42 protein-coding genes, 1 pseudogene and 1 CRISPR repeat array (2 of these 44 running past the window's edge) are annotated in these 57,671 nt (G+C 41.6%); of the genes and pseudogenes, 12 read left to right on the top strand and 31 right to left on the bottom strand.

Going from position 1 to position 57,671, the window contains the following annotated elements; all coding sequences use genetic code 11:
• Positions 1-858, bottom strand: the 5' portion of a protein-coding gene (locus tag AB0756_RS10095; RefSeq protein ID WP_050046108.1) for an NCS2 family permease. 531 nt of this gene lie to the left of the window's left edge; the window shows 858 of its 1,389 coding nt (coding positions 1-858); its start codon is at positions 856-858; the stop codon falls past the left edge of the window.
• Positions 859-1,982: 1,124 nt separating this feature from the next.
• On the opposite strand from AB0756_RS10095, the gene AB0756_RS10090 reads away from it, so the two are divergent.
• Entirely contained in the window at positions 1,983-3,557 is a 1,575-nt protein-coding gene (locus AB0756_RS10090; protein WP_038090892.1) for a metallophosphoesterase, read from the top strand.
• A 244-nt stretch (positions 3,558-3,801) separates the two neighbouring features.
• Positions 3,802-4,113 carry a hypothetical protein gene (locus AB0756_RS10085; protein ID WP_038090889.1) on the top strand — a complete coding sequence of 104 codons (312 nt, stop codon included), beginning with the start codon at positions 3,802-3,804 and terminating at the stop codon, positions 4,111-4,113.
• A 104-nt stretch (positions 4,114-4,217) separates the two neighbouring features.
• Here the strand turns inward: AB0756_RS10085 and AB0756_RS10080 are convergent, their stop codons facing one another.
• The gene (locus AB0756_RS10080) at positions 4,218-4,649 is read right to left on the bottom strand and encodes an Hsp20/alpha crystallin family protein (RefSeq protein ID WP_038090887.1); all 432 of its coding nucleotides are present in this window, start codon (positions 4,647-4,649) and stop codon (positions 4,218-4,220) included.
• A gap of 321 nt (positions 4,650-4,970) precedes the next feature.
• Positions 4,971-6,830: direct repeats of the CRISPR family, unit length 37 nt; unit sequence GTTTCAATCCCTAAAAGGGAGTCGTATAAGTTGCAAC.
• Between the two features lie 329 nt (positions 6,831-7,159).
• Here AB0756_RS10080 and AB0756_RS10075 point away from each other — a divergent pair.
• Positions 7,160-7,357, top strand: a complete 198-nt coding sequence (locus tag AB0756_RS10075; protein WP_038081758.1) for a TetR/AcrR family transcriptional regulator — start codon at positions 7,160-7,162, stop codon at positions 7,355-7,357.
• Between the two features lie 152 nt (positions 7,358-7,509).
• Here the strand turns inward: AB0756_RS10075 and AB0756_RS10070 are convergent.
• From AB0756_RS10070 to AB0756_RS10035, 8 genes and pseudogenes are all read right to left on the bottom strand, one after another.
• Positions 7,510-8,661 (bottom strand): annotated as a pseudogene (locus tag AB0756_RS10070) (RNA-guided endonuclease InsQ/TnpB family protein); the annotation flags it as partial.
• Between the two features lie 67 nt (positions 8,662-8,728).
• Positions 8,729-9,340 (bottom strand): IS607 family transposase, encoded by a 612-nt coding sequence (locus AB0756_RS10065; protein ID WP_038081756.1) that lies wholly within the window; start codon positions 9,338-9,340, stop codon positions 8,729-8,731.
• Between the two features lie 53 nt (positions 9,341-9,393).
• A complete protein-coding gene (locus tag AB0756_RS10060; RefSeq protein ID WP_038081755.1) occupies positions 9,394-9,873 on the bottom strand; it encodes a hypothetical protein in 480 nt (159 codons plus the stop codon).
• Between the two features lie 204 nt (positions 9,874-10,077).
• A complete protein-coding gene (locus AB0756_RS10055; RefSeq protein ID WP_038081754.1) occupies positions 10,078-11,421 on the bottom strand; it encodes a TldD/PmbA family protein in 1,344 nt (447 codons plus the stop codon).
• Positions 11,422-11,681: 260 nt separating this feature from the next.
• On the bottom strand, positions 11,682-13,154 hold the full coding sequence (locus tag AB0756_RS10050; protein WP_050046109.1) for a TldD/PmbA family protein: 1,473 nt from the start codon (positions 13,152-13,154) through the stop codon (positions 11,682-11,684).
• 193 nt (positions 13,155-13,347) lie between these two features.
• Entirely contained in the window at positions 13,348-14,367 is a 1,020-nt protein-coding gene (locus AB0756_RS10045) for an aldo/keto reductase (protein WP_038073551.1), read from the bottom strand.
• A gap of 39 nt (positions 14,368-14,406) precedes the next feature.
• Positions 14,407-14,754, bottom strand: coding sequence for a cytochrome c6 PetJ (gene petJ / locus AB0756_RS10040; protein WP_038073549.1), 348 nt, complete (start codon positions 14,752-14,754; stop codon positions 14,407-14,409).
• 163 nt (positions 14,755-14,917) lie between these two features.
• Complete coding sequence (locus AB0756_RS10035; RefSeq protein ID WP_038073547.1) at positions 14,918-15,790, bottom strand: helix-turn-helix domain-containing protein; 873 nt, start codon at positions 15,788-15,790, stop codon at positions 14,918-14,920.
• A gap of 219 nt (positions 15,791-16,009) precedes the next feature.
• Between AB0756_RS10035 and AB0756_RS10030 the strand changes: the two genes are divergently transcribed.
• A complete protein-coding gene (locus tag AB0756_RS10030) occupies positions 16,010-16,642 on the top strand; it encodes an FMN-dependent NADH-azoreductase (protein ID WP_038073545.1) in 633 nt (210 codons plus the stop codon).
• 142 nt (positions 16,643-16,784) lie between these two features.
• Here the strand turns inward: AB0756_RS10030 and iscB are convergent, their stop codons facing one another.
• Both iscB and ltrA read right to left on the bottom strand, forming a co-directional pair.
• Entirely contained in the window at positions 16,785-18,074 is a 1,290-nt protein-coding gene (iscB, locus tag AB0756_RS10025; RefSeq protein WP_038073543.1) for an RNA-guided endonuclease IscB, read from the bottom strand.
• Between the two features lie 244 nt (positions 18,075-18,318).
• Positions 18,319-20,082, bottom strand: coding sequence for a group II intron reverse transcriptase/maturase (gene ltrA / locus AB0756_RS10020; protein ID WP_237265821.1), 1,764 nt, complete (start codon positions 20,080-20,082; stop codon positions 18,319-18,321).
• A 779-nt stretch (positions 20,083-20,861) separates the two neighbouring features.
• On the opposite strand from ltrA, the gene AB0756_RS10015 reads away from it, so the two are divergent.
• Both AB0756_RS10015 and AB0756_RS10010 read left to right on the top strand, forming a co-directional pair.
• Positions 20,862-22,346: a serine aminopeptidase domain-containing protein gene (locus AB0756_RS10015; RefSeq protein ID WP_038081116.1), complete on the top strand. Its 1,485-nt coding sequence runs from the start codon at positions 20,862-20,864 to the stop codon at positions 22,344-22,346.
• Between the two features lie 202 nt (positions 22,347-22,548).
• Positions 22,549-23,346 (top strand): coiled-coil domain-containing protein, encoded by a 798-nt coding sequence (locus AB0756_RS10010; RefSeq protein WP_038081118.1) that lies wholly within the window; start codon positions 22,549-22,551, stop codon positions 23,344-23,346.
• A 420-nt stretch (positions 23,347-23,766) separates the two neighbouring features.
• Here AB0756_RS10010 and AB0756_RS10005 read toward each other — a convergent pair whose 3' ends face one another.
• Both AB0756_RS10005 and AB0756_RS10000 read right to left on the bottom strand, forming a co-directional pair.
• Positions 23,767-23,958 carry a YqaE/Pmp3 family membrane protein gene (locus AB0756_RS10005; RefSeq protein WP_038081119.1) on the bottom strand — a complete coding sequence of 64 codons (192 nt, stop codon included), beginning with the start codon at positions 23,956-23,958 and terminating at the stop codon, positions 23,767-23,769.
• 141 nt (positions 23,959-24,099) lie between these two features.
• Entirely contained in the window at positions 24,100-24,495 is a 396-nt protein-coding gene (locus AB0756_RS10000; RefSeq protein WP_137986407.1) for a phage holin family protein, read from the bottom strand.
• 483 nt (positions 24,496-24,978) lie between these two features.
• Here AB0756_RS10000 and AB0756_RS09995 point away from each other — a divergent pair, with 483 nt between their 5' ends.
• Positions 24,979-26,565 carry an ATP-binding protein gene (locus AB0756_RS09995; protein ID WP_050046111.1) on the top strand — a complete coding sequence of 529 codons (1,587 nt, stop codon included), beginning with the start codon at positions 24,979-24,981 and terminating at the stop codon, positions 26,563-26,565.
• 162 nt (positions 26,566-26,727) lie between these two features.
• On the opposite strand, the gene AB0756_RS09990 is transcribed toward AB0756_RS09995, so the two are convergent.
• The 5 genes from AB0756_RS09990 to hemC form a co-directional block, all read right to left on the bottom strand.
• The gene (locus AB0756_RS09990) at positions 26,728-27,222 is read right to left on the bottom strand and encodes a hypothetical protein (protein ID WP_050046112.1); all 495 of its coding nucleotides are present in this window, start codon (positions 27,220-27,222) and stop codon (positions 26,728-26,730) included.
• Between the two features lie 204 nt (positions 27,223-27,426).
• Positions 27,427-28,110 carry an SH3 domain-containing protein gene (locus AB0756_RS09985; RefSeq protein WP_050046113.1) on the bottom strand — a complete coding sequence of 228 codons (684 nt, stop codon included), beginning with the start codon at positions 28,108-28,110 and terminating at the stop codon, positions 27,427-27,429.
• Positions 28,111-28,506: 396 nt separating this feature from the next.
• Complete coding sequence (locus tag AB0756_RS09980; protein WP_038081123.1) at positions 28,507-29,583, bottom strand: M23 family metallopeptidase; 1,077 nt, start codon at positions 29,581-29,583, stop codon at positions 28,507-28,509.
• 463 nt (positions 29,584-30,046) lie between these two features.
• Entirely contained in the window at positions 30,047-31,507 is a 1,461-nt protein-coding gene (gene glgA, locus AB0756_RS09975) for a glycogen synthase GlgA (RefSeq protein WP_038081126.1), read from the bottom strand.
• A 148-nt stretch (positions 31,508-31,655) separates the two neighbouring features.
• Complete coding sequence (hemC, locus tag AB0756_RS09970; RefSeq protein ID WP_038081128.1) at positions 31,656-32,627, bottom strand: hydroxymethylbilane synthase; 972 nt, start codon at positions 32,625-32,627, stop codon at positions 31,656-31,658.
• 523 nt (positions 32,628-33,150) lie between these two features.
• Between hemC and AB0756_RS09965 the strand changes: the two genes are divergently transcribed.
• Together AB0756_RS09965 and AB0756_RS09960 are read left to right on the top strand one after the other, a co-directional pair.
• A complete protein-coding gene (locus AB0756_RS09965; protein ID WP_038081130.1) occupies positions 33,151-33,423 on the top strand; it encodes a hypothetical protein in 273 nt (90 codons plus the stop codon).
• Positions 33,423-33,653 (top strand): type II toxin-antitoxin system HicA family toxin, encoded by a 231-nt coding sequence (locus AB0756_RS09960; protein ID WP_038081132.1) that lies wholly within the window; start codon positions 33,423-33,425, stop codon positions 33,651-33,653. Before AB0756_RS09965 ends, AB0756_RS09960 begins: the two co-directional genes overlap by 1 nt.
• An 85-nt stretch (positions 33,654-33,738) precedes the next feature.
• Here the strand turns inward: AB0756_RS09960 and dusB are convergent, their stop codons facing one another.
• The gene (dusB, locus tag AB0756_RS09955; RefSeq protein WP_038081134.1) at positions 33,739-34,794 is read right to left on the bottom strand and encodes a tRNA dihydrouridine synthase DusB; all 1,056 of its coding nucleotides are present in this window, start codon (positions 34,792-34,794) and stop codon (positions 33,739-33,741) included.
• Positions 34,795-35,209: 415 nt separating this feature from the next.
• Here dusB and dnaK point away from each other — a divergent pair, with 415 nt between their 5' ends.
• The 3 genes from dnaK to AB0756_RS09940 all read left to right on the top strand — a co-directional run bounded on the left by dnaK (position 35,210) and on the right by AB0756_RS09940 (position 39,372).
• On the top strand, positions 35,210-37,123 hold the full coding sequence (gene dnaK / locus AB0756_RS09950) for a molecular chaperone DnaK (RefSeq protein ID WP_038081137.1): 1,914 nt from the start codon (positions 35,210-35,212) through the stop codon (positions 37,121-37,123).
• 374 nt (positions 37,124-37,497) lie between these two features.
• On the top strand, positions 37,498-38,562 hold the full coding sequence (locus AB0756_RS09945) for a hypothetical protein (protein WP_038081141.1): 1,065 nt from the start codon (positions 37,498-37,500) through the stop codon (positions 38,560-38,562).
• A gap of 150 nt (positions 38,563-38,712) precedes the next feature.
• Complete coding sequence (locus tag AB0756_RS09940; RefSeq protein ID WP_038081143.1) at positions 38,713-39,372, top strand: acetoacetate decarboxylase family protein; 660 nt, start codon at positions 38,713-38,715, stop codon at positions 39,370-39,372.
• Positions 39,373-39,384: 12 nt separating this feature from the next.
• On the opposite strand, the gene AB0756_RS09935 is transcribed toward AB0756_RS09940, so the two are convergent.
• From AB0756_RS09935 to AB0756_RS09885, 11 genes are all read right to left on the bottom strand, one after another.
• Entirely contained in the window at positions 39,385-40,431 is a 1,047-nt protein-coding gene (locus AB0756_RS09935) for a glycosyltransferase family 4 protein (RefSeq protein WP_038081198.1), read from the bottom strand.
• A gap of 172 nt (positions 40,432-40,603) precedes the next feature.
• Positions 40,604-43,852 (bottom strand): N,N-dimethylformamidase beta subunit family domain-containing protein, encoded by a 3,249-nt coding sequence (locus tag AB0756_RS09930; RefSeq protein WP_038081145.1) that lies wholly within the window; start codon positions 43,850-43,852, stop codon positions 40,604-40,606.
• Between the two features lie 282 nt (positions 43,853-44,134).
• On the bottom strand, positions 44,135-48,679 hold the full coding sequence (locus AB0756_RS09925) for a DUF4082 domain-containing protein (RefSeq protein ID WP_038081147.1): 4,545 nt from the start codon (positions 48,677-48,679) through the stop codon (positions 44,135-44,137).
• Positions 48,680-49,136: 457 nt separating this feature from the next.
• Positions 49,137-49,709, bottom strand: coding sequence for a WcaF family extracellular polysaccharide biosynthesis acetyltransferase (locus tag AB0756_RS09920; RefSeq protein WP_038081148.1), 573 nt, complete (start codon positions 49,707-49,709; stop codon positions 49,137-49,139).
• Positions 49,710-49,794: 85 nt separating this feature from the next.
• Positions 49,795-51,030: a glycosyltransferase gene (locus tag AB0756_RS09915; protein WP_038081149.1), complete on the bottom strand. Its 1,236-nt coding sequence runs from the start codon at positions 51,028-51,030 to the stop codon at positions 49,795-49,797.
• 219 nt (positions 51,031-51,249) lie between these two features.
• A complete protein-coding gene (locus tag AB0756_RS09910) occupies positions 51,250-52,437 on the bottom strand; it encodes a glycosyltransferase family 4 protein (RefSeq protein ID WP_038081150.1) in 1,188 nt (395 codons plus the stop codon).
• 46 nt (positions 52,438-52,483) lie between these two features.
• Positions 52,484-53,590: a glycosyltransferase family 4 protein gene (locus AB0756_RS09905; protein ID WP_038081151.1), complete on the bottom strand. Its 1,107-nt coding sequence runs from the start codon at positions 53,588-53,590 to the stop codon at positions 52,484-52,486.
• 166 nt (positions 53,591-53,756) lie between these two features.
• Positions 53,757-55,046, bottom strand: a complete 1,290-nt coding sequence (locus AB0756_RS09900; protein ID WP_038081152.1) for a hypothetical protein — start codon at positions 55,044-55,046, stop codon at positions 53,757-53,759.
• A 34-nt stretch (positions 55,047-55,080) separates the two neighbouring features.
• The gene (locus tag AB0756_RS09895) at positions 55,081-56,358 is read right to left on the bottom strand and encodes a glycosyltransferase family 4 protein (protein WP_167844612.1); all 1,278 of its coding nucleotides are present in this window, start codon (positions 56,356-56,358) and stop codon (positions 55,081-55,083) included.
• A 57-nt stretch (positions 56,359-56,415) separates the two neighbouring features.
• Positions 56,416-57,534, bottom strand: a complete 1,119-nt coding sequence (locus AB0756_RS09890) for a glycosyltransferase family 4 protein (protein WP_038081153.1) — start codon at positions 57,532-57,534, stop codon at positions 56,416-56,418.
• Positions 57,535-57,563: 29 nt separating this feature from the next.
• A protein-coding gene (locus tag AB0756_RS09885) for an FkbM family methyltransferase (protein ID WP_038081154.1) crosses the window boundary here: on the bottom strand, positions 57,564-57,671 show its 3' portion. 597 nt of this gene lie beyond the right edge of the window; 108 of the gene's 705 nt are visible here — the last part of the coding sequence; its start codon lies beyond the right edge, outside the window; its stop codon occupies positions 57,564-57,566.

Genomic DNA, 57,671 nt, shown 5'->3' with positions numbered 1-57,671 from the left:
GTCAAAAGAAGTCACAAACAAAAACGTTAGTGTGACACTGATGAGATTCCACACCTGGTCGGGCTGAATATTGTTCAACCCTATAAATGCTTGACCTACCAGAGCGTCTGGAAATTTGGGTAAAGCGATAATTTTCTCGGGACAAGGAGCAATTCCCAATGTCCAGCCTAACAGTGCTGTGGCAAAAATCCCCCACAGTATCGCTCCTTTGATATGACGTACCATTAAGGTTGCGGTCAGCATTAAACCGAAAACTGACATTAAGGTAGCAGGATGTTTAAAGGAACCTATAGTGGTTAGGGTTGCTTGACTGGCAACAATAATACCTGCTCCTAGGGATGGTGCGTCAGGAACACCAGACAATCCAATGTAGGCAATAAACAAACCAATACCCGCTACAGTAGCGTATTTGAGGGAAGCTGGAATGGCTTGGATGATTTGGATATGAATGTTACTGAGAATCAAACCGATAAAGATTAGACTTTCAAGTAGAACAGATGTTAATGCTAATTGCCAACTTACCTTCAACTCCAAAACCACCGAGAAAGCAAAAAAAGCGTTGAGACCCATCGCTGGGGCTAAAGCAAAGGGATAATTTGCGAGCAGTCCCATTAAAGCGGTTGCAAATGCAGAGGTTATGGCAGTGGCAATGAGAATCTGATTGAACAAATCTCCTGGCTGCTCTTGAAATATAGCATTTGATAAAATTCTAGGATTCACAACTAAAATGTAAGCCATAGTCATAAATGTCGTGACCCCAGCTAAAACTTCTGTCTTGTAAGTAGTACCCAATTGCTCAAACTGGAAAAACTGACTTACTGAGATATTGAGTATATATTTATGTGTAAATATTTTCATTATTTTTTTAAAGATTTCATTTCAGCTTACTAAAAAAATCTCACTTATTAAATGTTATAAATACGGAAATACTTTTATTTTAAACTCGGTATTTTTCCAGTACAATATGTCTTTAAATCTCGCAATAATAATTATTAAATTGATAAAAATTTGCCTATCAATTGCATTTACGATGGAGTAGCAGATGCGGCTTTATAAATAGTAAAATCATAATTATTATATATAAATATGTCTTTATATCTCTAAGAAAATGTTTGAAAAGTCCTTTCATCAGTAGCAAAACATTCAAGTTCCCCCTAAATCTACCGATAAATTGGGGAACTTTAAAAGTATTTTCCCCCCTTTTTAAGGGGGGCTAGGGGGGATCTCCGAGTGTGTAAAATCACAGCTAACCACCTTTCAAACAACCTCTAAGTGGCGGATGTTCTAGCTTGAAATGGACGCAATCTAAAGCGAAACTGGTAGCAGTTTTATATTCATCAACAACACACGCTTTTGCTAGAAATCTAATTGATGAAATGTAAGTAGGTAGACAAGAAAAAACACAACTATGAAAAAAATATAAAATATTATTCTGTTCGTAGTAGCGCTTTAATGCATGGATCTCTACTACAAATTAGTAATGATTATTCACATCCAAAACATACTACAAATCTATACTACATCTGTTTAGAAAACAACAGTGTAACAAGAACACGACTTACGCAACGTCAACGCTATTTTGGGGTTTTCACGTGTTGCAGATCCCTCCTTAAAAAGCTACGGTGGTGTACACAAGTCTTATATAGTGCATTCATTGCGGTTTCGATCCCCCCTAACCCCCCTTAAAAAAGGGGGAACTTAACTCCAATTCTCCCTTTTCACGATGTTTCATCTCTTTTCTAGAGATCTGTACACCACCGTAGCCGCTCGATTGGGGAGCTTTGCGTAAGTCCTAAAGAAGCTAATCCAACGAGCTCATCTCAAAAGAAAAATCGCGATCGCGCTGGAAGCGGCTCATTTCAAAACTGAATTCTATACAGCATTTCTGGTGAACTGTTTTTTAAAAAGAATGCGTACAAACACGGATGACAGTGCTATATATACGTAGCCTATGACTGTAATGACTTTTGGTAGAAAATTTTATGAAGAATCAAATAGTTGTCCTAAGTGACATTCACATTGGTACAAATGCTCCTACTGTCTGGTATCAAAAAGAGCTTCACGAACCTTACTTAGCAACTGTTTTAGATTGGGTCATTGCAAATGCTCCATCCATTAGAGAACTGATTCTTTTAGGTGACGTAGTTGATTTTTGGACTTACCCATCAGATCGAGAACCACCTTGCTTTGAGGACATAATTGCAGCCAACAGTAATATTTTTGGTTCCCATGGAAAGTTGAGCCAGGTTTTGACTGCTCTTGAGGGAAATGTTACCTATGTGCGTGGCAATCACGACATGACCATTACCCAGGATGATTTAGATAAGATACAAAACCCCAAAGGCTACAAAATTAAATTATCACCTGGTGATATTTACTACCCTATTGCTGAAAACAAAAAAATTGTTTGCACTCACGGGCATATCTATACAATGTTCAATGCCCCTTATAACAATGCAAACAATCCAATAGCTCCACTACCCCTGGGTCAATTTATTACCCGCGCTGTTGCTTCCATGCGACAAAAGCAACTCAAGCCCGGTCAAACTGTTGCTGACTTAAACGATTCAGGAGATCCATCTGGTTGGGATATAGTACCGGGGTTATTGAAAATCTTAAAAGATGCAATTCCCAATCCAATTGAAATATTAACTGGAAACGAACAGCAAGCATGGGATACACTCTCATCTTTAGCTAAATTGATTCTTAACACTGTTGCTAATTCAACTGGTATTGAGAGAACGCAACCAATCAAATTAGCTTTGGGGAAGGAAACTACCTTTGCAGAAGCTGAGACTATTTACGAGAATTTATTTTCGGAATGGCGGGAGAAAAACCATTCTGCATTACTTGCCTATAAAGCAATTATGGCTGATGCCAACGGCAGCTATATGGGATGGTTTGCTCAACAGCTGGCTTTTGAAGCTGAAGCAGAACTGGTGGTTATGGGACACACCCATCAACCCATTTCAGGTCTGGAAAATTCTTTAATCAATTATGTAAATACGGGATTTCATTGTCCTTCACGAACTGACATTGGGAAAAAGCACCCTACCTTTATTCTCATTAACGTTGATGATTTTCATGCAGATATTTTTCAAGTATTTAACAATGAAGGCACTTACAATATTGAAGTGTCTTATGCACAAAAAGCTAAGGTGGCTGACGGTACTTTTTCCGCAGGTGATTTCTCTTGTTATATCATCATTGATAATCAACAAGGAAAGTTTGACTTAAATCTCGAGAATTACGAAGCAACTTCCGGACATTACGTTATTGCTCCTCCCCAAAAAATCAGTCAAGGAGAACAAGTAAAATTATGGTTGCAAGATAATCCGGGACATTCTGGTGCTCAAGGTTGGGCAAAATACTCTTATAAGGATGAAGAGGGCATACTCAAGGAAATTCAATTCGCCTACAACTGTCCTTTTACTTTTTTCAATAGCGCCAGTTGCGATAATGCTAACTTTTATACTAAGACTGCCGATAGCTCTTGGGGTACACTTAATGGAGTCACTAAATTAGGACATCCATTTTTCGTGAAGTTTGTCTTGTAGTTCCAAAGACAGAGGTTATTTTCTCTGCCTATTATGGTTGCATTTTAGCGATAACCGCTAGCTCAAGTTGAAATTAGTATTAAGTACAATATTATACATAATACTGAACTCATACAATAAAAAACCAAGTGTGATGGCTAGCTAAGAACTTGTAGCTTGTATATTCAGTAAAGCGATCGCACGGGAGAGGGGAAACTAAAAGATACAATTGACTTTAGTGGACTGCGCTTTTTGATTACACCAGATGAACGATTCTTTTCCATCGGATATTCAGCAATCGATTCAACAAAGCTTGCAAGAAATTGCTCTTCAAATGGGACAACCACTTGATGAGAGAGCAGCAGAACGGCTGTATCGAGATGCCAGTCTTTTGCTCGATGGCATTCCCTGCGAACCACTCACCTTAGCACGGGTAGCAGGAACACTACTCGTATATCAAGTGCAAAACACGGAACCGGAAGAATTAGAGTGGTTTAAATCTCACGTGCAGCAATGTTCCAATGATGAAGAAGTTGAGGAACTTATCGAATCTATCCATCGAACTGATTCGCTTTGAACAAAATTACGAGAAAGCCCAGTCTTTAGACTGGGCTTTCTCGTAAATTAACAAATTGTTATTACTTAATTGTGGCAAAGGGAAATCAATACCCAAGCAACCAATTAAGACGCAAGCTGTTCTAAGTTCACTTTGACAACTTTGTTCTTTTCTTCCTCTTTTTTAGGCAGCGTCAAATTCAAAATCCCATCTTTGTACTCTGCCTTGACATCAGTATTCTGAATTTTGATAGGTAATGGAATGACGCGCTGAATCTTACCATAGTGGAACTCTGTCCGTATCGTACCTTTGTCTTCAGTCTTGGTTTGGGACTTGCGCTCTCCACTAATAGAAACAGCGTTTTCTGTTACTTGGATATCTAAATCTTTAGCATCCATTCCTGGAAGTTCCAATTTGAGATGAACTGCATCATCTGTTTGAGTCAGTTCAGCAGCCGGAACTTTCACAAAATCTTTCTCAAATGGAACTCTTGTATCTTCAAACAAGCGTTGGATAGCGTTTAGTTCTTGCCAGGGATTGTAACGAATGAGTGTCATAGGTATTATGAATAAGTAGAAATTGCGTTCTTGTGACTTTGCTTTATATACTCATAATATTCCTGGGAGAAAAGCTTTGTGATTCGGCTTCAACTACTATCAAATTCATAATAACCGTACTAGAAATAACTACTATAAAAAAGTACGGTAAACCGAAGATTTTTTATACGTTTTAGAGGGAAAAGACTTTGTTCAATTATTCTTCTGTAAAGAAAGAATGAAACACCCCTGCTTTTACCCTAACGATTGGAAATCGAGGCTATACAAACAAAGTCCGCCTGCGCGGACTTAATCATAAAGGGGGTACAAGAGGCAGATTTAGTATCAATCCTTAAAAGGGAGTCGTATAAGTTGCAACTTTTCGCTTCTTGGCTTGCCTCTTGCATAATGCTGGAGGTTTCAATCCCTAAAAGGGAGCCGTATAAGTTGCAACTACTTAATTGAGCGCGGAAATGAGCGGGTTTTTAAGTTTCAATCCCTAAAAGGGAGCCGTATAAGTTGCAACGCAAGTTTCTGTCCTTGGTAAGGGAGACAAACTAAGGTTTCAATCCCTAAAAGGGAGTCGTATAAGTTGCAACAAGGAGTAGTACAAATCTGCACTTTATTATATAAGTTTCAATCCCTAAAAGGGAGTCGTATAAGTTGCAACCGAGCGCGTAAGCTGCGTGCTGTACGTGCGCGTGTTTCAATCCCTAAAAGGGAGTCGTATAAGTTGCAACCTGGGCGAAGTATACAGGGATTTGTTAAAAGTTGTTTCAATCCCTAAAAGGGAGTCGTATAAGTTGCAACTTCTCTCTAAATGAGTAGACAGCATACGCTTTATGTTTCAATCCCTAAAAGGGAGTCGTATAAGTTGCAACCAAAGGAAGTTTTGATACTTCTACCGCTACATTACGTTTCAATCCCTAAAAGGGAGTCGTATAAGTTGCAACTCTAGGCTTCCGAGTTGAAGCCTAGATTTTCTCATGTTTCAATCCCTAAAAGGGAGTCGTATAAGTTGCAACAATACTTTTGGTTGATATTGTCGGCATCCCAACCATGTTTCAATCCCTAAAAGGGAGTCGTATAAGTTGCAACCGTGATAATCCCGGTACTATTCCGGTGATACTCTACGTTTCAATCCCTAAAAGGGAGTCGTATAAGTTGCAACAGAGCCTCTAATTCATCTACAGTAATACCTTGATTTGCAGTTTCAATCCCTAAAAGGGAGTCGTATAAGTTGCAACGCAACAGTACACAATTTATTATGGCAAGTATTAAATATGTTTCAATCCCTAAAAGGGAGTCGTATAAGTTGCAACCAGGGGACAACAGAAGATAGTAGCAGCGTGTGGTTTCAATCCCTAAAAGGGAGTCGTATAAGTTGCAACGTTTCTGTGCGCTATTGGCTGCCAGTTGTTGTGTTTCAATCCCTAAAAGGGAGTCGTATAAGTTGCAACTTCTCAGCCTCTTCTCGGGAATTGCCCAACTCTGCGTTTCAATCCCTAAAAGGGAGTCGTATAAGTTGCAACGGGGAGGTCAGCACCGATTGACTTGAGTTGGTAGTTTCAATCCCTAAAAGGGAGTCGTATAAGTTGCAACTACTTTAATCGATACATTACGCTCGGCTGGTCTGGTTGGTTTCAATCCCTAAAAGGGAGTCGTATAAGTTGCAACGCGCTCAGTTCGTATCTTTCTTGAGTGTGCTGATTCATATCCCGTTTCAATCCCTAAAAGGGAGTCGTATAAGTTGCAACGTAAGATGATTTTAATTCTTCTAATTTCATATAAGGTTTCAATCCCTAAAAGGGAGTCGTATAAGTTGCAACTGTGCTTTTGATGAAATATTCGGTATTTCTGATTTTAGTGTTTCAATCCCTAAAAGGGAGTCGTATAAGTTGCAACATTCCTCTTTGCTCAACTCAACTTTCCTCTTTGCTCAACTCGTTTCAATCCCTAAAAGGGAGTCGTATAAGTTGCAACGAATGCCAAAATTCGAGATACTATAAGCGATCTACTTTTTGTTTCAATCCCTAAAAGGGAGTCGTATAAGTTGCAACTTAAATTCCAAAATAGTTTGTATAAGTAGTAATGTTTCAATCCCTAAAAGGGAGTCGTATAAGTTGCAACGTAACCAAGTTTTCATGGGGAATTGATGCTTCAGTGTTTCAATCCCTAAAAGGGAGTCGTATAAGTTGCAACTGCTTGGAGTTGAAAAGCTTGCTCTATGTGATTTTCAAGGTGCAGTAGCGCGGATGGTCTAATCATAGCACGATCGCGGATGGTAATGACAAGAGAAAATGGCTGAAAAGCTTATTTAATAAGGAGCGCGGATGGTTTTTATTTTTCTAGGGGCTTAAATTCTTACACATCAAAGGTTTGAAGCACTTTTTATAGGAACTACTTGTTTTACACCTACCCATCCGCGCAATAATGCTTGCGAAGCACGCCGTAGAGCAGTTGTTAGTGTTTTCGTTCTTAGGTAATAATGCAGGGTTTATTTATTAAATTGAAAACACGCCGTAGAGCAGTTGTTAGAAGACGCAACTCGCGTGTGTTTAGAGCTTGGATATGATTTGATCGATATGGACATCCTGTCTCGTGAAGCTCATGTTGCCAAACGCACCATATATCAAAACTTCGGAGGTAAGGAAGAACTGTTTGGTGCAGTTGTTCGCCACTTGAGTGACACTATTCTAAGGATGTTGTTCTTAAGATCCACCGTATAGGGAATTTCCCAGAATTTAGTTAAATCTTTTTATTTAACTCTGCTCCGAAAAACTTACCTAAACTTCCTCAAACTTGTTGATTCGTTTAGCGTTTCCTTCCTGCTTCAACCAAGGTAGACGGCTACTTCTTGTCCACAGGCGTTAAGTTCAGGTCAAGCCAACCTTACTTTATTGTTAGGGGCATTCTCAAGATTGACGGACGCATTGTCGTCCCTGTCCCGTGTATGCCCACAACTTTCACAACAAAAAATCCTTTGGGATAAAGTCATCGGTTGAACATGATGGCATTTACAGCACATCTTTGAACTGGGATACCATCTGTCAACTAATTCGACTTTTGTTCCGTAGAAAAATTGCTTATATGTGAGTTGACGACGAATCTCATAAAAACAGTTATCGCTAACAGCACCAGCTAACTTACTGTTGGCAATCATGCCTTGAACATTTAAGTCTTCAATGCGAATTATATACGCTTTACGACTTAAATCAGTTGTCATCTTTTGTGTCACGTCTTGCCTAATATTGGCAATTCGAGCATGGGATTTAGCTACAAGCGCGTAAAACTCCCGAGCGTTTTTAGATGCTCTAATTTTTAGTTTTTTGTTTCCTAGTACCTTGTTACGATTTCGCCACTGCAATTTACCAAGCTTGGTTTTCGCTATTTTTGTGGTAATTGGCATGGCATAAGTCGTGCCATCAGAACAACTAGCTAAAGTTTTGACTCCTAGATCCACACCAATCTTCTCTATAGGGTGAATAATTGGTGGGATTTTTTCAGTATCTAGAGCGAAGGATACAAACCATTTATCCGCAGTTCTAGAAACCGTGAATGTTTGTGAACTGCAAATAAAGTTAATTGCCTCATGAAGTCGAAAACTTTTAATTCCTGGCAGAGGAATTCTCTTACCTGGATTAATGACAACTCTATTAGTAAAAGGTATTGCTGGCTTCCCTTTTTCAAGATAGATTCCTGACGTTTTGTAAACAGTAAAAGAATCTCCCTTCTTTTTTGACTTTTTAACTGGGAATTTGGCTAAACCTTTGCGCCAACGACTAAAAGCATTCTTCAAATGAAAAGCTGATTGATATACTGTGGATGGATATTTTCGTGTCCACGCATATTCGCTCTTCTTCATTGTGACTTGAGTAAATACTTTCTTAATCGCATCTAAGCGCTGAGAATCACCCGCTTTGATGCCATCAAAATCCCAGCTTGCCGTGATTAAATCTAAAGCATAGTTGTAAACAAATCTCTTAAATCCTGCTAGGCCACGCATCAGAGAGCGTTCTTTGTTATTTAATTTTAGCTCTTTTTTTAATGCTTACATTACTCTACTTGCTCAAACCTGCTTATATGAGTAAGTATAACCGTTATTTTGTACATGGGTCAACACCTTCTACAATCTTTTTTACTTTTGATTTATATTTGCGTAACCCATCAAGTCTTGAGCTAAAACAGTGGACAATTGAAAGTAAGTCCTGAGTTAGTTCTTCATGCGGAGATAACGTTTCTGCGTTGGCAACAATAATATTGCCTCCACCCCACAGTACAATCTGCTCAACCAAATCAAACCCAAACCTACATAAGCTATCTTTGTGTGCTACATACAAGCTTTTTAATTCACCTGCAATCGCCCATTGAATAATTTGCAGAAATTTTGGACGCTTGAAGTTTAATCCTCCTCCAATCTCCTGCATTGTTTGTGTCACAGAAACACCTTGAGCCAAGCAAAAGCTTTCCATTGCTTTTACTTGGCTCAGTAAATCTTCTTTTTGGTTGTTTGATGAGACTCGGCAGTATATAACAACCCTGGTTGGGTATTTACCTGACTTCAAACTTTTAGCTATTGCTAAATGGGATTCATTATAAATTCGTTGATTACCTAATGTTCTTTCTGGGATTAACTTACCCTCCTCTTCCCACCGTCTTAATGTAGATGGCGAAATCCCCACTAAATCACCAAACTCAGATACTTTCCACATAAACTTACTCACTCTAGTTAGCTATGAATAAGTTTAGATAAGAATTTGGCTATTTAGTCAAGCTCCTTATTCAACTCTCCTACGTTACCTACTGCACTACCTATCAGTGCAAAGCCAACCCAGCCAAGGATGATGCTGACAAGTGCTAGGGCAACGTTTGGATCGACAAGCAGCCCGAACATAACAGGTGGTTGAAAGTTGGTGAGATTGGGATCGTTCGAGAAACCATACGACGTTTCTGGCCATACACCTGCAAGAACTAGCCCCATCCAGAAGGCGGTTGAGAGAAAGGCAGCAATCGCAGCTGAAGCGAGGTCTGTTGTTGGGCGCGTCCAAAGCACAGCTAAACCACTTGCTCCCAAGCTGATAGCTGCAAAAAAGGACATCGCGCAATGCAGTTTCGCATGCGGTAACCACAGTGGATTTGCCATATGCGCTTTCGCAAGTAGAAAACCGTCTACGCCGATAGGCACAACTATGGAGAGAATAGCTGTGACAACAATCAAGTTGCGTCCCAGTGAAACTCGGTTCATGTGTTTTTCTATGTTGCAGTTTGCACCTTTTAGAATAGCAATGGCTTAGGTACTGCACAAGCGATCGCATTTAACAACTCACGCCATGGGTTGTTTGTTTATCTAATGTAGTGAGTGCGTGCGATCGCTATTGGGTCAGCAGGAACAAACACCACTATTTTATTATGATGACTTGTATGGCAATGCCCACCCAATAAAATCTAGCTACTCACCAGTAATAGAGAGTTCGTCAACCCAAACTCTGGGACAAACCCCGCCAGGAGTTAATTCCGCCTCTTGTTCCACAAAAATAATAGACTTGAGGACTTCGAGAAAATCTCCTGCAACAGTAGCTGACTCAATACTAACTTTCTCACCTTTGTTCACCAACCAACCATCAAACGGTAGAGAGAAAGAACCTTGTAAAGCTTTCACCCCAGCGTGAAGGGCTTGTAAATTATCAATCAAAATGACATTCTCAGCCGTTTCCAAGTTCAATTCCCGTTCGGGAGTCGCAGAAGTTGCAAAGACATGATAAAAATTGGGGCTAACAGTAACTTTTGCACCAATATTGGCATGACCCGTTGGGGTTGCGTTCATTCTTTTTGCAGTACCTGCACTGTGGAGAAAGTTGGTTAAAACGCCATTCTCAATGAGTGAAATGCGGCGAGTGGGAGTTCCTTCACCATCGAAAGCTTCTGCACCAACATTGGCTGGATGTAGAGCATCATCAGCAACTGAAAGCAGAGGAGAAGCAATTTGCTTACCTAAATCATCAGGAGTCGATAAGCTTTGCTTGTCCAAAATACTCTGAGCGTTGAATATGTTAGAAAAAGCACCTAGCAAACTCAAAAAAGCATCCGGGGAGAAAACAACTCGATATTTACCCGACTTGATTTTTTCATAATTCAAGTGGCTAATAGTTTTCTCTGCAGTTTCCTGGATACAACCATTAATATCTAAATTGTCCAAACCCCTGCTAATTCTAAAAGCACCAGCACTGCGGGGTTTTTTACCGTCTTCTTCTGTTTTGCTGTAAAGATAAACTGATGCGACGGAGTGAGATTCTGTTCTCAACGCACCATCACTGTTGAGATAGAAGCGATCGATATCTCTTTGCGCCAAACTATTGTAAGGCACTCCCTTAATCGCCGGATGAGCGCTCATTAACTCTTTCTCAGCTGTTAACAAGCTTTCAATAAGTTGAGCAACAGGGACTTGAGGTGCTTTTTCTTCAGAGGAATGCTCTATGGGAACAGTTGATTCTGGGCTAAAATCTGGCACATTTTCTTTTACACCAAAGAAACTTGCTTCATATGCCGTTTTCAAAGCTAACTCTAGCCCTTTGGGGTCTACATCTGTCGTTGTGGTGACACCCATTGTATTGTCTTCATTCCAAACGCGTACAGTGACACCAGAAAGATTGGAAGCTTTGACTTGCTTTGGTTCACCGCGATCTACTTGTACGCTGGTTTGGTCTGCACTTGAGCCATAAATGTCAAATTTTTTGATGCCAAGCTTTTCTGCATTTTCCTTGGCGTAAGTCGCAATTTCAGTAATATTGGGCATAGTCTGGCAATTTTGAATTTAAGCGTTTTTCTCGCTCCCAGGCTCAGCCTGGGAGTGTATTAGTGGAGGCTCTGCCTCCTATCATAAGTGGCAGAGCCACTAGGAGGGCATTCCCAGGTTCTACCTGGGAACGAGTTAATCAGCCATCAGCCCTCCCTTGTTCGCCAGTCGCCAGGGCGCGGGAAACCCGCCTGCAGCGCTGGACTCACCATTAGCCATTAGCCATTAGCCATTAGCCATTAGCCATTAGCCATTAGCCATTACCGTCCACCTACAGTGATGGAATCAACTTTAATGTGGGGCTGTCCTACTGTAGTGTAGATACTGCCACTAACAGAACCACAAAAACCTGGTGCGAGGGATAAATCTTGAGAACACATGGAAATTTTGTTCATAATTTCCTTTGCTTCACCAATCAAAATTGCTCCCTTTAATGGCTTGGTAATTTTGCCGTTTTCAATCAAATACGCTTCGTCTACACCAAAGTTAAATTGACCTGTAGCACCAACGCTACCACCACCCATCTTTTTACAGTAAATACCTTTGTCAATGGAAGCAAAGATTTGATCGAGGCTGTAATCGCCTGTCGCAATATAGGTGTTACGCATCCGACTGGCTGCAGCAAAGGTGAAATTTTGACGGCGACCGCTACCTGTTCTGGGGTGTCCGGTACGGGAAGAACCAGCCCGATCGGCTAAGAAGTTCTTCAAAACTCCTTTCTCAATCAACAGAGTTCTTTGGGCTGGCATACCTTCGTCATCCATATCAATGGTACCAAAGGCATTGTCAGTGCGCCCTTCATCCCAAGCAGTTAAGCTCTCATGGGCAATTTTTTCGCCTTTCTTGTCAGCAAAAGGAGTGGTGTTGCGTTCGATTTGAGTTGTTTCGAGCAGGTGTCCGCATGCTTCGTGGAAGATAACTCCACCAAAGTGATTTGCCATCACAATGGGGTAAGTTCCCGACTCTACATAATCAGCGTAGAGCATTTTTCCTGCTGATTCTGAAATGTGTTCTGCTGCTTCTTTGTAGTCCCAAGTTCTCAGGAAATTGGGGTCGCTGGTGTTACCGCCACGTTCTGCAATAGAAGTGCGATGAGCGCCATCAGCACACAGAAGGCTGAGACCTACCGATTGAGTGAGGCGAATATCACGAGCAAAGGTTCCATCGCTCGCTGCAACTAAAACTTCTTGCCAATCGCGGAAATAGGTACTGCGGCGCGATTGTATGTGGTTGGCTTTTTGCTTGAGTTGATCGGTACTTTCAAGCAATAGTTCTCCCATTTCTCGAATTGAGCTACAAAGAGGTAGCCAACCATCTTTACCTCTTTTGGTAGCGTAGTCTCTCAGCAATTCTAGATTAATTTCTGGGATAAAAGAGTTGGGCGCGGGGAGTTGCAACCCCATGATAGAAAGTCCTTTTTCCAACGCTGCTTTCAACCCGGAAAATGTTATATCGTTGGTGCTAACATAACAATCTGCTTTGCCACGAAATACTCTGACTCCCGCACCTGTAGACAGGCGGGGTGTAATGCTGGTGATAGTATCCTCTTCTGCAAGGCAACTAATATAATTAACACGCTCTAAGAAAAATTCAATAAAATCAGCACCCGCCGCACGTCCAAGCCCTAAAAGGGTAGACAAAGGAGCTTCCCAGGTTTCATCGAAGCGCTCTGGGGTGAAGGAGTAATGTAGGCTGGGAAGTTGATTTGAGAGAAGTGGAGTAATTGTAAGCATTAGTATTTTCGGTAGGCTGGGTTTAACAAGTGTTTTAGCAGTTCCGACTTTAGGTAAAATATGACGGATTGAATGAACTGTGTACTATCATACCTATTTACCTATTATGGTCATAAGGTGAAAGGATGACAGGTGGGTAATCCGACTTTCTACCTTTTTTTTAAGTATTAAAAAAGTGTTAAACTGTAAATACCTATCGGCGATATTCGTCCCCACAGTCACCGATTAACTGATATAAGTTCCTCGATTTGCTAGAGATAGCATCTATCCGATCGCAGTCTTCAGTATCTAATGTAAAGCTGAATACTCTGGCATTATCTTCTAGATGCTCCGCTATCCCAAGCCTTGCACCAACGATCGCACCTGCTACTGTTGGTTTGTCTAAAATATAACGCAGTGCGATGTTAGGAATACTAACGCTATGTTTGTCGGCTATGGTCTTAAGAACAGACAGTAATTCTTGGAATAACTGCCAACCTCCCCAACCATCTATCATATTTTTGTATTTTCGCAAGCTGACGGTAGCTAACTCAGACCCTCTTGGTTCTGAAACACCCACATATTTTTCTGATAAAAAACCACCGCAAACCGTACCGTAAGTCAACAGTTGTATGTCATGCTCTTGGCAGAACTGAATCATCTTCACTTCAGGACGGCGATCGACAAGAGAAAATTGTACCTGGTTGGAAACTATTTTTATGCCTGCTTCTGTAATAATTTGCAGGTGTTCTGTATCAAAATTCGTTAAGGCTAAATGTTTAATTTTCCCTTCTGTTTGCAGTTCCGCCATATATTTGAGGGCATCTAAATAGTTTTTGTCTCGATATTCCCACCAGTGAAATTGCATTAAATCCAGGCATTCTACTGCCATTCTTCTTAAAGAGATATTAATATTCTCTTCTACCAATTTTTTTGTCATTTTGGTAGGACGGGGTACCCATTTTGTAAAAGCTTGAATATTAGCTAAAGCCTCTTGACCCCGAGTCGCAATCAGTTGGCGGCGGAACTCACCAATAAAATCTTCCGCCGGACCGTAATGATCTGCTAAGTCCCAGGTGGTAAAGCCTGCATCTACATATTGGAACATGGCTTGGATGGCAGATGTTGGGTTGATGCGCCCGTGTGCGCCGGAAACTTGCCACATCCCGTTTAAGAGGCGAGAAATGTTTAAATCTGTGGTAAATTGCAGGCGACTTGATTGAGGTAGGTTCATGGGATTTGGTTAGTTGTTAATTGTGAGTAGTTAGTCTTTTTACCGCCAGCCTTTTTCGGCTTGCTCTAAAACATAAGAAGAAACTTCTTGAATTTCTTCTGGTGTTAAGCGATCTTTGTAGGCTGACATATTATTTTTTCCATTGGTTACGATAGATGCGATCGCATCTACAGAATCCATCCCATTTTTCTTAAGTGCTTTCAATTTTAAGTTTTTTCCCCGTCTGATAATATTGCTGCCGTTGATATGACATCCAGCACAATGAACGTCAAAAATTTTAGCACCATTAGCTGTCTCTGCTGCTATTGCTTGAGGAAGGCATAATAACATGAAAAATATAAATGTCACTAAGAAAATAGCGATAAGCTTTGGAAATTTGATATTCATAAGTAACACAAACAAATGAAACGTAAGATGTTTTTAGGCTTGTAGTTGCCCTTGAGCGCTAAAGCACATCTACGAACATTTTATGTTTTTTTAAGTTGAACTACTTATCAATATTTTTATATAATAAATAGTTATACTACCTACCGTACAAAAGCGTACTCGTTCATTTTGCTCTGTAGGTTCGCGGTGTTATACCTGTCAATTGCCGAAACTGTTTGCTCAGATGGCTGTGGCTGTTGAACCCACACTCTAAAGCAATGTCTACGATCAATTGGTCTGTTTGTTTCAACAACTGCTTCGCCCGTTCTATCCGTTGTTGGAGCAAGTATTGGTAGGGAGCTATGCCCAGCGATCGCTTGAATAAATGGCTGAAATGAAATTGGCTCATGCCTAACAACTGGGCCAAATCTGCGAGCTTAATGTCTTGATTGAGATGTTCGTTGATGTACTCCAAGACTTGCAGCAGTTGACGCTCGGGTAAACCACCCTTATAAATTGCAAGGTGAGGTTTGGACGCAAAGTATTGTCTGAGTAAATGCACTGCCAAAACATTTGCCAGTGATTCAACATAAAGCCTTCCGCCTAAATTTTCCTGTTGGAGTTCGCACACCAGCATCATGCCAAGTGACTCAATTTGTGGATCGCGAGCCTGAAATTGGCTCAGCAATTCCAGTCGATCTGAATTCATAGCAAGAGCTTCTGTTGCAACGCTCTGGATGAAATCAGACGCAATCCGAATCTGCAAGTGGCTATCCTCTCCATCCCATCGAGCAAAACACTGGGTCTTTGCAGGTGTTATGGAAATATCGCCTTTTGCGTACATCCCTGCATAAGTCTGACCTTCGTGAACTTGTAGCAAGCGAATTGGACGGGAGGAAAGAGACAGATAAATCGCGTGTTCTTGGCTGTAATGACACCTCGCTTCACCCGGAGGGTGTTGGAATTGCTCGACTACAATATTTTCCCAACCCCGAGATTGGCTGGACAAGATGGGTAAGTGGATCGTTTCTATCTCATGGGTGGCGGTCGTCTTCACGATCTGAAACTCAATCTATTTCATCTATATCTCCACAGGATACCCCAAGAAAGACTTATCTCTTACAATCCCACCATCATACGGTTATTTATTCGTTTTTTGAACTTTTGTACGAAGTTCACTGAAAAATTACAGCAAGATTGTGATAGTGGCACAGGAATTAGATAGTTGAGCCGGAATCCTTTACATAAGCTGGAATTGTAATCCATCCGAAGAACTATGGCACACCTGTTACATATTGATTCCAGTCCCAGAGGAGAACGTTCGCACTCTCGCAAGCTCACAAGAGAATTTGTTGAGGCTTGGAAGCAAGCTCATCCGGGTGATACCGTCAACTATCGAGATGTCGGTTGCAATCCAGTTCCTCATGTCGATGAACAGTGGATTGTAGCAGCTCATACACCGCCAGAGCAACGAACCCCTCAACTCCAAGAGGGAATTCTTATTAGCGATCGCCTGATAGACGAATTCTTAGCTGCCGATCTCTACGTCATTGGCATTCCCATGTATAATTTCTCCATTCCCAGTACTTTCAAAGCTTATATCGATCAAATTGTCCGCCCAACGCGGACATTTGTGTTTGAACCAGAAGATTCTACAAACCCTTACAAACCGCTCGTGCTGGGTAAAAAAATGTTTATCATCACAGCACGAGGGACTTCCGGCTATGGATCTGGTGGGAAATACGAGAATTGTAATTATCAAAACCCTTACCTTGCAGCAGTCTTTGGGTTTATAGGCATCACTGACATCACGTTTATTAATGTTGAAAATGATGAGTCTGGTGGGAAAAAGTTAGCCGATTCGATCGCAGCTGCTCGTATCCAAATGGCTCAACTGCTTGGAGGGTAACTCACTCAGTTAGATCCCCGACTTTTCTCATCTAAAAACCTCCGGGAGAGGGGAAACCTTGCGTCTATGACTGGCGTCACGCTTCGCTATCAGACCAAGGAGGAACCGCGACACGAGCAGATTTATCTGCCGTCTAATTTCGTTAAAATGCATAGGAATATCCGTCTTTCTTGTGAATCTGTTGGCAATATGTGTGTGAGATTCCCTGAACTAAACCATTCTTGGTAGAAATATTAAAACTCCCAGTAGAACGCGTTGCAATTCTGCCAACATATTCGCCAACTTTTTTACCGGAAAGTACAACAGCTTTAACAATGTCACCAGTCTGAAAACCAAAGTGGAATTTAGTTCTCGAACAGTGACGATTTGGAAAACCAAATTTATCTGTACGACACATTTGTCTTGTTCCATGACCGTTTGCTGTAATCAATAATGGTTTAACTCCTTTAACGATTAATTTTTCAGGAGTTGATTGACCAACACAGGCTGCATCAAAATAGTGTGTTTTTTCTAATCCTTGTTGAGTCCTATTGAATTTAGTTAAACCGCCGCTTCCTGTTTCTACTGGTAAACCTGTAGATTGTAGCGTTTTAAGTAATGCAAATCGAGTTGAATTAACGGCGGCTGCATCAGTCAAAGGTTGTTTGGCTTGTTTCAATATTTTCTCTAACCTAGCAGAGTCTTTTTTGAGAAAATCTCTGATATCTTTAGTCCCCTTTTTCTTGTTGCATTTTTCACAGCTTAAAGTCAGATTTGTAATTGAGTTGCTACCTCCTTTAGCTCGACAATGAATGTGTTCTATTTGAAATGGAACATCTTTAACACCACAGTAAGCACATTGCCTATTCCATTTTTCAAGTAAATACTCACGTGTTTCGTAGCCGAAAAGTGTACCCTGCTGATATTCTTTACCCTCAATATCAGGATTGCGGATTAATTGCATATCAAAGCGTACTAATTCTTGACTAATCGCTTCAATCGGTGCTACTTTCCGCAATCTTTCAACCCAAGTTTTGATATTATCAACACGGCTTTGTAGACTTGGTGCTAACCATCCCTTTGGTCGGATTCTATTATTAAATCTGGGTTGGCGATATCTTGTTTTGCGATTTCTTCTACTTCTTCTTAATTGTCTTCTTGAAATAAGAGAATCGCGTATTGCAAAGCCTCTATGTTTAATTTCAGCAGCAAATACTACCTCACCCGTAGAATCGTTAACTAAAGCAATTCCACTTATAACTGCACCAGGGTCTATTTTTAATCGTAGAGGCTCAATTTCTACATCTGTTTTGAAAGTGACTTTCAAAATGATGGTAAAAGGAAATCGTCTAAAAACTGCTGCTTTTCCATTTCTCAGAAGTTGTCTTGCTTGGGCTGAATGTATTGGATTTAGTGGTCTTTTATTGACATCAATTAGAAATACTTTGGACATTTTTGTCCCTCCTTTCGGGTAAAGTTAGCTTCGCCAATGTTTAGAGCCAGTATATTTAAATAGCACTGTCTTACCCCTTGTAAAACTGTTTAACTATTTAATTCCAGTGCAACAAACTAGCTACGCATCTGTTGGTGGGTCTTTTAGTAAACTAAGCCGCTCCGTCGCCAGAGCGACTCGTCTTCAAAACCGGACGTGAGACTTTCACCTCATCCGGCTCCTCAGTAATTTGGTGCTTGTCTAATTACATACCCCCAACCGAACCATCTTCAGCTGTTTTTATATCATGGCAGTGTCTATGTAATAGCTGGAGATTTTTATATTCGTCTTTACCCCCTTTGCTTAGGGGTATTTTGTGGTCAATCTCCATTACATCTTCTTCACGAAAATACAATCCGCAATGAGCGCATTTTCCTTTCTGTTGCTTTAAGAGTGTTGCCACTCTTTTTGGCATTTCGGGGTGTGCGCCCATTCTTGAACTCCAATAAATTAGGTTGCCATCGTATGGACTAGCATCGCCTTTTACTTTTACGTGGCGTACTATGGGTGTATCTGTGTGGTTTGTTAACCACCTGAGATTACCTTTGTACGTTGTGGCGAATACCCAATTATCACCGCCAATAGTGCGCCAATATTTCTTAGCTACCCATTTCCCTGATTTATTTGGATGACGGCGTTTTGCCCAAGCTCTAAGTTTTGGATACATAAGACTATCGAGGTTGGCGTAAGCTTCACTGCTTACTACTGTCGAATAGTAGTTAGACCATCCTTTAATTATCGGGTTGAGCCGACTAATTAGCGCCTCTTGCGGCGCTGTGCTGTAGTCATCGATGATACTAGCTATTCGCTCGTAGTGTATCCTCTGCTTTTCCTTACTTGGGGTGATGATTATTTTGAAGCCCTTTTTCGAGTGATGTTTACCCACTGAAAACTGCCTGATATTAAAACCAAGAAAATTAAATCCTGGTTCTTCTTCCTTATACTTGTTTAGAGTGTGAGTTAGGCGTGTTTTTGAAGGCTTCAATTCTAAATTCATGCTTTTTAACCATTCAGATATAATTATCTGGCATCTTTGGACAACGGTTAGATTTTCGTGTAGAATTACGAAATCATCGGCATAACGAATTAATGATATACTTTTGCGATTTTCCCGTTTTAAACCGGGCAATGTTTCAGCATATTGTTTAATCCGTTCTTCCATTCCGTGGAGGGCTACATTCGCTAATAGTGGAGAAATGACTCCGCCTTGCGGTGTTCCCTCAGATGTCTCTTGGAACTGCTGATTATCCATCACTCCCGCTTTTAACCAAGCACGAATTTGTCGGCGAATGGTGGGGAATGTATTTAATTTTTGAAGCAGTGCCAAATGGTCGATTTTATCGAAGCATTTTGATATATCGGCATCAAGCACAAATTTTGGTTTGTGCCTCATACTATTAAATATTGCTTCGATAGCATCGTGGCATGAACGCCCTGGTCTGAACCCATATGAGTTAGGTTCAAATTTAGCCTCCCATTCTGGCTCAAGTGCCATTTTAACGAGAGCTTGCAGTGCGCGGTCATACATTGTCGGGATGCCTAATGGTCTTTTTTCGTCCTTACCAGGTTTTGGAATCCATACGCGCCTGGTAGGCGATACCTTTGAACCTAGTTTTAATTTAGCAACTAAGGTGAGACGTTGCTTTGGGGTCAGTGATTTCACACCGTCCACACCCGCCGTCTTCTTACCTTGGTTGTCTTGTGTTACCCGTCTAACCGCGAGACACTTTGCACTCCAGGACTTCATCAGCGTCTTTTGGAGTTTACGAACTGCTTTGACATCACCACGTTCAGAGGCTTTGTAGATTCGTTTTTGCAACTTAAAAACACGTTTTTCCAGCTTGCGCCAGTCGATGTGTCTCCAGTCCACCATCGATTTGTCATTTTCAGTTTCATGAGTCGGCTTTTCCCTTAAAGAAGGGGTTGCTTCATCGTTTATTCCTGTTGTGACTCCTCGTGTATTAGCCATATTCATTGCTACTGTGACTCTACATTCCAAATCACCGTGAGTCCGTCAGCATATCCTCGTTATTACACGAGGCGTTCGCTTCTGACCCAATCTTTCCTAACACCACATACGGTTAGCACCTACTCAGTATCGACCGACTGAGAGTGGATGTTAGGTTACTTCGTTCCAAATGACCATTATTTAAACCTTTAGAGCGATGCTATCCGCCGGGTTTATTGGGAGTGCGTGCTGGTCAAAAAGTTACTTGCCAGCCCCTTATCCATTGCCTTTTGGCTCCAGCGACAGCCTGATTGCGCTGGTTTTAGATTACGACGGTTAAGGCGCATCTTCGCTGACGCTACTCATAGGTTCATGCTCGAAGGAGAACCAGTTTGGGCTACCAGTTTACCTCCTTTTCACCTCGCTTCAAGGATTGATGGCTAGTCGCTACCTTGGAGGTGATGCTGTCACCGTTGCACCTACGGGGAGGGACTTTTATTCTTGTACTCTAGGATTTCTAAGGTAATCACCCTCATGGTCATTTAGTTGTCAAAGGTTCTGTTCCGATTACTCGGTTCTTATTCCCTTGCCACTCATCCCTGAGTATAAGTACTCATTTCGAGTGAACGAATCGCACAACTCTTCTCTAAACGTAGTACACAAAGTACTTAAGCTGGTCAACTAACTAAAATATCGAGGCGTGAAGCCCCGTCACTTTAGTGCGGGGTGCTGACCAAAAGTGGAGGATTTTGTATCGGGAGCTGATTATCCTAATAAGAGTATGCCAAACAAAACCCGACATGACTCGCAAACGTTTATTCTTGATAGCCGCCGCGCTTTTACTCATTATTTCATCTTGGTGGGGTGTGGTAGCAGCGCGAACTGGATTGGTGATGCGCCGCTTTGAGGTTGAAGGCGTACCCATGCTGTACGTTGCGCCAAAAGATGCAAACAAAATACCGGGCGTGTTAATAGCACATGGTTATGCCGGGTCAAAACAGTTGATGTTAGCTTATGCTCACGTTATGGCACGCGCTGGTTATGCTGCTATGCTATGGGATTTTAACAGTCATGGAGCTAATGCCAACCCATTAGAACGTGATTCTCTTCAGCAAAACCTCAATACCGCCCTTGCAACTTTTGTAAAACAACCAGAGGTAGATTCATCTCGCCTAGCGTTGCTCGGTCATTCTATGGGAAGCGGTGCAGTGATGTCAGTTGGTATCCAAGATGTCAATCGCTTTGCTGCAACAATTGCAGTTTCACCCACAGGCGCAAATGTAACACCTTCTGCTCCACGCAATCTGCAACTGCAAGCAGGAAGTTGGGAAGGTCGTTTTGTTACGAATGCACGGCGGTTGCTGAAAGCAGCCGGAGGAGAAAATCAAAATTTGACGGATGGAAGGGGGCGTTCTCTAGCGATCGTTCCTAACGCCGAACACATTACGATCTTGTTTCGCGATCCCAGCCACCAAGCTGCTAAAAACTGGCTGGATTCTACTTTTGGAGTACAACGCAGCAGTGACTACGTTGACCGCCGTATTCTTTGGTATGGCTTGCACTTACTGGGATGGCTGGTGTTACTGGATGCTGTTGTTCCTCTTTTGCTTGGAGTTAGTCAGGAGAAATTGGGATTTGAGTCTTTGTCTCCCAACTTATCTAAACTTGAGGTAAACCAGTTGCGAAGTTGGGGCGGTTTACTCATAGCACCGTTTGTAGCGAGTGGTGTCTTGACGTTACTCAGTCGCAATGGCGATATTGACAGTTTGGGGGGTTTGCTGGTGGGTGGTGCAGTCAGTATTTGGTTTGGTGTCGCTGGTTTAGTGTGGCTACTCGTTATCTTTCGCCTACCCCGTCCCACTTTACAAGCTGTAGGAATAGGAGTTGCATTGTTTGCAGTGCTGTGGATTGCCTTCGGTGCGATCGCACAGTTCGTGTGGTTGCAGTGGTGGTTGATTCCTGCACGGTTAAAGTTATTTCCCCTACTATCAATAGCTTGTCTTCCTTGGTTTTTAGCATCAGGAATAGCGCAACACAGTATTGGAATTGGAAAGAGAGTTTTGTGGTGGCTGGGACAGAGTATGGTTTTGGTAGGAGGTTTTATTTTAGTTCTTTACCTATTGCCTCAACTAGGATTTATTGCGCTTCTGCTTCCACTGTTTCCTTTAGTTATGGCGATTTTCTCTTTTACCGCCAATATATTTCAAGAAAGTTGGAGTTATGCCATTGGAAGCGCATTCTTGTTTGGTTGGATGCTCGCCGCCGCTTTTCCTTTGGCTAGTTAGTTTTTCTATCTAAAGGATGTACCTGCTTAAAAAATCCTGCGTCACAATATTAGTGTAGGAGTATTGAATTTGATACTGTATATACAAAATTTGAATTTGATAAAGTGATTTTTCACTTGTTTGCCGATGCCAATGAATCAAAAATTATACAACACCTACATTTAGCCACATAAGTGATTTAACCTCTAGTTGGTAGAAAAAAATGCCTAATAATATCAAAGAGCAAATTCAAGCCGATCTTCAACAAGCAAAACAAACCGGACAACTCAGAAGCGATCGCATTCGCGAAATTGTTAAATCAGCAGTTTCTCAAGTAGCTTCTGAGTTCAAAGAAGGTTCAACCGAACTTCGTACTCTTGTCAAAGATGCTATCTCTACAGTCATTGAAAACTTACAAGACAAAGGTAGCGAAATCAAGGAAGAAGTGACAGCATCTATTGAAGGAGCGATAGAAGCCGTCAATAGCAAAAGACACGAAGCGATCGCGAAAACTCAAGCAGAAGTTCAGCAGCTACAGGCTAAATTGGACGAACAAGAAGATAAAATCCAACAAGAAGTGGAAGGTATACTAGCAGAAATCAAAGAAACAGGTAAAGAGAAATCTTCTAGCACCAAAACTGCTGTAGACTCTGCTATTCACGCTATCCAAGACAGTGAGGAAGCTGCTTTGCTTAAAAAACGCTACGCTCAACTGCAAGGACAGTTAGCGCTTGTAAGAGCTAATCTAACAGCACGGTATGGTGGACGTTCTCAAGAGGTTCAAGGGTATCTAGACGAGGCTAAGAACTGGTTTAATAAGGCTCGTCCGCAAGCAGAAGCTGTAGTTGCACAGGTACAAGACAAGCACGCTCAAATTGATGAAAAACTCGGAGAAGCAGGTACCGCACTAGCGAGAAAAGAGCGCCAAGTCAGACAAATTTTGAGAGATTTATTATTAGCAGCCGCTGACAGGTTTAAAGACAAAGACTCCGTCAAAGACAAGGAAACAGTCAATAAATAAGTAATTCGTCTCAAAGAAAGCTAACTAGTCAGATTTGTCCTTTGTAAGGGTTTTAGCATGTTCATCTACCTTTACATAGGGCAATTTTTTATCAACAATATATGCAGGGGAGGAAAAAACGCTTAACCGACAAGTCTTGAGCCCTAAAAGAGTTACAAACACCTCTTCTTTGTCCTCCTTGTCTCCCTTGTTTAGAACGCAAATAGGATTGCTATGGTAGGTGTGTTTAATGGTTGGATGCGATTTGCGTGTTCTGGCAGTCCTATATAAATTATAAAAATTTTAACTAAAAAGAGTACATAAAATTAAGAAGGGTCAGACATTCTTGTCCACCCTAGAATAAATCGTGTATCAACCGGAAAATTGTTGTAACTAGTACAAAAAGGTAGAAATAAGGCTACCTCTTTGTACTCATTGCTGTTAATATATCTCTCCCTCTCTATTCAGTTTCTCTTCATATTTAGCAATAACCCAGATTGCGTGAATACTACCGGGAAGCCAGCCCAAAAGAGTTAATAAAACGTTAATCAGCAGTGTTGGACCAATTCCAACCGTTAGAAAAATACCTAAAGGAGGTACTAACAAACCGAGAAGAAAACGAACTAATTTCATATGGCTCTTACTTCTTATTTAAACTCTTTTACTCACATTTTCTTGAAATTACCGAATGAATAAATCCACCATATGGGCTATCTTAATTCGGTATTTGGTAGAAACCAATTTTTCAACGTCTCTACAAACAGATAAGGCGATTTAGCTAGATGGTAATTCAGCTTTGGTTTTATCTTCACCGCTCTTCAAAGAGAGATTTTTCTCAACAAAGTAATTGTTAATGAAGGTATTAGCAAAAGACAGAACGACAGGACCTACAAGAAAAGCAATGATGCCATGAACGCTAAACCCAGGAACCAAGAATGCTGCTAAAGCAAAACAGATACCGTTCACAACAAGTGAAAACGCGCCCAAGCTGACAAAGTTGAGAGGAAGAGAAAGGGTTGATAGAACTGGCTTAACAGAACCGTTGATTAAACCAATTGCTACAGCTGCAATCATAGCAGATGGAAAATTAGCGATGTTAACACCAGGAACAACTAGATCGACAATTAGCAGGCTCAATGCTGTAGCAAGTGCTGTTAGAAAAATACCCATAATTCAGATGTACCTAAAAACTAGAGTTCAATGTTCTATTACGATCTTTAATCGGTACGTTATGCTTCAACATCTCTAGTAAGGCAGATTTGGCTTATACCGTTTGGATGGGCTTTGCTACTTTTGGAAGTAAAGATTTTAGAAGAAAGTTAATCTTTTAGACGCAAGTGAATCAAGGCTCTTTATCAATATAATATTAACAATTAAGAGTGCTTGCAGAAGGGGAGCGCTTATCGATCGCTGCTTGTAGGTCGTTGCATTTATAGAGATCCGCTTGTTGATGGGATCGGGGAGACAAGGGAGAACGTATGGGTGACAAGCAGTTGATGTTATACCTGTCCTTGGTGTAACATTAAGTCCTGCGATCGCTCAGTATCCTCCAATCTGGTTGAACTGGTATCGCTGATGGTCAAGCCCGAGCGAACAGTTTTTATTACTGGTGTTTCTTGAGGGTGCGTTAACGACTACTCATATGGGATAAATGTGCTGAACCAAACCCAGTATTTAAAGCGGTATGGAGTGGCGATTGTATCTGTCTTGATTGCCTTGTTACTCATGCTGGCACTTGACCCGGTTCTCCAATTGACACAGGCTCCGTTTTTATTATTTTTTGGTGCAGTCACTGTCAGTGCTTTCTCTGGAGGGCAAAGTCCGGGAATTGTGGCAACCCTGCTTTCTGCTGGGTTTACCTGTTACTATTTTTTAGAACCACACCACAGTTGGAAGTTAACCCTAGCTAGTGGGCTGAAGCTGGCACTATTCATCCTTGAAGGAGTGCTGATTACTCTGTTGGTTGCCGCACTCCGCAAGGCTCAAGCAGAAGTCCGCAAGAAATTTAATCAACTTGAGGCAAGGGAAGCAGAAATTCAAGATTTGAATGTGGCGCTTCAACGTCGTGTCGATGAACTGCAAGCCCTGTTTAATGTCATTCCAATTAATATTGCGCTTGCAGAAGATCCTGAGTGTCACGTGGTAAAAGTCAACGCGGCTTATGCAAAGCTGCTACAAATCCCAACAGATATGAATGTGGCTGTCACTCCCCCAGCCAAACAGTCTCAACTTCCGTACAAGTTTTATCAAAATGGACGAGAAATACCAGGAGATAAGCTTCCTGTCGAGTACGCGGCAAAGCATGGTGTGGAAGTGCGCGATGTAGAAATCGAACTGGTTCGACAGGATAACACTGTGTTTAGTTTGTACGGACATGCAGTGCCACTGTTTGATGAATCGGGTCAGCCTAGGGGGAGTGTGGGTGTCTACACAAATATTACCGAGCGCAAACAAGCCGAAATTGAACGGGAGCAACTGCTGCAACGAGAACAAGCAGCAAGAGTTGCTGCCGAACGTGCCAACCGAGTTAAAGATGAGTTTCTCGCCATCCTTTCTCACGAATTGCGATCGCCTCTCAACCCCATTTTGGGTTGGACAAAACTGCTACAATCTCGGCAATTGGATGCTGCTAAAACAGCTGAAGCTCTGGCAACTATTGAACGCAACGCCAAACTTCTGACCCGACTCATTGACGATCTACTGGACACTGCCAAGATTCTTCGTGGCAAACTGACTTTGGAAATGGCGACCGTCGATCTGGTGCAAGTGATTGAGGCAGCGCTCGACACGGTAAGGACAGCCGCTGTTGCCAAAAATATCTACCTCCATTTGGTGATGCCTCAAATTGGACTGGTGTTGGGTGATGCTACCCGACTCCAGCAGATTGTGTGGAACCTGCTATCGAACGCCATCAAATTTACTCCTAAAAATGGGCGGGTAAACATTCAATTGGCTCGAATCGGCGACCGAGCACAAATTACGGTCAGCGATACTGGTAAAGGTATTCAGCGCGACTTTCTTCCCCATATTTTTGAGTCATTTCGACAAGAAGATGCTTCAACGACTCGAAGATTTGGTGGGCTGGGGTTGGGGTTAGCGATCGTCCGTCAATTGATCGAAGCGCATGGTGGGACCATTACGGCAGATAGCCCAGGCGTTGGGTTGGGAGCAACGTTTACAGTACAATTACCGTTGGTAAACGTTGAGCTAGAACCTCAAGCAGACAAAGGCAGTGTTTGACCGGGAACCCAATCTCAGTGGGACGCAATCTAGAGTTTAGGGGAGAACCACTAAAGCGTCTTTTTACTAACCGTTGAGGGTGCGGAATGGAGAAACGGATTTGGTATAACTTGTTAGTGGCGATGGTCGGTGAGCGATCGCCCACCGATTACTAGTTACCGATTACTGAAATACTTTGGAAAGTCGAAAGCGATCGGCACGAATTTTACGACCGCTTTGCCAAACTTCTACTCCATCAGGATTGACAATATAGGAATAGCTACCATTATTGGCGCGATATTTAGATTTGCCCACAACTTTAGCGGGTAGTTTCACAGGTTTATTAGGGTCTTTCCTGGATTTACCTAGGTATAAAATTTGATTGTTTTCCTTGTAAATTTTGACTATAAAGTTGGCTGTCTCACCTTCAAGAATTGTAGTAATACTGTACCGATTTTTAACTTTTGAGGTAGCAGGTGGTTTCTTCTGCGATGCGGAAGTTGGTTGTGTCTTAGAGTATGGTGAGACAAAGTCAACAGTGAAAGCCGTTTGAAAACTTTTAAGAGAACGTTGTGCTGTTTGCGATAAAACGTGGTTGCTTGTACCTAACAGAGTTGCAAAAGTCATAAGTGTTATCAAACTATAGCTGTACGCTTGCAAACTTGTCACTTTTTGCATGAATTTCCTCTCCATAACTAAAGATGCTTCCAAACATCCGTGGTTAATTGCTCTTACAGTGTTATAACGACAACATCAGGAGAGCGAAGGTATAATCTATAGCAACGCAAAAACACCCTGCCTTTCCATAATATATATAAGACAGGGTGTTCCAGAATTTGTTAATTCAGTTGAGAGGGATTTTTAAACGACAACGAGAGAGTATTAATACCCACTGTTGTATCTGTTGTAACCGTCATAGTAGCGACGATTGCTTGCATAGTAGCCGTTGTAATAGCGGCGACCGCCTCTGGAGTAATAACCGTTCCGATATGGTCTGTACACGTATACAGTACGGTATACAGGACGGTATACTACGCGATCGTATCCATATCTTCCACCGGAACCGTAGTAAGCTCTTCTGTGGTGGTATCTTCCACCTGTACCGTAGCAGTAGCAGTTTCTGCCATATCTACCACCAACACCATAGCCGGGTCGATATCCAGAACCGGGAGTTGTGCTAATCCATCTAGAAGAAACCCAATTACCAGTGCTTAACTGAACAAATCCGTTTCTGTATCTTTCAGCTCGGGCGAGAGATGCGCCATTTCTGACACTACCTACTACAGGATAGTCATAGCTAGGACCGGAGCGAACATTAAGATTGCCACCATTGGTGTTTACATAGTACTGGTAATAACGACCGTAGTAAGCCGCTGAAGCTGGTTGAGCTTGACCAAGGATTGCAAACAACGCACCAATAGTACCCAGGCTAGCAAAAGTTAACCAAGCCGATTTGAATTGCCTGTTCCAACGGAATTGGAATTGAAATTCAGGAAGATCGTATTCAGTATCTTCTGTTGCCTCTGCATAGGCACTATCCAGTAGAGAATAAGCAAGATAGTCCACAAAAATCTCCTTCTTTAAAAAGTATGCTAGATGTAGAGATTTGCCTTGCCTGTTTCCGTGTTAATTCTGAGTATTTCCGGAAATACTCATGTAATAGTATACGACTTAATGTAGAAATTTTTACTTAGAAATTGAAAAAAAAAATTAATATTTGTCACGAAACTCTAAGAGCGCCATACTATGCTGGCGATCGCAAAAATATTCAGAAAATGTGATTTAGATCGCTGACAGATAGGTAGTTTTAAAAAAGACAGAAGGCAGAGGAAACCTAAAGTGAAGAAGCAAAAAGCGATCGGGCAATTTTTGAGCAATTGTTGATCCTTGGTTGATTTACGCGCCTGCTGTAGTAGCAATTTCTCCCTTGTCTCCCTTGTCCTCCTTGTCCCAATTTTTTCTTCAACCTCCGGAAACATTTGGTCTGTCAAATCTGTCAGAACGGATAGGATAGGGGTTGCCATCTTGCCAAACTTCTACTTTTTGAGGGCTGACACGATACCAGAAACTGCCGTTATTTGCTTGATAGGTTTGTCCGCCAATCTGCCGGGCTGGTATCTTAATGGGACTACCAGGGTATTCTTTCTTTTGTCCTATATAGAAAAGCTGTCCGTCCTCATAGCACACCTTGACATGAACGCTCACTGTTTCTCCTTCTAGGACTGTCTTCCCACTGCATTCAGCATTAACGGGTTCGGGAGGTTCAGCATCAAAATTGTCAGGAGAATATTCCTGTTTGGGAAAATCACCCGGTACAGACATTGATTGTGAAGGTGAGACGTGACGTCTTCCCATGAATGATGACGTTCCACCAGAACCGGGATCGTATCTTCTACCATAAGTAGGAGATGCTGCTATTTTCTGCGGGGGTATCCTTCCTGCAATTAATGGTGGTAAAAAACGTGTGGGGTCAGCAGCAAGACGACCGTTGGGATAAATTTCAAAATGCAGATGAGGTCCAGAGCTATTGCCAGTAGATCCCATTTTGGCAATCATCTGACCTTGTTCGACTTTTTGTCCCGTGCGGACTAACACTTTTTGAGTGTGACCGTAAACTGTGATGCGACCATCAGGATGTCGAATATTAACTGCATTGCCAAGTCCCGTATCTTCCCAGCCGGAGTGTATCACTACACCGCTAGCTGCTGCAAAAATAGGAGTTCCAACTGGTCCGGCAATATCAATGCCTTCATGAAACCGTTTGCGAAACCCTTGAGAAATAACGCCTTGAGTGGGCCAAATCATTCCAGCAGAGAGGGAGTTTGGAGAGGTAGAGTGTGGAGAAACAGAATTGGGAGGAACTGAATTATAAGGAACTGAATTGGGAGGAACCGAGTTGGGAGGAACTGAATTTTCTGGAATGCTGAACTCTTGAATTTCCTCTGTAAGAACACGATTATTTGTACCTAGCAGGACCACAAAGGATAATAGTCCAGATAAGCCACAACCACAAATACGAGACAAAGTTATTTTTTTCATTAGTTTCCACCCCAGAGGAAAAATGGTTCAGAGTGTTTTTTGAGGATTGCTGTTACAGTGTTACGACAACAACATTGACTTAGTCATCTGAATAAATTTGTAAGTCAGTTGTTATCTTAAGATTGGCTACCACTATAGGTGTACGGAGAAGGAATGTCTTGCCAAAATACCGAGTGGAAAAAGTTAGTTTTTTCAATCAATGACAGGTAACAGAATGCACTTTGATATTGTTCCCAAGCAGAACCGTAATGTTTACAAAAAATTTAATTTAGGGCAATATTTCCTTCATCAATTCTGACTTCTAAAGTCAGAAAAGCTTATCTGTACGGGTTTGTATCCTTAGCTTTTGTAGGGACACAACATTGTTGTGTCCCTACGTGATTAAATGTTTGGCAATTAAGGTAATTTTACGGTATTTTTATCCTCCTTAACAGGTCGTTGTTCGCCGTTCGCTGTTCGCTATTCACTCTGGTAATGCAGCCACCGTCACAACTTCCTCATTAATTTGCGTGTCTGATTGTGTTTGTAGAATTGGTTCGTCTTCTTCCTCCGGTAAGCCGTACATTGACCTATATAAATTTACGTACTGTTTGGCAGAGCGATACCAACTAAAATCTTCTTTCATACCCCGTTGTTGAAGTTCTTTCCATTGAGGTTTGTAACGGTAACCTTCCCAGGCTCTGATTAAGCAGGTAAAAAGATCCAACGGCTCGTATCGGTCAAAACAATAACCAGTCCCTGATTCTGTCATCGGATCGTGGTGAGAGACAGTATCAACCAGTCCCCCTGTACGGCGAACAATTGGTACGCACCCGTAGCGTAAAGACATCAATTGGCTGATACCACAAGGTTCAAATCGACTTGGCATGAGGAAGGCGTCACTCCCTGCGTAGATGCGACGAGCTAATGCATCATTATATAGTATGTAAGTTGCCATTCTTCCGGGATACCGAGATGCCATTTGCCATAGTTGGCTTTCATAGTATCTATCCCCTGTTCCCAAAATTACAATTTGTGCATCAGTATATGCCAGGAAACGATCTAGAATTTGCAGCACCAAATCAATGCCTTTTTGCTCTACTAAACGCGTCACCATTCCCAGCAAAAAGGCATTAGAATTGACTTCCAAACCTACTTCTTCCTGCAAAGCCACTTTGTTAGCTCGGCGTTTTTCTAGGGTATCGGGTGTAAAAGTCTGAGCAATATATTTATCATTACCAGGATCGTAAACTTCAGTATCTATACCGTTAAGAATCCCGGATAATTTCCCGCTAATAAAAGACAGCAAGCCTTCTAACTCTTCGCCATAAGCAGCTGTTTTGATTTGCTCGGCATACGTGGGGGAAACAGTAGTGACTCTATCTGCAAACTGCACCGCTGCTGCCATTGTGTTGTGTCCTTGCATATACCAAGGACACCAAGTAATTTTTTCTAAGTACCAACGCCAGGGACCTTGGTATGCCAGATTATGTATCGTAAAAACAGTGGTGATATCAGGAGATTGGTGCATCCACACGGGGAGCATACCTGTGTGCCAATCGTGACAGTGGAGAATTTCTGGCTTCCAGTAGTTCCAGCAGAACTCAGCAGCACCGTTGGCAAATAGCGTGAACCGCCAGAATTCATCTTCCCCACCGTAAATTTTTCGCGGCCAAAATGCTGGATGTCCAAACAAATATAAAGGAATATCAGTACCAGGCAGAGCGGTTTCGTATACCGCAAAGTCTTGGAACATGGCAAATCCCTTCCAAATAGGGTCTTTTGGAACGTCTAACTTGTCTGAGATGTAGCCATAATAGGGCAAAAATATTCGTACATCGTGCCCCATTCTTTTCAGGATTTTAGGTAGTGCTCCGACAACATCACCCATTCCTCCAACTTTGGCAACGGGAGCTGCCTCAGCCGCAACAAATAGAATCCGCATGGTAATCTGTATTTCCCCAGCTCTGCCTAGTTTAAACTCTGCGGTAGGGTGGGCATGACTCACCGTGACATTACTGGTGGGTTATACCCACCCTACTGCCGTACAACGGTAACTTCCTTTGATCTAATCACATTGCTAGCAGATTAAATTAAGAATTTCTTTGGATTTCAGCAAAGATTTCGTTGAGAATTTCTTGTGCTCCTTGCTCTCTCACCTTTTGTGCAAGTTCCGTTCCTAATTTTTCTGCATCTTCAGTCTCTCCAGAGACTGTATCTTTGACTAGTTTTTTTCCATCTACACTGGCAACAATACCCGTTAGAGTTAAAGTATCACCGTTGATTTCTGTATTGACACCGATGGGAACTTGACAGCCACCTTCTAAATCGCGCAGGAAAGCTCGCTCTGCCAAACAGCGATCGCGTGTTTCTGGATGTTCGATGGCTTTAAGCAGCGATATCAATTCAGCATCATCAGCACGGCATTCAATCCCCAAAGCGCCCTGTCCTACAGCGTGAAGAGACACTTCTTTGGACAAAACTTGATGAATGCGATCGCTCATTCCCAATCGTTCCAAGCCTGCAACAGCCAAAATCAGAGCATCGTACTCGCCAGCATCCAGTTTAGACATGCGCGTGTTGAGATTTCCCCGTACATCTTTAAAACTGAGGTGAGGAAAATGATACCGCAATTGTGCCAGTCGTCTGAGGGAAGAAGTTCCGATCACTGCGCCTTCTGGCAAAGTATCAATTTGTTTATCCTTATATTTTTCATGCACGACAAGTGCATCTGCTGGATTTTCACGTTCTGTAACAGCCGCTAGTGCCAATCCCTCAGGTAAACGTGTGGGCAAATCCTTTAGAGAGTGAACGGCAAAATCAATCTCCTGATTCAGCATTCCCAGTTCAAGTTCTTTAGTAAATAATCCCTTATCGCCAATTTTGGCTAAGGCAACATCCAGAATTTTGTCACCTTGGGTAGCCATGGTGTGAACTTCAAAAGAAATTTCTGGAAAACGTTTCTGGAGTTGTTCTTGTACCCAATGGGTTTGAACGAGTGCTAATTGGCTTTTACGAGAACCAATGCGAATTGTGCGTATGGAACTGGAAACAACAGATGTCATAAAAAAGTATGTAAAGCCAGGAGATAAATTCACTTTATCTAGAGTACCGCAGTGAGTGACTTATCAGCCTTGCAATCTGCCTATTTTCGTGCTCGTTTTTTCTTCACATTTCTTTACCAAATTTTTGTTAATTTCATTTAGCAAAATTGCCTTTTTCTCTTGTTTTTACTTTCGTGCTCGTACTCTGCATGGGAATGAAGTGGTCGCAGACTGGGGTGTTGACTTTGGGAGTAAGAAATGGTAATGATTCACAGAATATATGTCCGATCTCCCGAAATCAAGTAGGTGGCAAATGGAATTATCCCTCTCCTCAGAAATCGCAAGGTTTCTTACATCCATAAGGGGCGATTGCCTCCGGCACGCTTTGCGAACGCCACTTAACAGCTTCTGTTACTTTGCCCAAAGCAGCATTTCAAATTCACGTAAGTGCGGGCGAACACGCGACTCTGCCCAGTACAGTTGAAGCGATAATTAAAATTCAGGCAGTGGCGGCAGTACTTAATTGTGAAGACAGGATAGGAAAATGTACGTTAACTACACAGTTCAAATTTGGAAAGAAGACTCGCAATTTGTAGCTCATGCCATACCATTAGATGTTATGAGTTCAGGGCAGACACCTGAGGCGGCAAGAATTGCTTTAGACGAGGCAGTTCACCTTTTTCTAGTTACCGCAGCCTCTATGGGTACTTTAGAAGAAATTCTTGAAGAAACGGGCTACAAATTGCAGGATGGAAACTGGGTAAGCCCCGATTTGGTGGCGATTGAAAAGCATTTTGTGACAGTAGGTGTTTCTTAATGCCGAAAATCACACCTATTTTTTGGCAACGACTTGAAAAGGTATTTCTTGCTACAGGCTTTGAATTTGCGCGACAAGAAGGGAGTCATCGTTGTTACGTCAAACAGGGTAGCTCTAGACCAGTTGTAATCCCAACATACGATGAAATTCCTGTTTCAATCATCAGAAATAACTTGAAAACAGCTGGAATTTCCAGAGATGAGTATTTTCAGTTGCTAAATCAAGTATGACATCTCAAAGAATAACTTTGCCTGAAACATTCCTCGCTTAACTGCTTCGCGATCAATTTTGGACAGGTAAGTCGTGAGACTATGATTACACCATTGCAAAATCAGATGCCGTTTCTTCCTCCGGTTCGTAACCTTGAGTCAAGAGTTCAATAGCATTGTTAATTAAATCTACACCTTGCTGAACCGACTCAATTACGCTCAACTGTCCGCGTAAATCGGCAGCACCAACAAAACCTTTAGCATACCAAGTCATGTGCTTGCGTGCTTGGCGGACACCTTTAATACCTTTGTACTCATATAAAGCTTCCAAATGTTCCCTAGCGCATTCCAAACGCTGAATTGGAGTAGGCGGTGGTAAACGTTCTCCAGTTTTGAGGAAGTAATCAATTTCTCCAACCAAGAACGGATAACCCAAAGTTCCACGGGAACACATCACCCCATCAGCACCAGTTTGTTCCAAGCACTTCAGTGCAGCTTCAACCGAAAAAATATCCCCGTTTGCAATCACGGGTATTGAAAGTACATTTTTAACGCGTTCGATCCATTCCCAACGCGCATTCCCGTTATAACCTTGGGCGCGGGTACGACCGTGTACCGTAATCATTTGCGCTCCTGCATCCTGCATCCGCTTGGCAAAATCCAGAATTGTAATTTCTTTGTCGTTCCAACCAATACGGGTTTTGACGGTCACAGGTACGTTAACCGATTTGACCACCTCTCGAACGATGGCTTCAGCCACTTCTGGCTGACGCAGTAAGGAAGAGCCACCTCCATTTTTAGTAATTTTATTGACCGGACAACCCATATTAATATCAACGGTATCAGCACCTTCTGCAACTGCTTTCACCGCTGCTTCTGCCAAAAAATCTGGGCGACAGTCAAATAACTGAATGCTAATTGGTCGCTCGTTCGGGTCTACCTCCATGATTTTGGGCAACTGCTTAACATAATGTAAGCCCGTGGCATTTACCATCTCCGTGTACATCATTGACTCTGGTGCATAACGACGCACCAGCCGCCGAAATACCATATCAGTCACTCCAGACAAAGGCGACTGGAGGACGCGACTTTTGATCTCAACCGAACCAATTTTTAAAGGAGTCGAAAGTCTAGCTTTTAAACTAGGAGACAGCGTAACCATAAATCGAGCAACAAGCAGGGAAGTTTTTCTATTGTAAATGGTTAGTGGTTAGTGGTAGATAAGTAGCTACGAACGAACTACTAACCATTGTTAAAAGACGGCAAACACCACATGAGGGATACGGTTCACCCTAATTGTTTTCAGTATTAATTCTCATACATTAGATGAGTGACGGAACGCCGATCGCCAATCACTCAGTGGTCTTATTAACCAGCATAGAGGCATAACCGCCCTAATATAGTTCGGAAAACCACCCTTCATGGACTGGCTACATCGGCTCAGTATATATATCAGCAGTACGTCAAATCATAAGGAATTCTTGCTGGACTGGCTGCTTTCTCGTTCAGTTAGTTCAAGATTTAGTCCTTAATACTCTCTTTAAATTTCTTGTAGTTATACGGAGCCAGCACCTACAATGGCAAAAGTAGTTGGAATTGACTTAGGTACTACAAACTCCTGCGTAGCAGTTATGGAAGGTGGTAAACCTACAGTAATTGCGAATGCAGAAGGTTTTCGGACAACACCTTCAGTCGTAGCGTTTGCAAAAAATGGCGATCGCTTGGTTGGTCAAATTGCAAAGCGCCAATCAGTGATGAACCCTGAAAACACATTTTATTCAGTGAAGCGTTTCATTGGTCGTAAATTTGATGAAATTACCCATGAAGCGACTGAAGTTTCCTATAAAGTTCTACGCGACAGCAACAGTAACGTAAAATTAGACTGTCCCGTAGCGGGCAAACAGTTTGCACCTGAGGAAATTTCAGCACAAGTTCTCCGCAAACTGGTAGAAGATGCCAGCAAATATATTGGTGAAACCGTAACTCAAGCCGTTATTACCGTTCCTGCGTACTTTAACGACTCCCAGCGCCAAGCAACTAAAGATGCAGGTAAGATAGCCGGTATTGAAGTTTTGCGGATTATCAACGAACCAACAGCCGCTTCTTTGGCTTACGGTTTTGATAAGAAGAGCCAAGAAACCATTCTTGTATTTGACCTTGGTGGCGGTACCTTCGACGTATCCATTCTGGAAGTGGGTGACGGCGTCTTTGAAGTATTAGCAACGTCTGGAGACACCCACCTTGGTGGTGACGACTTCGACAAGAAAATTGTTGACTACCTAGCAGAAGAATTCAGAAAGCAAGAAGGGATCGAATTGCGTAAAGACAGACAAGCTTTGCAACGTCTGACTGAAGCAGCAGAAAAAGCGAAGATCGAACTTTCTAGCGTTACCCAAGCAGAAATTAACTTGCCTTTCATCACTGCTACCCAGGATGGACCAAAACACCTGGACATGACACTGACGCGTACTCAGTTTGAAAAACTCTGTGCTGACCTCATTGAGCGCTGTCGCGTTCCTGTAGAAAATGCACTGCGTGACGCGAAGTTAAGCAAAAACGATATTAATGAAGTTGTATTAGTGGGTGGTTCTACCCGTATCCCCGCAGTACAGCAACTTGTGAAAACCGTGTTGGGCAAAGACCCCAACCAGAGCGTAAACCCTGATGAAGTGGTAGCTGTTGGTGCAGCAATTCAAGCAGGTGTGCTTGGCGGTGATGTGACTGGTATCTTGCTGTTAGACGTAACACCACTGTCTCTGGGTGTTGAAACCTTGGGTGGTGTCATGACCAAGATTATCCCTCGCAACACTACCATTCCTACCAAGAAGTCAGAAGTTTTCTCGACAGCCGTGGACGGTCAAACCAACGTGGAAATTCACGTTCTCCAGGGTGAACGGGAAATGTCAAATGATAACAAGAGCTTGGGTACCTTCCGTCTTGATGGTATTCCCCCTGCACCTCGCGGTGTACCTCAAATTGAAGTTATCTTTGATATTGACGCCAACGGTATTCTCAACGTAACGGCTAAGGACAAAGGTACTGGTAAGGAGCAATCCATTAGCATCACTGGTGCTTCTACCCTAGATAAGACCGAAGTTGAGCGCATGGTCAATGAAGCTGAGAGAAATGCTTCTACTGATAAAGAGCGTCGGGAGAAAATTGACCGCAAGAACCAAGCTGATTCCTTAGCATACCAAGCTGAGAAGCAGTTAGAAGAATTAGGCGATAAAGTTCCTGCTGCTGACAAGACCAAAGTAGAAGGTTTGGTTAAAGATTTGCGCGAAGCTGTCGCTAAGGAAGACGACGAGCAAATCAAGAAGGTTATGCCCGAATTGCAACAAGCACTTTTTGCAGTTGGTAGCAACATATATCAACAAGCAGGTGGCGGTGCTTCTGCAACTGGTGCTCCCTCAGACCCCTCTGATGGCGGTGCTTCCTCAGGTGGTAGCGGTGATGATGTTATTGATGCTGATTTCACCGAGTCTAAGTAATTTAAGGGGATTGGTGATTGGGAACGGAGGATTGATTTCCTAGCCTCCAATCCCTTCATATAATTCAGAATGCCCATCCAAGATACTCTTGGATGGGTAATTTTTTTACAGTTTTTCATATTCAAATTTTGTAAAAATCTTATGCAGCGACTATTTCAACATGACTTGGTTAAGGCAAACCCGCTTGGCAATAACCTTTGTAAAGACGCGCTGACTGAAAGCGTCTCTACGTATATGCCAACTACTAACAAATTTTAACCAAGCAGTCTCAGACACTTATTTAAAAAATTGATATTACTTTATACGGTTTTCTTAGCAACATCTATTAAAAAATGGGAACACTGAATATTAACAACTAAGGGTTTGTACTCTAGATGAACAGACAAATGAATGTGCAGCAGTGGTTTCCAGTTCTCAAATGGTGGGTTTGGATTGCTATAACATTATCATTTCCAGTTGGTGCGGGCGCATGGGGTCTCGCTCAACTCTTTCAGTTACCAGAACTTCCCGATTGTTTATCAGAATCAAGTAAAACTTCTACCTCTACAATTCTCTATTGTGGCAAAGCGATCGCGGACGAACAAGATGTAGAGAAGTTGACTCAAGCCATAGAATTAGTAAGTAATATAGAAGCATCGCATCCCCAACATCAAATAGCCGAACAGCTCATAGAACAGTGGTCTCAGGCAATATTGCGATTGGGTGAAAATGCATTTCAACAGGGAGATATAGATAGAGCCGTTGATATTCTTAAAAATATTCCGCACAATGTTTCTACTTATAAGTTAGTAGATAACAGAATTAAACAATGGAGATCTGTATGGTCAAAAGCTTCAGTCATTTATGAAAATGCTATAGCCAAACTAGAGAAAGACGAGCGAAATAATTCTTATATAGCACTAACTGAAGCTAGAAAACTCTTACAAATAGGGAACGATTATTGGGAAACAACTAAGTATCAAGAATTAGTAGCGCAAATTCACGATATTAGAGAAAAACAGGAAGAACAAGCTGCAGAAGAAGAAAGATATCGTCAATCAATAGCCAAACAAGAAACGGAGAAAATAGACAATTGGGAGCAAGAGCAAGAAGCACAAGATGTTGCTTATTTAACTAAAGCTAGGAACCTAGCGAAGTCTCAAAAAGTTGAAGAGATGATAGATGGTATTAGCGAGGCTAGCATGGTCAGTTATGGTCGTTATTATGATGAAGCACAAAAACTGATTGCTGATATCAGACAAAATATAGAAATTGTTGACGATCGCTCCTCACTCGATCAAGCTAAAAAACTTGCAAGTCGCAATGATTTGATATCTCTACAGATGGCAATTAATGAAGCTAGCTTAATTACAGAAGGGCGTCCTCTATATAAAGAAGCAAACGAGCATATAGCTAAGTGGAACGCAAAAGTATTGAAACTACAAGACAGTCATCGGTAACCGCTTAACTTTCATTTATGACAACGAACTTATTAATAAATTTGTACCCAGAGTAAGGTGCTCGATCGCAAGCTAGCTTCTATATTAAACCTGGTACTGCTTGAACACGGGTTCAGTAGCACCAAGTCATTTATTCATATCTAGCAAACAATGGCATACCCACAAGCACCTTGGATACTGAATGGCTACGCTCTCCTAACCGGACATTCGATCGAGATTCAGCGAGTGCGTCACCTGATACCCAAAGAGTTAGAAATCATTACCGTATTACCCGGTAAAACTCTTGGTGGTGTATATCTATCCTATTACGGACAAGGCTCTGAATTGGAGTATAGCGAGTTAATTGTAGTTCCGGCGGTTGTGGGCTATCAAGGAAAAGTTGGTGGATGGGTTTCCCACATATATGTAGACAATCCAGAATCAGTTGCGGGTGGTCGAGAAATTTGGGGATTACCCAAAGAAATAGCAGAGTTCACTTGGGAAAAAGGCGAACAAATTACTGTTCGCCAGGGAGAGCGAACATTATGTACTCTCAACTATCAAAAGCCACTTTTTGCATGGCCACAGTGGTTTGGGGCTTCTAGTTTTAGCGCCAAAAATACCAATTTACTCTGCTTTTCAGCGGAAATGGAATCGCGTTTGGGACTAGTCGGTTCCAAATTAGAAGTTCCGGCGGAAAGCCCTTTTGCGGAGATTGGTTTGGGTCAACCTTTTTTAACTATTCGCGCCGAACAAATGAGTTTGAGAGTCCGTGCTCCTGAAGTAGTTGGACAAAGGGAAGTTGAGTATACTTATTCTGAAGTTGGTTAATATTGTTTTTTTCTAGGATTGCTCGGAGTTCTTCCGGACTTTCAAGCTGTTGTAGGTCAGCAAAGAAGTAGCACCACAAGCAAAAGCAATGCTATTTGGTATCCCCGCAATAACTAATGCCAAACTCCCAACCCAAAAGGTTAAAGAATAAATAAATAAAACAGTTCTTCTGTGCGACAGCCCAGCCCTTAACAGTCTGTGGTGTAAATGGCTTTTATCTGCAATAAAAGGTGATTTTCCCCGAAGAACTCGCAGTAGAATCACTGCTGACATATCTATAATTGGGACTGCCAGAATGAGAAAAGGTGATAGGACTGCAGTCACAGCAGCCGTTTTAACCAAACCAATTACACTCACGGCTGCAAGGGTAAATCCCATAAAATAAGCCCCACCATCTCCCATAAAGATTTGTGCGGGGTTGAAGTTATAACGGAGGAAACCCAATGCCCCACCACCAAGGGCTGCAGTTATTAAAGCTGCTTCGGGTTGCTGCATAAATAACGCCACAACCAACATAACCACAGATGCAATTCCCGATACCCCAGCAGCTAAGCCGTCTAAACCATCAATCCAATTAATTGCATTAACCATTCCCACAAGCCACACAATTGTGACGGGAAAACTCAACCAGCCCAGCTGAACTAGCCCACCTGTAGGAATGCTCAAAAAATCTATACTGACACCTGCTTTCCAAGCACCTGTTGCGACAACTATCTGTACCATAAGTCGTGCAATAGGAGATAGATTTAACAAATCGTCTGCTAATCCGATCAGAAAAAAGCCCACACCACCGAGGATGACTCCCAATATTTGCCATTCTTTTTCAGTTGACAAATTTCCAAATCCACCTAATGCCCAAATTACTAACAAGGAGGCAATAGTACCTGCGAAGATAGAAATTCCTCCAAGTCGCACCATTGGACGTTGATGAACTTTACGTTCATTAGGTTTATCTACTTGTCCGCTTTTGATGCCAAAATTTCTAACATCAGGAGTTGTCCAGAGAACAACTACAGCAGCAACAAGAAAGGCAATCAGATGATAAATTTGAGCGGGCATCTGCATATTCCTCTTATAGAAAATCGGTTACATATTTCAAAATGGGTAAGTCTAAGACTGCGATCGCTGTATAAGTTATGGGACACAAATCTGTGGAATTGGCTCGACAATAAAAAAAGCGAGCCCCCGGACTCGCTTTTGTTTGGTAAAGTTTTAAAGATCGAACGAACGATTAGTTCGTTGTACTAAATATGACATCAACCCAGTAGTTAGCTGATTGATAAGTGGAGGTGGGGAAAGCAGGATTACTGCTATAGGTATAGACCCCATTAGGTCCAGATTCACCATTACGGAGTGCAGACAGAGGTGGAGTACTTACACCAGAGTTAGCAAAATATCCTACGTCTTGGGAATAGAAACCGACATTGGTGTGGTAGGAAGCGACATACACAGTATTAGCAGTAATTGCGACCGGAGCCCCAAAGTTGACTTGCTGCCAACCCGAGGCAGTTTCGTTAATAAAGGTTGCCGTTGCTAACTGCTGACCGTTGCTGCTCCATAGGGTACCAACGTGAGTTCCTGTATTTTGCGGTCCTTTGTAAAAACGAATGCCTTTGATGAAACCGTTCTGACTTGAGCGGAACTTCACACCGAGTTCCACTGAACTCGGGTCATTTTCTGTAATAAGGTTAGGAGTTGCTGTGTTATTCCAAATGCTAACTGTTACTGATGATGCGTTGCCTGTAGTAAACGACCAAGTGTAGTTTTGTGCTAGGGCATTGCCTGCTAAGTCTTTTACTCTTGGATCGGTGCTACCGCCTTTGAGTGTAGCAGTATAGGTTGTGGAAGTTGCAAGGGGACTGCTTGGTGTGAGTGTAGCAGTGCTATTGCCCGCATCATAGGTGATGGTGGCAGGTACAAGTGTGTTGTTGGCGTTGCGTAACTCAAAGGTGTTGCTGTTAAGTGTAGCTGTATCTATCGCTTCGCTAAAGGTAGCGGTGATGGTTGTACTGGGGCTGACACCAGTTGTACCATTACCAGGAGTGCTGGCTGTTACTGTTGGTGGGGTAGTGTCTGGCGCAACATTGGTAGTAAAGACTACGTCTACCCAATAGTTACTGGCTTGGTAAGTGTTGGTGGGGAAGGTAGGGGTAGAGCGATAAATATACACACCATTGGCACCACTTTCACCATTACGAAGTGCATACAAGGGCGAACTGTTCACACCCGAATTGGTAAAGAAATTTTCGTTCTTGGAGTACTTACCAACACTCGTGTGGTAGGACGCTACGTAAACAGTATTGGCAGTAATCTGTACTGGAGTCGCAAAATTAACTTGCTGCCAGCCTGAAGATGTCTCGTTACTGAATGTCGCCCTCGCTAATTGCGTTCCTCCGCTGCTCCACAAAGTACCAACGTGGGTTCCCGTGTTTTGCGGTCCTTTATAAAAACGAATGCCACTGATGTAGCCATTCTGGTTGGCACGGAATTTCACACCCAGTTCTGCTGCATTTGAGTCTTGAGTTGTTATCAATCCGGGAGTCACGGAACTGTTCCAGATACTGCACGGACAGGCGCGATCGCCAACTGCAATGGCTACTTCCGTTGCAGGTGTTTGGATATTGCCGCTATCATCAATCGCACGGCTTTTGATAGTGACTGTCCCAGTCGTTGTGGGTGTCCAAGTGTAGTTCCAGTTAGCACGACCGTTAGCTAGATGCCATGTTGTTCCACCATCAACTGATACCTCAACACCACCAACAACGCCATCTGTATCGCTTGCTGTACCTGTAATAGCTATAGGATTATTGAGCTGCACTGTTGTACTGGCAGTTGGTGAAGATATTGTTGCAGTGGGAGCAGTGGAGTCAAAAGAGGGAGTTGCTAATTGCAAACCAGATTGGAGAGAGCCCGGTTGTACACCCATATCCGCAAACAAGTTAACAGTTGCTTGTTGCATACGCACATCTGGGGTTGCACCTGATGGTCTGCGATCGTGATTGATATCCAAACCCCATGACCATTGTACGGTTCCGGAACCAAACACTAAAGCACCACTACTGTGTCTGTACAGTGTTAAATGGTGGGTAGCTGTACCAGACCCAAAAGTAGACCCGTAATCTTGAAGAACAGGGGCATTGTTAACAGTCCTTGTGGACAACCAAATCAAGCCTGAGGGTCGAAAGCCGTTGTCTATATCTTCATCCCATTCGTAACCCAGCGTGCTATTGGCAAGTGTGGCAGTTGTTCCTGGAGAAAGAGTTGCAACACTAGTATTGCGCCAGAAGCGCATTTTGCCATCTTCCGCTGGTACTTGTATAGCTGTAGTTGCCCCATCGTTGACAGTAAAAAGCGTACCCGTTAAGGCATTTTCCGGACGACCGCCATCTTTGGGTGGGCTAAAGCGGGGGTCGCGCCAAGTTCCAGTCCAAGTTGTTGGTTCTGGATCGATCGCCGCATTTGCTTTGGTCTCCTTATAACAAACTAAGGTGCGGTAGGGTGCGTTTGAAATATCAATGCTGTTTTCCCAACGAGTTTTCCAAAAAACTTCATTACCGCTAAAGAATGCTAAATGAACACCTATATTTCGAGCGGCTTCAACTTTAGCACGCTGTTGAGCAGACCAATACTCGTCGTGACCTACCGATAGGAAAACTTGATGATTGCGGATCAGATCGCCAAAGCGATCGCTATCTACACCAGTAAAATAGCTTACATCATATCCGTTAGCTTCTAACCAACGCACCATTGGGTATTCAGCGTTGAATACCCAATCTTGACCGTTATCAACTATACGGGTGTTAAAAGGGCGGTTGTAACTCACTTTGTAAGCTCGACCCGCAGGCGAACCTGTATAGAGACTATTGCCACCGTAGTTGTTATATGCTTGCCAAGTTGTATCGGAAGTTTGAAAAAGTAGATCGGAAGTACTGGAGTCATCTCGGACAATAAAGACTATGTGGCTGGCTCCGCTAGTATCAGTACGCACTGCTTTGGCAAAGTAAATTCCCGACGTGGCATTTTCTGGAACATTCCATGATGCCGACACGCCCCAATTTCCACAATCAATAAGTCCAGTCGTTGCGTTATTGATGCAGTTCGGCTGGCTGGGAGTCTGGTTTTGCGGTACGTTAACTGTTGCTACTTTACGAGCACCTTGTCCACCGTAGTATCCCATACGATAGATATCAAGGCGGTAACTTGGAGCAGGGGTTTTGATTTTGAAGGAAACGGTTTGCCCTCGGTTCACACTAATATCAGTGGCAAATCCTTGAATGCTTGAATCTCCAATACCGCTAATATCCCACTCAGACGCAGGATTCCCTGCTTTACAGTTTTCAGCAACAATTGAGTTAGCAGGTGAAGTACACGGATCTGCAGCAAGCACTTTTTGCATTGGCACGCGATCGCCCACACTTAGTTGCAAGACAACTAAAATTGCGAGCATCATCAGTAATATATTTTTGAGCAACTTCTTCATTAGATTTGTTCAAGTTACTGATAGGACTGTGATGTAATTTTTATGATTTCTATGTATTGATTGCTTGAATACAGGTATATGTATGGGGCTCCTATTTAATTTTTGAAATATACGTAGTCAGGTGGGCATCGCCTGCAAAAAACCTTATGTGGTGAGTATTGCCTGCCCTAGGTAGAAATTTTCATAACTTATTTAAGTAGGTAGGCATGAATATTTATCCTTGAGTGAAGGCAGAAGGGAAAATTGTAGAGGCGTTGGAAATAACGCCTCTACAATTTTTAGCTACGGTGTTGTGCTAAATATGACATCTACCCAATAATTAGATGATTGATAAGTAGAGGTGGGGAATACAGGGGTAGCGCTGTATCTGTAGATACCGTTAGATCCACTTTCTCCGTTGCGGAGTGCATACAATGGGGAATTACTGACACCAGAATTGGTAAAGTAATTTTCATTTTTAGAGTAAAAACCGACATTGGTGTGGTAAGAAGCTACGTAAACAGTATTGGCTGCGATCGCGACAGGAGTTGTAAAGTAGACTTCCTGCCAACCGGAAGCAGTTTCGTTAGCAAAAGTTGCCCTTCCTAACTGTTGTCCGCTATTGCTCCATAGGGTACCAACGTGAGTTCCGGTATTTTGCGAACCTTTGTAAAAACGAAGACCCTTAATGTAACCGTTCTGGCTGGAGCGGAATTTCACACCCAGTTCCACTGCACTCGAGTCATTTGTATTGACTGTACTTGGAGTTGCTGAATTACTCCAGATAGTTACAAATGATGTATTGCTTGTAGTAAACGACCAAGTGTAATTTTGTGCCAAAGCATTTCCCGATACATCTTTGACTCTGGGGTCGGTGCTACCACCTCTAAGCGTAGCAGTGTAAGTCGTAGAAGTAGCGAGCGGGCTAGTTGGTGTTAGGGTTGCAGTACGAGTTCCAGCATCATAGGTGACGCTAGCGGGTATGAGTGTGTTGCTAGCATTGCGTAATTCAAAAGTGTTGGTGTTAATTGTGGCTATATCTATTGGTTCGCTAAAGGTGGCGGTGACACTTGTACTGGGATTGACACCAGTTGTACCGTTTACAGGAGTGCTTCCAGTCACTGTTGGTGGGGTTGTGTCGGGAGTAATATTAGTGGCAAATACCACATCTACCCAATAGTTACTAGATTGATAGGAGCTAGTCGGGAAAATAGGATTGGAACCATAGCTGTATAAACCATTGGCTCCACTTACCCCATTACGCAAAGCATATAATGGTGGATTATCGACTCCAGAACTCGCAAAGAAATTTTTATCGGCTGCATATCTACCAACGTTAGTGTGGTAGGACGCTACATAGACGGTGTTGGCTGTAATCGCAACTGGAGTAGAAAAGTTAACTTGTTGCCAACCTGAAGATGTCTCGTTGCTGAATGTTGCTCTTGCCAGTTGTTGCCCGGTGCTGCTCCAGAGAGTGCCGACGTGAGTTCCCGTGTTGCCGCTACCCTTGTAGAAGCGAATACCAGTTATATATCCATTGAAATCTGAGCGGAATTTGACACCTATTTCAATAGCACTGGAATCTGCTTCTGATGGATTACTTGGTGTCGCTGAATTATTCCAGATGCTACAGGGTTGTTCGGAAGGACAGGGTAAACTTCCTGTAGTAAATGACCATGTGTAGCTAGTAGCCAAGGCGTTGCCTGCCAAATCCTTAATACGCGGATCTGTTGTTCCGCCTTTAAGAGTGGCTGTATAGGTTGTATTTGCAGCTAAGGAGGTTGTTGGTATTAGCGTTGCAGTACGATTTGCTTCGTTGTAAGTGACAGTTGCACTTACTAGGGCGTTTGCCGAGTTACGCAATTCAAAAGTATTTGTGTTAATGGTTGTTGGTGCGATCGCTTCGCTAAAAGTAGCTGTAACGTTTGTTCCAATTGCTACATTTATTGCATTGTTGTTAGGGGATGTTGAAGTCACTGTTGGAGGAACAGTATCGGCAGCGTATGTAGCGACATATGAACCTGTCTCGCCTGCAAACCTTGCGTACACAATTCCTTTAATGGTTTCCGTAGTAAAGTTAACGGGAGTCCCATTACGTGTAATCGAGCTGAGGGGCGCACCGCCAACTTGATTGGGTAACATTGCCTGTAAACCATTAGCACCCGTTCCTTTGGTAATAGTAAAGTTCAAAGTGCCGTTGTTCCATACCAATGAACCAAAGGAGGAGTTACCGCGAGCATCTAACCAAGTCAATAACTGCTGAGCGGAAACAACGGGTACGCTGCGAGTTTTGGCAGAATTAACAACTGCATCCGAGATTGACGAGTTTGCAGTATCAGTATGGGCATTGACATTGAAAACACCGTAATATCCCTCTGACCCTAACGCTCGATCCAATAGAGTATCGATGGTGTAGGGGTATGACTGTCCGGATTCATCAGTCATTTGAGTATTTGCTTCATAAACATCAATCGTTGTCCCATCTTGTTTAGCTAAACGCATGGGCATACCGCTACCAGTAAAGAAGCCGGGACGATCGAGAATCCAAGAGGGCGGCCAGTAGTAATAAGTGGTGTTCAGTCGTATTCCTTTATTGAGTTCTACTTCTGGTGTGCTAGACCAATCACTCCAAACCAAGCAGTGATGTCTTTGGGTTGATGGTGCTGGTAGACTTGGGTACTTGTTAGCAAAATCATTTAATTGCTGCGTGTAAAAAGTTTGAAGAGATGCAGGTGTAAAGTCACTGCAATTGGTATTAACGTGTAATGAAATTTCAAACCCTTGAGCATCATAAGCAGCTGCTTGAGTGTTTGTTAAGGGCATACCAGGAGTGGGATAGACATATGAAGTCCCCCGAATGCACTCCCAATTGTCAACCGAACAACCAGCTGGACTGCTAGCATTGAATTGGTCGAAGCGCGGCCCAGTTCCCCCATTGCCATGATCGTCCCCTGTCATCAGCACAACCGCTTTTTTCCCATTTGGGAAATACCAGAAGCGCGGTAACGGTTTTTTAGAAAGATTCATTGTGATGATGAGGTTTGCCAGTAAGCGCTGTTGCTCATCTGCTTGGGGTATTGCAACTTTGTTAAGGTCAACCCAATCTGGCTGAGAATCACCAAAAAACAGATCGTCGGATCGAATGGGAGAAAATCCATCCCGTTCTTGTCCTGCCCATGCAGGATTTCCCTGGCGCGTGTAGACGACTGAACGTGCTAAGTCGTAGGTGAATGCAGCTGCTTGTCCGCCATTGCTTCCGACACTGCGTAATGAGACAGCAGGATTTGTGGTTGCTGTGGTCGCATTTGTGTAAAGCGTGGCAATACCTGTAGCACCATTTAAAGTATAGCGATCGGCGGTTCCATGGAACTGGATAGTCTGGTTGATAATTCCATTAGCTGCGGGCTTTGAAGTATCTGCTAGCAAATAGCCGTTTGAGAGGGTACTACCCGTATCTGTCAGCCCGAGCAAACTCGCGAGCTGTTTGTCAGGACGCATCGCGATGAGATTGCCACCACCATTCACCCAATTAGTAAAGATTGTTACTTGTTGGGATGAAAGACTAAGGTCGGTAAGGATGACAACATCATAGTTTGCAAGCGTCGTTGCTGACACTGCTGAAATATCGCTGACATTGAACGAGTTGAGCCCTTCAGTTCGTAGAATTTCAGCGTAGTAGTTTCCAAAGGGATTAGACCCACTCGTAACAATAAGGATTGGCCCACCTGGAGGTGAAGGTACGGATGCAAGAAGTGTTTTGTTTAACGAACTTAGACGATCTGAATTGATTAAAGCTTGAGATTTTTGAATTTTTTGAATTTTTTGTTGATTTTTCTGTCCCTGACCTTTAGGCGGTACTTGAATGATTTTTTTCTGTTGACCTCTGAGGGTGTCCCACAGAACGATCTCACCTGCATTATCTCCACTCACTAAGGTATCGCTATCTACGGGATTAAAAGCAATTCCAGCGATCGACTTATTCCCCCGAAGTGTGCCAAGTGGCGTACCGCTTGGTAGACTCCACAAGAAAATGTTATTTTCATCACCTCCACCTGCTACAACGGTGCCACTTAAATTAAAAGCTACTGTCCTAATACGTTTAGTAGGACCTCTAAGAACCCGATCCACAGTACCGCTATTCACATCCCAAAGACGAACAGTACCATCGTTGCTAGCACTAGCCAAAAGTGTTCCATTTGGGCTGAAAGCAACGGAAGTGACTCCATTCGTATGACCGAGTAGAACTTTACGTTTCTTTCCAGTTTCTAGGTTCCACAAGATAATTGTGGTGTCATCACTTCCACTTGCCACAGTCTTTCCATCGGGACTTACGGCAACACTGTTGACAAAGCCTGTATGACCTTCAAAAATTTGCTGTAGTTTGCCAGTTTGGATATCCCAGACATCGACTCGGGTATCCTCGGCTCCAGTGACCCAAATCCTCCCATCCTGACTGGCGGCAATCGTTCTGGGTGGGTTTTCGTGTGCTTGGAGAAGATTGGTTTGTTCTCCAGTGTCTGGCTTCCAGACTCGGGCTACACTGTCCCTCCCCACACTAGCTAGATTGTTGCTGAGTGGATTAAAAGCCACTCCGGTGACGGGAGTATTTAGGTGTCCTGGCAAGGCTTTTTTTTCTTTTCCAGTCTCTGGATCGAACACTAAGACTCGCCCATCCCTAAACCCAGCTGCTACGTTTTTCCCATCTTGACTAAAAGCGATCGCAGTTACGCTAGTAGCATCCTCTGGCGATACTTTCTGGGCTAAGGTATAGCCATTGACCTGACCAAAGAAGAGTACTAGTAACAAGCTACAGCAAAAAAGAGATAAGTATCTTAAATATTGGCGCATAGTTGCATACCCTTACCAATCCTTATTTTTTGTTATTAGAAATTGTGAAAATGAATATCTACCGATTGTCACTTAGTCATTTAATTTACAGCGCTAAAACGCAACTACGAGCCTAAAAGTATCGTACATTTAATTTCTTTGAGATCTTTAGAAGTGAAAATAGCAAAATTCACTATCTAAAACTGTAGGCGAAAGGAGTTATTGCTACGCATCGCTTCACAAATGACAACCTTATGAGCATTTTAAAGTCAACACATTTAAATATAATTAAAGTATTTACCGAGAATATTTAAATTTATAATGAACTTCTTAGATATTTTCTCATTGCTCGCCCGAATGATTTGATATGCAAACTTTGCGATCGCCTCATTCCAAGCTACCCTTTCCCTAATTTTGGGTTCTGTAAAACTAAGGAAAAGGATATTTTCTCTTTAACTGTAAACCCGTAAGCTTAATATCAAGTTTGATGAAACCTGTTTAAGCTTGGGCTTTCTGGCTTTCTTTGCTTGATCGGTTGAGCGGGGTTGCCTGCGTAAACTGTCATTGGTTCTAAAGAACGCCCAGCCACCCCACCAAGAGTCAATACGCTTCCCGTTCCAACAGTCACTCCAGGTCCAATCGTTGACTTTGCTGCAATCCAACTACCTTCTTGAATGTGGATGGGAGCTGTTATCAGTTTAAAATTTGGATGGTTCCAGTTATGATTCCCGGTACAAAGGTAAACACCTTGAGAAAGGCAAACGTGGCTTTCAATAGTGACATGAGCTAAGTTATCAATCCAAGCGTCTTCCCCAATCCAAACAAAATCACCAACAGTCAAACGCCAAGGAAACTTTATCCGTACTCCTGGTTTTAAGCGAACGCCTTGACCGATTTGTGCTCCAAAAGAGCGCAGCACCCAAACTTTTATTGCAGAAAAAGGGAGCGCACGGCTTTCTACTAAAGGCGAACCTAGAAAATACCATAAAATTTGTTTCCAGTAAGAAGCACCAGGGGTATAACTACCAAGGGAATATCGATCTAAACGCATAGGGTAAGTTACTAAGAGAAGATTCAAGACTGGCTCTTGTAGAAGAAGTTAAAATAAAAATCCAATATTTTTTTAATCCATTTCCTTACTCCTCACCCCTCACTTTCAACTGCTGGCGAGAGGCTTTTTCATTGCTTAAGACAAGATCGGTTGACAAAGGCTTTTGGTTAACAATAGCTTTATAAACTCTTGTTAACTTTTCAGCAGCACAATCCCAGGTATAGTTTTGGAATATGAAATTACGAGCGCGGTTACCCATTGCTTTTGACATTTGAGGATGACTTAAACATTGAATCAATCCATCAGCAATGGCATGAGTATTGATATCTACAATAAGTGCTGCTTTAGCAATTTCTGCTTCAGGAAAATTGCAACCAGTAGTAATCACACATGGTAACCCTGAAGCCATACCTTCTAGGACAGACATACTAAAACCTTCTGAATATGAAGGTGCAACATACAAACTAGCAGCAGCCAGGGCTGCATATTTCAACGAGCCTGTAAGCATACCCGTAAAAGTCACTGCATCCAAACAACCTATTTGCTTAAAAGCAGTTTTCACTTTAGGTAAATACCCGGTACTATCCGGACCGGCTACAACTAAATGAGTTTGAGGGAATTTTTTATGAACTTTTGCAAATGCAGGAGCTAGCAAGTCCAGACCTTTTTTAGGGTCGATACGACCAAGAAACAGAATCAAAGTTTTATTTTTTGTAGAAGGAAATTGCTGGTAAAAAATTTCTGGATCTGGCAAGCTTATAAATTCTTGTCTGTGAACTCCATTAGGAACGACGATAGGATTTTTCAATCCAAGAGACTTAACATGACCGGCTTCAGAATTAGCAATCACTTGGATAGCTTTTGCTTTCTGTAGTGCTGGCTTTTCAATGAGATTAAAGTAAAATTTCTTTTTCCAGGCTTTGTATGATAGTGCCCAAGGTTCTAACATTCCATGAGGGGTCATAACATATGGAACTCGACGCTGCTGGCAAAGCCAATGAACGAAGGAAACAATTGGAGCAAAAATTGTATTTGTATGGACAAGATCGTAATCATTAATATGCTCAATTAACCATTGAATTAAAGGTAAACTAATAATGAAATCATTGCGATTCCAGCAAGAAAAGTATTTGATTCTGTAGTTTTTAACTTCTATCCATTTATTAAGAGGAACTGTGAGTTTCTCTGACTGATTGGCGTTTGTCGTAATTAGATCGATTCTAGTTCCAAAACTGCTGACTGATTCAACTAATTCTTTAACTGCCTTAGAAGTCCCACCATAACTGGAGCCAACATAAGGAGTGAAAATTAAAATTTTCATAACAAAATACTTCTGTTGATAGGTTTATACACAGAAAAAACAATTTCTATTAAGACTTAAGCAATGTCAACGCTATTTTGGGTATTTCACACTTTGCATATCGCTCCAACGTACCCTAACAAATTGTCTATTTGTAAGTCTTTTTTATATGAAAAGACGATTGAGAAGATAGTATTTTCTGTAAAAATACTATAAAAATTGAATGTTTATGAAAAAGACTCATACTAGAACAGCCTTCTTATTGGACATTGTGTATGTAATATCAATTGCCTTTAAAAGACCATCAGCAAAATTTTGAGGACTGCACTTCTCTACAATCTTTTGACTTAATTGCCCCATTTTTATTCTTGAAGCTGAATCTGTTTGATGAATAGCTAATAGGGCACGCGTCATATCTTCTTGACTTTCTGGATTGAAAAGCAGACCATTTTGGCGATCGCAAACAAGTTCATAGGCTGCTCCTACAGTGCGGCTGCATAAAATTGGCAGTCCAGCGGCACAAGCTTCATTAACGACTAAGCCCCACTGTTCTTGCAATGCAGGATGCACAAAAGCATTAGCTAATCCATACCAATATCCAAGTGCTTGATAAGGAATAAAACCAGGCAAATGAACACAGCCCTGTAATTTGTTTTCTAGGAGCAAATTGCGAATATACGGTTCTTCTTCTCCACTACCACAAATTACAAGATCCCATGCTTGTTCGGCACCAATTTTCTGGTGATAAGTGGTAAAGGCTTTTACAAGACGGGATACATTTTTGCGTTGGAGTAAGCGAGTAACAACAATAAAATAAGGTTTGGTAGGAATTCCAGGGCATTTTTGCCTTGCCAAAGATGAATCGAGCCTTGCTGCTCGAGCACTTCGAGCAAAATAATCATTGTCAACAGCATCGTAACCTAGAAAAATTTGTTCTTGAGGAAAACCTAACTTTATTAAATAATCACGGTGTAGTTCTCCACCAACAAGTGCCGCATCATACTGTCTGATATAAAGCCAAAATTTAAGTTGCTCTTTCCACCATTGCCGTGTTTCATCATCCCACTTTGTTTCGCTCATCACAATAGCAGGTACTTGTTTGCGTTTGCACCACGTTAATGCAGCACGCGATACAGGAAATCCCCATCCGGGGATAACAACAATATCTGGTTGAAGATTGTCAAGAAATGAAGGTAATAAAGAAGCAGCACTCTCTTGGGTATAGTTAAGATTAGCAGTTTTAGAGACTAGAGTCTTTAGAGGAAACGTTATTTCACGCTTCAAGTCTCCCCAAGGATGTTCTAAGGTATTATCTGTAACTTGGACTGCAGTTAAACTCCACCTTTTTTGTTGACAGGCAGAATGTGCAGCACGCAGTCTAGCAGCATGATAGCTACCAACATTCATAAAAAGTATAACGATATGCATTGCTCTCGAAAAAATAAAGTGTAATGGTCTTAAAGATTTGTATTGCTTAATTTTTCAAAACTTTGTGAAAGACTTCTAAATACTTTTGGACATACAATTCATTACTAAATCGGTTTCGAATCAGTTCTAGTGAAGTCAATTGAAAGTTTTGGTAAACTTCATGATTTTGTATGAGATGTAAACAATATTCTGCCAGTTCATTAATATTATGTTCTTGAATTAAATAGCCATTTTCTTTATGAACTAGAACCGAGTTTGTCCCTCCTTCTAAGACAGAAGCAACTACTGGAATTCCATAACCCATTGCTTCCATGACTGTACGACCAAAGGCATCAGAATTAGAATTAAATAGCAATAAGTCTACTGCTTGATAAAAAGTATCTATTTTATCTTGCCAACCCAAAAATTTGACTTTATCTGATATCCCTAAATTTCTAGCAAGTTCTTCCAACTCTTGACGAAGCGGACCGTCACCAGCAATCAGGAAAAAGACATTTGGATAAGATTGACAAACTTTGGCGCAAACCTGCAAAAAAACATCAAACCGCTTTCGCTCGATCAACCAACCAGCATTACCAATCACAAAAGCGCGATCGGGAATTCCAAGAGTTTGACGAATTAAAAGTTTTTTATCTTTGGTAACTAACGGTTGTAGTTGAGTTGAATTTTCAATTAAATGCAATTTGTGTTTGAGAAAAGGTGCTATCTGCGCGGTTTGCTCAAGTAGATAAGGCGAATGACAAATAATTGCATCATATTCATCTCCAAAATATTTATAAAATATTTTCCATCTTAATAAATTGGGATTATTATACTTGTGGCAAAAATGAATACCAAGTATTTTTTTATGTTTATTACCTTTGATACTGAGACAACCCGTAAGGGTTGGACCTGTAACTAAAATGATATCACCGGAAAAGCATTGAACTTTGCGTTTTAAAGAGAGATGAGACTTATAACCAAAAGTTCCTTCATAGGAGTTATCGTTTACAGGTATATTTAAATCTACAAATATTTGTTTACCAGAACCTGCCGGTGTAACGCTTTGTATCTCCCATTTCATACCTCTATTCTGAGTTTCATTGACTAAAATGTAGGCAGATTTTTCCATGCCTCCAAGGTTTAAACACTGAATTAAATTCAGAATTTTCATATTTTATAGAATGGTTTCACAATAAAAAACTATCGGACAAAGTCCAGTTACTAAGCCTAAAGCAAAGGTCTATCAATTCCAACAAAACAATTTCTTCGAGCAAAGCACACGATACATCAAGATTTCCTGTATAAAGAAACTGGTTTTATGTTTTTAAGAAAGAAACTTATCTTTCAAATTTTTGCGATTCAATATACGAAAAATAATTCTTCTTTCTTGCATATAAAGTCACCAAACCTATAAAAATAGTTTGAAAGATAGCTTCTTGTAGAAATCTTCCTATACCGTGTGTCAGACCAACCATTGCTGGACTTACAAGCCCCATATAAAGAATTCTACTAAAAGTACTTTTCTGATAAACAGATGATATCCAAAGATGCTTGAACAGGTAAGCTATCAATCCAAAAGTAAAGCATCCAAAGTAACTAAATTCTAGAAAAGAATCGCCAACACCAGTTATAGTGTAACCGTTAGGTATAGTATAACCATAGAAAGAGGAAAGATACTCAACATAGCGATCGAATAAATTCAGTTGTAAAGATTTTTTAAATTCAAAACCTACAATTTGTCCGGGTACATATTGAAATATAATGCTATCCCAATAACCAGAACCATAACCATATAAACCTGTACGTTCTACTACGTCCATCAATAATGCTGCATTTCTGATTTCTAAAAGCTCTCCTTTTAATAATTGGTTAAATGCCTTTTGAGCGATCGCTGACACTGCTTGCCAATTACCACTAAAGACTAAATCCCAAAAACCACTACGTACTTCACCAAATAGAGGAATAAGAATAGTCATAAAGATTAAAGCGGTAATGACTGACCATCTTGGTGGGATTAAGCGACGCGCCATCCACAAGGAAAGACCTATGATAATTATCAGCGTCATTGTTGGTTGACGACGACCACCAAGAACACTTTGTAATAGAGGCCAGCCAGAAATGACTGTACAAGTTAGATTAATAATATTAGGACGTTTCAATAATTGCAAAAGAAAAATTGCGAAAGCAATATTTATAACCTGACCTAAAAAAAGATATATGGTTGCAGGTCCGGTCCAGTTACCATTTGCTGCAGTTTGGACCGCAGTACGAGAAAGTAAAAAATTAAAGAAATAGCCCTGAGCCATCAGAGCCATCCCTCCTATAAATAACTTACGTTCATCAATCGCAATATTTAAATTTGACAACCAATTTCTATTCGGTTTCATCTCATAACCGATAAAACAAGCACCAGCACACATAGTCGAAAATAGTAAGACTCGTTCTACTGATACTAAAGATGCTGCACCTGGATTATGAATCAAAGCAAACGCTTGAGGTAGCAAAAAGGAAACAAACATACTACCCATAAAAAATGGATATTGGTAAATTCGTTCTACACAAATCACTCCCCAAGCTAATAAAGCGATGCAGACTATAATAAATAAATTCAGATACAATTCAGCCATGAAATAATATAATTTTCTTAATTGCTGTAAAACATCATTTTGTTAAAGACATTTGAATTTTCTTTTGCTGAAACGTTACTATCTGCCTGAGTTTGTTTTCTGATTCTTGCATTAAATTATCTAAATACTCTTGTGTATTATTTGTGGTTGAAAAAGCTTTTTTAGTGGTATGCATATGCAAGAGTTGATTGGCAATTGCATCTATTTCTCTAATAGGGACAATAGCACCATCGATTCCATCTCTGACGATCGAGCCTGAATTATCAGTAGTAATAGTAGGAATACCCGCAAGCAATGCTTCATAAGTTACCATCGCTGAACCTTCGCAAATAGAAGGAAGTACAAATACATCAGCCCAATTGTACAAATCTTTCATTTCAGCACGGGGAACTCTTCCCAAAAAAGTACATACATCGCTGTACTCAGTAACACGCTGATAGTTAATTTCCAAGGAACCTACCACTTTACACGTAAAAGATATTTTCCCTTTGATTTGTTTGAGAGCTTTGAGTAAATAGGGAATTCCTTTCCGCAAGTTTACTGAACCAACAAATAAGATTTTCAACGTCTCATCGTCGTTTTGCTGTACACTTTTAAGATATGAATTTTGTATCAAGCTTCTTTCTTTTAAGCGACCTAATGGTAAAACAGATATCTTTTCTCCATCCACACCCCTGGCTATTAGAGAATTTTTAACAAAACTAGAGCCACAAATAATTCGATCTGCTAAGTCTTGCTCGCGTTGTTCTCGTTCTAATAGTTCCAAGTCAGCCTCACCTACTTTAAAAGGTGAGAGTGACCAACCAGGCCAGCGCTGCTCTTCTTCTAGTAAAAGTTTGTGTACGAGTGACCATTCAGCAAGTGTTTGATCGAGAACACAACGAATACCTCGTTTTTTGGCATATTCAAATAGTTCTAGACATGCACTATTAAATCCATAGATAGTATTGGCATCTCCTAAACCATGTTGAATAATTTGTTGGCAAAATTTTTGTCCTGCCCAAATATATATTTGGGGTGCTTGTTCTGGTGGAGCTTTCTTTAAAGCTTGGAGATACTGATATCCTAATTTTGGAAAGTGAATAATTTTTGCATTTTGCAATTCGGGCTCGTATCGATCTAAACCTTTTTTTAGGGCATTGGGAAGATGATTGTAAATTCTAGAATTTCGCAATTTACCAGTCAATTTGTTATGACCTGAGTAAAAGTCAGTATAGAGCCTATCTAAAATACCCCAACGATGAAATAGAAGAGGTTCTTGATAATGTTTTCTGGCTCCTAGTTGTGCCACTAAAATTTTTGAATATGACATCTTAAATTTAGTTTTTTAGTTAAAAATGCTGTTTATTTTATAGAAAACTTATTACAGTTATTTAAGAGATTTCAGTAAATTACTGTAGCGTTCTCCTACTTTTTCGGGAGCATACCGCTCAAGATATGCGGAACGGATTGTTTCTGGTGAGACTAACTGTTGCTCAATTAACTTTCCTATTTCCATTAGGCTATTAGCAAAGTTATCCGGGTTGGCAGATGATACAATTCTGCCCAAACGGGAATCAGCTAAAATCTCTGGTAATGCACCTGCTTTTGTAGCTACAATTGGTCTACCACAACCCAAAATTTCTAAGGCTGCCAGACATTGTCCTTCAATATGAGAAGTAAAAGCAAACACATGACATGAAGCGATCGCATCCTCTACGTCTTTATTAGAGACATTACCATAAAAAACAACAGAGGATTTAATCTCTAAGTTTTGAGCTAATTGTTCAAGTTCATTGCGTAAAGGACCATCACCAAAAATATGTAAGCTTGGCTTTCGATCTTCTCCATGTACAGAATTAGATTCCTTGATATACTGCTTTTGAAAATTACAAAAAGATTGCAGTAGTAAAGGAATATTTTTATCTTCAACTAATCTTCCTAAAAAACCAATTTTTAAATTTTCATTTTTTGGAAAAGGTTTAAGTTCACCAGGAGCATGAGGAATATAAGGAATAACTTCAATTTGTCCTTTGTATCCAATTGTATGTAAATCTTCAATGAATGAGGATGACTGCACTAAAATCATATCAAAGATATTGAGTGCTTCTAAAAGACGCTGACTCTCTACCTTCGTCTGTGGAGGTAAGGGTTTGTAAGGAGTTATATAAATGAAGTGCGTAAAAGAAGCTTTTGCTCGAAGCCGTTTTAAGATTGGAGTAGGAAAAAGTTTACCAAACAGTACTGCATCAGCTTTTTGAAGCTGTTGAATACCTATTGTCAAAAGTATCCAATCTGGCAAATTCCATTTACAACCCCAACGCCAAGGACTTTGAAAAATTTGAACTTTTGCATTCCTAAGAACTTGAAGTAACGGTGATGTTTGACCCCAACATAGAAGCGTACAACGATAACCTTGGCTTTGCAGGTAGCTAAGCAAATTTTTCCCAAAGGTTTCTATGCCACCTACTGATGCAAAACCACCAAAGTAGAACAATATACTTTTCATTTTTTATATTGTGGAAATGTTTTTTTCATTCACTTAAACAATCTCATAAACATTCTTATAAAACCTCTAACATACTTAGAGAAATATTTAATATAAATGAAATTTAGCAAAGGGATTTGACATTGTTTTTTATTAAT

This window comes from Tolypothrix campylonemoides VB511288_2, from assembly GCF_045999855.1.
In the GTDB taxonomy this organism is placed as follows: domain Bacteria; phylum Cyanobacteriota; class Cyanobacteriia; order Cyanobacteriales; family Nostocaceae; genus Scytonema; species Scytonema bouteillei_A.
The sequence above is the reverse complement of the archived record's forward strand: the minus strand, read 5'-3'. Positions and strand labels throughout refer to the sequence as shown.

Coding starts and splice junctions, on each gene's coding strand:
- AB0756_RS10090 (WP_038090892.1), top strand. CDS start 1,983: ATGAAGAATCAAATAGTTGTCCTAAGTGACATTCACATTGGTACAAAT.
- AB0756_RS10085 (WP_038090889.1), top strand. CDS start 3,802: ATGAACGATTCTTTTCCATCGGATATTCAGCAATCGATTCAACAAAGC.
- AB0756_RS10080 (WP_038090887.1), bottom strand. CDS start 4,649: ATGACACTCATTCGTTACAATCCCTGGCAAGAACTAAACGCTATCCAA.
- AB0756_RS10065 (WP_038081756.1), bottom strand. CDS start 9,340: ATGTGGAAAGTATCTGAGTTTGGTGATTTAGTGGGGATTTCGCCATCT.
- AB0756_RS10060 (WP_038081755.1), bottom strand. CDS start 9,873: ATGAACCGAGTTTCACTGGGACGCAACTTGATTGTTGTCACAGCTATT.
- AB0756_RS10055 (WP_038081754.1), bottom strand. CDS start 11,421: ATGCCCAATATTACTGAAATTGCGACTTACGCCAAGGAAAATGCAGAA.
- AB0756_RS10050 (WP_050046109.1), bottom strand. CDS start 13,154: ATGCTTACAATTACTCCACTTCTCTCAAATCAACTTCCCAGCCTACAT.
- AB0756_RS10045 (WP_038073551.1), bottom strand. CDS start 14,367: ATGAACCTACCTCAATCAAGTCGCCTGCAATTTACCACAGATTTAAAC.
- petJ (WP_038073549.1), bottom strand. CDS start 14,754: ATGAATATCAAATTTCCAAAGCTTATCGCTATTTTCTTAGTGACATTT.
- AB0756_RS10030 (WP_038073545.1), top strand. CDS start 16,010: ATGGCACACCTGTTACATATTGATTCCAGTCCCAGAGGAGAACGTTCG.
- iscB (WP_038073543.1), bottom strand. CDS start 18,074: ATGTCCAAAGTATTTCTAATTGATGTCAATAAAAGACCACTAAATCCA.
- ltrA (WP_237265821.1), bottom strand. CDS start 20,082: ATGGCTAATACACGAGGAGTCACAACAGGAATAAACGATGAAGCAACC.
- AB0756_RS10015 (WP_038081116.1), top strand. CDS start 20,862: ATGACTCGCAAACGTTTATTCTTGATAGCCGCCGCGCTTTTACTCATT.
- AB0756_RS10010 (WP_038081118.1), top strand. CDS start 22,549: ATGCCTAATAATATCAAAGAGCAAATTCAAGCCGATCTTCAACAAGCA.
- AB0756_RS10005 (WP_038081119.1), bottom strand. CDS start 23,958: ATGAAATTAGTTCGTTTTCTTCTCGGTTTGTTAGTACCTCCTTTAGGT.
- AB0756_RS10000 (WP_137986407.1), bottom strand. CDS start 24,495: ATGGGTATTTTTCTAACAGCACTTGCTACAGCATTGAGCCTGCTAATT.
- AB0756_RS09990 (WP_050046112.1), bottom strand. CDS start 27,222: ATGCAAAAAGTGACAAGTTTGCAAGCGTACAGCTATAGTTTGATAACA.
- AB0756_RS09980 (WP_038081123.1), bottom strand. CDS start 29,583: ATGAAAAAAATAACTTTGTCTCGTATTTGTGGTTGTGGCTTATCTGGA.
- glgA (WP_038081126.1), bottom strand. CDS start 31,507: ATGCGGATTCTATTTGTTGCGGCTGAGGCAGCTCCCGTTGCCAAAGTT.
- hemC (WP_038081128.1), bottom strand. CDS start 32,627: ATGACATCTGTTGTTTCCAGTTCCATACGCACAATTCGCATTGGTTCT.
- AB0756_RS09965 (WP_038081130.1), top strand. CDS start 33,151: ATGTACGTTAACTACACAGTTCAAATTTGGAAAGAAGACTCGCAATTT.
- AB0756_RS09960 (WP_038081132.1), top strand. CDS start 33,423: ATGCCGAAAATCACACCTATTTTTTGGCAACGACTTGAAAAGGTATTT.
- dusB (WP_038081134.1), bottom strand. CDS start 34,794: ATGGTTACGCTGTCTCCTAGTTTAAAAGCTAGACTTTCGACTCCTTTA.
- dnaK (WP_038081137.1), top strand. CDS start 35,210: ATGGCAAAAGTAGTTGGAATTGACTTAGGTACTACAAACTCCTGCGTA.
- AB0756_RS09945 (WP_038081141.1), top strand. CDS start 37,498: ATGAACAGACAAATGAATGTGCAGCAGTGGTTTCCAGTTCTCAAATGG.
- AB0756_RS09940 (WP_038081143.1), top strand. CDS start 38,713: ATGGCATACCCACAAGCACCTTGGATACTGAATGGCTACGCTCTCCTA.
- AB0756_RS09935 (WP_038081198.1), bottom strand. CDS start 40,431: ATGCCCGCTCAAATTTATCATCTGATTGCCTTTCTTGTTGCTGCTGTA.
- AB0756_RS09930 (WP_038081145.1), bottom strand. CDS start 43,852: ATGAAGAAGTTGCTCAAAAATATATTACTGATGATGCTCGCAATTTTA.
- AB0756_RS09925 (WP_038081147.1), bottom strand. CDS start 48,679: ATGCGCCAATATTTAAGATACTTATCTCTTTTTTGCTGTAGCTTGTTA.
- AB0756_RS09920 (WP_038081148.1), bottom strand. CDS start 49,709: ATGCGTTTAGATCGATATTCCCTTGGTAGTTATACCCCTGGTGCTTCT.
- AB0756_RS09915 (WP_038081149.1), bottom strand. CDS start 51,030: ATGAAAATTTTAATTTTCACTCCTTATGTTGGCTCCAGTTATGGTGGG.
- AB0756_RS09910 (WP_038081150.1), bottom strand. CDS start 52,437: ATGCATATCGTTATACTTTTTATGAATGTTGGTAGCTATCATGCTGCT.
- AB0756_RS09905 (WP_038081151.1), bottom strand. CDS start 53,590: ATGAAAATTCTGAATTTAATTCAGTGTTTAAACCTTGGAGGCATGGAA.
- AB0756_RS09900 (WP_038081152.1), bottom strand. CDS start 55,046: ATGGCTGAATTGTATCTGAATTTATTTATTATAGTCTGCATCGCTTTA.
- AB0756_RS09895 (WP_167844612.1), bottom strand. CDS start 56,358: ATGTCATATTCAAAAATTTTAGTGGCACAACTAGGAGCCAGAAAACAT.
- AB0756_RS09890 (WP_038081153.1), bottom strand. CDS start 57,534: ATGAAAAGTATATTGTTCTACTTTGGTGGTTTTGCATCAGTAGGTGGC.